This is a genomic window from Gordonia sp. SGD-V-85 (assembly GCF_001456905.1).
Taxonomy (GTDB): domain Bacteria; phylum Actinomycetota; class Actinomycetes; order Mycobacteriales; family Mycobacteriaceae; genus Gordonia; species Gordonia hongkongensis.
In genome coordinates this window covers 171,559-229,229 of record NZ_LNQO01000008.1, presented here as the reverse complement: position 1 = coordinate 229,229, position 57,671 = coordinate 171,559, and the positions used below count along the sequence as shown (strand labels likewise).

The window sequence follows — 57,671 nt, the reverse complement described above, 5'->3', positions numbered from 1 at the left end:
GCATAGGCGAATTCGACGTCGTAACGGTCGGTGCGGTCAGTGACCGACACGGTCACGTCGTACTTCGCGGACGGTACCCGGGCATCGAGGACCTCTGCGGACCCGGCCCATCGGGCGAGCTCGGCCAACTGATCGGGTTGAACCGTCAGCGCGACCTGGAACAGCGGCGAGTGCGCCGGCGACCGGTGTGGCGCGACAGCGTCCACGACCCGTTCGAACGGGACGTCGGCGCGGCTCATCGCGCGCGCGCAGCGGCGATGCGCGGCGGTGATGAAGTCGGCGACGGTGTCCCCGGGTTGCAGGGTCGTTCGCAGCACGACGGTGTTGACGAACATGCCGACGAGGTCGGCGAGCGCCGGATCGTCGCGGCCGGCGACCGCGGTCCCGATACTCACGTCGTCGGTGGCGGCCAGCCGACCCAAGGTGATCGCCAGGGCGGACTGGAACACCGCGAACGGGGTGACCGCCAACGATCTCGCGAGCTGCCGGATCCCCGCGGTCAGGCCCGTCCCGAGCACGGTGTCCACATGCGCTCCGCTGCTTGACATCACCCGCGGACGCGGCCGATCGGTGGGCAACTGCAGCAGATCCGGCGCGCCACGCAACTCCCCCCGCCAGAACTCCAGGCCCTCGACCAGAACCGACGACGGCGCATCCGGCGTTCCGAGCGTCTCGGCGCGCTCGACGGCGACATCGGCGTACTGCATCGGCAACGGCGCGAGATCCGGCTCCGCACCCGCGCGCCGACTGTCGTACGCGGTCATCAGATCTCGCAGCAGCGGCCGGAGCGAGTGCCCGTCGGCCGCGATGTGATGAAGGACCAGCACGACGATGTCGCCATCCGGATGTCCGGTCACCAGGCGGTACCGGAACGGGATCTCCTCGGCCAGGTCGAAGCCGACGTCGGTGATGGCGGAGATCGCCACGTTCACATCGTCTTCGGCGTCGGTCACATGTGTCCCGCTCGCTGCGATCCCGGCGACGAGTTCAACGTGTGTCCCGCCGGCCAGAAGATCGGCAGCCGTGCGCGAGTCCAGGATTCGCTGCTCGGGTTCGCCGTCGACGACAGGGAACACCGTGCGCAGGATCTCGTGCCGGTCCACGACGTCCCGGACCGCCCGGTGCATGGCATCGGCGTCCAGCGCGTGCGCCAGGCGCAGCGCGCCCGACATGTTATAGGTCGACTCGGCCGGCGACATCCGGTTGATGAACCACAACCGGGTCTGCGCCTGCGACAGCGGGATTCGCGCCGGACGGGGTGGTTGCGACCGGGTCGGGGCGGACCGGTCGGACTGCGGGACGACCACGGCGCGTGACGCGAGGTCGGCGAGGTCGACCGCGTCGAAGACGTCGGTCAGGGCGATCCCCAGCCCGTGGTCGACACGTGCGCGGGCCACCATCCGGGCGGCGAGCAACGAATCCGCACCCAAAGCGAAAAGATTGTCCGAGACGCTGACCCCCTCACGGTCCAACGCCTCCTCCACCAGCGACACGATCGCCCGCTCGACCGGGGTCTGCGGCGTCCGGAAACTCGTTGCGGCGGAGCCGAGTACGGGAACCGGCAGCGCGCGTGTGTCCAGCTTGCCCGAACGGGTGGTGGGAAACGCATCGAGGAAGACAATCCCCGGCGGAACCATGTGTCCGGGGAGTCGCCGTCGGCAGTGCGCACGCACAGCGTCGGCATCGAGCAGTTGCCGGGTGTCACCGGCATCATGATCGGCGCGGGATTCGGGCACGGACCCATCCCGGCGAGCACGGAGATAGGCGACGAGAACCGGTGCGGGCCCGAGATCGCGGCGGGCGACGACCGCTACCGCGTCGACGCCCGGGATCGCGGCGATCACCGCCTCCACCTCGCCGGGTTCCACGCGCTGACCCCGGATCTTGATCTGCTGATCGGTTCGTCCCAGATACTCCAGTTCACCGTCGGCAGTCCATCTGACCAGATCCCCGGTGCGGTACATCCGGGCACCCACGCCCCCCCCCCGCGGATCGGCCGTGAACCTGCCCGATGTCAGTCCCGGAGCACCGACGTAGCACGATGCCAGCTGCGGCCCCACCAGATACAACTCGCCGGCGACCCCGACCGGAACCGGACGTAGTCGGCCGTCGAGGACCCGCACCTCGGTCCCCGGTACCGGGTGTCCGATCGGAACGACGGGACCATCCGTCGTGACCCGCTGGGCGGTCACGTCGATCGCCGCCTCGGTCGGCCCGTACAGATTCACCAGTCCGGCACGGGTGGTCGACCGTACGCGCCGGGCGAGCCGGGCCGGCAGCGCCTCGCCGGACGTGAACACCCATCGCACGTGGTCGGGTAGGGAGAGTCGTTCGTGCGCCACCGTGTCGGTTCCGCCGAACTCGTCGACGGAGTGAGTCGTCGAATCACCAGGGTCCGGTCCGAGCACCACGTCGAGATAGGCATCGAGCATCGACGGCACGAAATGCAGGACGGTGACGCCGGAGCGCGCGATGAGGTCGCGGAGGTACGCGGGATCGCGGTGTCCGCCGGGCGCCGCGATCACCATCCGCGCCCCGACGCGCAACGGCCACAGCAACTCCCAGACCGACACGTCGAAGATTGCCGGCGTCTTGTACAGTACGGCGTCCCCCGCGGCGATCGGGTGATCGTGCTGCATCCACCCGAGGCGTTGCTCGATCGCCCGATGACCGATCTCGACACCTTTGGGGGTCCCGGTCGATCCCGACGTGAAGATGACGTAGGCGGCCAGATCAGCCGGAACCCGGGTCTCCCGATGCGGCCGTGCAGTCGGACCGGGAAGCGGGGAGTCGAGACCGGCGATGAAGTGTGCGTCGACGACCAGGGCGGGTTCGACCGCGGCGATGATCGCCTGTCGCCGCTCGTCCGGTTCGGCCGGATCGACGGGCACGTAGGCCGCACCCAGCCCGATCGCGGCATACACGGCGCACACCTGCTCGATCGAGCGGTCCAGTGCCACGACGATGCGATCGCCGCGCCGGGCGCCCAGACTCGTGAACCGGTCCGCGAATGTGTCGCAGGCACGCGCGAAGTCGCGGTAGGTGAGGGTGGTGTCGCCGAACGTCACCGCGGGCGCGTCCGGCGTCGACTCGACCTGGCGATCGAAGGCGGCCAGCACGTGCTCACCGCCCACGCCGAGGGCCGGCCCGCCGGAACCGAGGTGATCCAGGGTTGCCGACTCCCCGGCCATCAGCAGGTCGAGGTCGGTGACAGGCCGGTTCGGGTGCGCGACGAACTGTGTGAGCACGTTGAGCAGGCGACCGCGATGTGCCTCGAGTTCCGCCGACCCGTACAGCGTGGGGTTCGCGTGCAAACCCACTTCCAGCGGGGCCTCCGGGCCGGCCGCGAAGACGTTCATCACCAGGTCTTCGACCAGACCGGCGGACAGCATGTGATAGCGCACGCGGGCGCCGTCGATGACGATCGGCTTGTCGAACAGCAACAGGTTGACCAGCGGTCCGAACGACGTACCGCGGGCATCACCGAAACCGGCTGCCGCCCTGATGTCCTCGGATCGATACCGTTGATGGCGCAGACCCGCGGTGATCTCCGCGCTGACCGCCGCGACGACGTCGGCGCACGTCGCGGAGGAGATTCCGTCCACGCGCAGCGGCAACATGTTGGAGACCATCCCGGCCGAGTGCCGGACGCGCGCCGTCGTCCTTGCGGTGACCGGCAGACTGAGGACGATGTCGTCGCTGCCGGACATGCGCGCGAGGAACGCGGCGAACGCGGCGGTGAGGATGGCGGCAACCGAGGCGTCGAGATCCCGGGCGCACCGACGCAGCGCCTCATCCAGTTCCGGACCTAGCAGCCCGGCGCAGACGACGGTCTCGTTGCGGACGCCGGCGGTGGCCGGGTGTGCAGCGAGGCTGACCCGCTCGGAGAGCCCGGCGGCACGTTCCTGCCAGAACTCGCGGTCTTTCTCGAACCGCGTGCTCTGCCGGTAGGCGGCGTCGTCGGCGACCACCTCGGCGATGCTGGCGCGTCGGACCGGTCGGCGCCCGATTCGCGGCGGCACCGTGGCAGCGACCTCCGCCGCAGGATTCGGCGCGCGGTGCTCGTTGTAGCGCGCCACCGCTTCGTGCAGGCACATCAGCGCGCCGTATCCGTCGAACGCGATGTGATGACCGCGCATGTACCAGTACGTCCGGTCGTCGGCGATCCGGATGAAGGCCGCGACGGCGACCGGATCGGCCAGCAGGTCCACGGACCGCTGGTGGTCGGCGCGCATCCAGTCGGCGGCTGCCGCTTCGGGATCCGGGTGCGTCCGCAGATCGACGTCGATCACGTCGAACGGAACGGAGAAGTCGATGTATTGCCGAGGCGTGCCGTCGACCTCGACCACGCGCGTGTACGCCGTCTGCAGGTCGCGTGCCGCCTCCAATACTCCCCGACGGAACAACTCCCGATCGAACGGGCGTCCGTCGTCGACGATGTCGAGGTAGTGCGCGACGGTGACCGAGTGGTCGTCGACCAAGTTCTCGGCAAACCACATGGCGCGTTGGGCCGCGGTCAGATCCAGTAGATCCGCCCCTCGAGGCGCGCGGAGTGCCCCCGGGCGCCAGTCTCCCCCAGTCCCATCTCGGTGGGACACAGTGTCATCCATGCGTCGTCCGACGTCGGTTTCGGCGGTTGGGTCGCTCGACGATGACGCCCCCGCGTCCCCCCGCAGCGATCGTCGAACAGCAACGAATCATACGCGGTACATCGCATCCGCTTCGGAAAGTGATACATCCCGCACGATCGGCCGTTCCCGACGATCAGACGACTTCGAAAACTGGTGTGACAGATGGGATCACCCGAGTGCGATAAAGCCACACTGGTCACTTTCGTACCGTCTGGCGTGGTTCCGGGACCGTAGGATTCGGTCGTTCGACCGACACCGGGACAGAACGGCATCTCGGACATGGCGTCGCCCGGCGCCGGGAGCGAAGCGAGCGGGCCGAATGAACACCGGCGCCGGTAGCGAAGCGAGCGGGCCGAATGGACACCGGCGCCGGGAGCGAAGCGAGCGGGCCGAACGGACACCGGCGCCGGGAGCGAAGCGAGGGGGCCTCGATCGATGGAGTCGCTGCGCCGGACAAGGCAAGATCGGACTGGTGTCAGACGTGCAGTTGATCGAGGTGGGCCCGCGGGACGGGTTGCAGAACGAGCAGACCCTGCTCTCCGTCGAGGAGAAGGTCGAGCTCATCGCCCGGGCGGTCGACGCCGGCTTGCGCCGGATCGAGGCGGTGAGTTTCGTGAACCCCAAACGCGTACCGCAGATGGCCGGCGCCGAGGAGGTCATGGCCGGGGTGCCCCGCGTGGACGGTGTCTCCTATATCGGGCTCGTCCTGAATCGTCGTGGTCTCGACCGCGCTCTCGCCTCCGCGGTCGACGAGGTGAACGCGGTCGTCGTGGCCACCGAGGCGTTCAGCCGCCGTAATCAGGGCTGCAGCGTCGAGGACACCGTTTCCGCGGCCGTCGACGTGGTGCGCGACGCGCGTGCGGCCGGCCTCGCGACGACGGTGACCATCGCGGTCGCGTTCGGCTGCCCGTTCACGGGCGAGGTCGACCCGCGCCGGATCTCCGACATCGTGGCGCGGTTGACCGATCAGGCCGCCCCGGACGAGATCGCTCTCGCCGACACGATCGGCGTCGGGGTCCCGGCGCAGGTCCGCGATCTCGCCGCCCGCACGACGGATAGTGCGCCCGGTATTCCACAGCGCTGGCACTTCCACAACACGCGGAACACCGGCTACGCGAATGCTCTCACCGCGCTCGATTCGGGTGCCGGCGCCATCGACGCCAGTGTCGGCGGATTCGGTGGGTGTCCGTTCGCGCCCGCGGCGACCGGCAACATCGCGTCTGAGGATCTCGTCTACGCACTCGATCGGTCCGAGGTCATCACGGGTGTCGACATGCAGGGGCTGATCGACACCGCCGCGTGGCTGGGCCGGGCCCTCGACAAGAATGTCCCCGCACTCCTCGGACGTGCCGGAGCATTTCCGGGCGTCCGCGCAGACGGGGACATCTGAGCGGGACCCCATCGGTGCGAACGCACCGGTGGGACACCCTTCGTCGACTATCCGGTGGTGTGGACGATCAGCACGTCGCACGCCGACTTGCGGGCCACATCGGCGGGGACCGATCCGAGGAGCCGGCCGGCGATCGAATTCAGGCCGCGATTGCCCACGACGAGAAGATCGGCCTTGACGTCGCTCACCAACTGCAGGAGCGCGTCGACCGGAGCACCCTTGACCGGGCGCTGCACCACGTTCGACGCACCGGCCTTGGTGGCCCGTTCCTTCGCGGTTCGCAGGATCTCCTCGGTCGGCGTCGATCCGGTGACCTGGTACGCCTCGTCTTTCAGGACATCCGCGGCGTCTCCGGCTCCGCGCTCGTTCGGGAAGTACGCGCACGCGATCACCAACTGAGCGTCGCCCGCGAGTGCACCCGCACGCTCCACAGCCTTCATCGACGACTCGGAGCCGTCCGTTCCGACGACGACGGTTTCGTAAGAGCTCATCCCAACCTCTCGACATGAATTCGCCTCGCTGCCCATCAGCGAGGCGTCATCGCGTATACCCACAATGCAGGGGTCCTGCACGGGGACATTAGTGTGCCACGGGCACGTCTGTCCCCCGTTCGTGGTGATCGGCACATCGTGAACCCGACGCTGCCACCCCGAAGCCGTCACTTGATCCCGGCCGCGTCCATCCCTCGCATCTCCTTCTTCAGATCGGCGATCTCGTCGCGGAGTCGTCCGGCGAGTTCGAACTGCAGATCCCGAGCGGCACTCATCATCTGGTCGGTGAGTTGGGACACGAGGTCGGCGAGCTCGGCGCGGGGCATCATCGACACGTCACGCTTCTCGATGACCCCCGAACTTCCGGCTTTCGACACCTCACCCTGTGCGCGGCGTCCGCGGCTGGAGTTGCGTCCGGAACCGCCGACCGCCACGGCCTCGTCTTCGGCTTCCTTGTAGACCTGGTCCAGGATGTCGGCGATCTTCTTGCGCAGCGGCTTCGGATCGATGCCGTTCGCCTTGTTGTACGCGATCTGCTTCTCGCGACGCCGCTCGGTCTCGTCGATGGCGTTGCGCATCGAGTCGGTGATCTTGTCCGCATACATGTGGACCTCGCCGGACACGTTGCGGGCCGCGCGACCGATCGTCTGGATGAGCGACGTGGTGCTCCGCAGGAAGCCCTCTTTGTCGGCGTCGAGAATCGCGACGAGCGAGACCTCGGGCAGGTCGAGACCCTCGCGGAGCAGGTTGATGCCCACCAGGACGTCGTAATCACCGGACCGCAGCTGGCGGAGCAGTTCGACACGACGCAGGGTGTCGACCTCCGAGTGCAGGTACCGGACGCGGATACCGAGTTCGAGCAGGTAATCGGTGAGATCCTCGGCCATCTTCTTGGTCAGGGTGGTCACCAGGACGCGCTCGTCGCGATCGGTTCGCTCACGGATCTCATGGACCAGATCGTCGATCTGGCCCTTGGTGGGTTTCACCACGACCTGCGGGTCCACGAGCCCCGTCGGACGGATCACCTGTTCGACGAACTCGCCGTTGGACTGGCCCAGTTCGTACGGCCCGGGAGTCGCGGACAGATAGACGGTCTGTCCGATGCGGTCGACGAACTCATCCCATGTGAGCGGTCGGTTGTCGACCGCCGAAGGCAACCGGAATCCGTACTCGACGAGGTTGCGCTTGCGCGACATGTCGCCTTCGTACATGCCGCCGATCTGGGGCACCGTCACGTGCGACTCGTCGATGACGAGGAGGAAGTCGTCCGGGAAGTAGTCGATGAGCGTGGCCGGCGCGCTCCCCGCGGCTCGGCCGTCGATGTGGCGCGAGTAGTTCTCGATGCCCGAGCAGAACCCGACCTGACGCATCATCTCCAGGTCGTAGGTGGTGCGCATGCGCAGACGCTGGGCCTCCAGCAGCTTGCCCTTGCCCTCCAGCTCGGCGAGTCGTTCCTCGAGCTCGCGCTCGATGCTCGCCATCGCCTTCTCCATACGCTCGGGCCCGGCAACATAATGGGTGGCCGGGAAGATGCGCAGCGAGTCGACCTGGCGCACGACGTCACCGGTCAGCGGATGCAGGAAGTACAGCGACTCGACCTCGTCGCCGAAGAACTCGATGCGCACAGCCAGTTCCTCATAGGACGGGATGATCTCGACCGTGTCTCCGCGCACCCGGAAGCTGCCGCGGGTGAACGACATGTCGTTGCGCGTGTACTGGACGTCGACGAGCAGACGCAGCAGGGCGTCGCGATCGATCTCCTGACCGACCTCGATCTCGACGGACCGGTCGAGATAGGACTGCGGCGTACCGAGGCCGTAGATGCAGGACACCGAGGCGACGACGACCACGTCGCGTCGCGACAGCAGGCTCGACGTCGCCGAGTGACGTAGACGCTCGACGTCGTCGTTGATCGACGAGTCCTTCTCGATGTAGGTGTCGGTCTGCGCGATGTACGCCTCTGGTTGGTAGTAGTCGTAGTACGAGACGAAGTACTCGACCGCGTTGTTGGGCAGCATCTCGCGCAGTTCGTTCGCGAGCTGCGCCGCGAGCGTCTTGTTCGGCGCCATCACGAGCGTCGGGCGCTGCACCTGCTCGATGAGCCAGGCCGTGGTCGCCGACTTTCCGGTGCCGGTCGCGCCGAGGAGGACGATGTCCTTCTCCCCGGCCTTGATCCGGCGGGTGAGGTCTTCGATGGCGGCGGGCTGGTCGCCGGCCGGTTCGTACTCGCTGACGACCTGCAGGCGGGCATCGGTCCGCTCGATCTCGCCGACCGGCCGGAACTCCGAGTGCGCGATGACGGGGCGTTCTGCTGCAAAAGCCATAGTGCCAGGGTAAACGCGACCTATGACATCGATGTTCCCGCGGACCGGCGTCCGACGAGCGCGGCGACGAGCACGAGCGCCGAGCACAGCGGGATCGGCTGGCCGACGACGACGAACACCCCGACGTCGGCGAGGACCGCGACGGGCGCCGCGACCCGGACCGCCGGGCCCGGAACCGGCGCCTTGCCGCGGGACCGGCGCGGCACGCGCGACCACGGTTTCGCGATCGACAGCCAGCCCTGGAACGCGATCAACGTGGCCATCAGGACCGTCGACGCGAGCAGGCCGGCCGACGCGACTTCGCGGGCGCGCGCCGCCGAGTCGAGAGCTGGTGAGAGCACCGCGATCCCGACGACGAGCTGGATGACCGTGATCGCGAACTTCACGAGGACCCACCAGTGGAGGAAGAAGCCCCACGGCGTCGTCGCGGACAGCAGGAATCCCGACATCGCGGACACATTGGCAGAGACCACCAGGACCGTGGTGTCGAGGACGTGTGCGGCGACCGCGCCCCCGTCCCCGGGACTCAGCATAAGAACCGCCATCGCGAGCGCCTGGCTCATCCAACAGACCGACGAGAGCACATGTATCCACAGCAGCAGGTGCCGTGCGCACTTGACGGTCGGCCGCGCTGTGATTCGTTCGCGGGCCACTCCACGGCCCCGTTCGGCGACGAAAGTCCTCATGTTCCGACCATCCCGCGAATTGGCGGTCGGACGCATCGGTGAGAACTCGGGCTTTCACCCTGAGATCGTCGGTGAGGCTGTCTAGATTCAGAGCATGACGAGCGATGGCGGGCGCACCGCCGACCCCGGGTCAGGGTCAGCACCGCACCCGCTGCACCCGCCCAAACGCGAGACTTTCGACGTCCCGGCGATGACGAACACCGACAACAAGGGATTCGTTCGGGAGGTCGAGGAGTATCGCGTCACCGACTTCGGGCTGTACATGTCGCGCCACGCTCCCGGGCACCCCAGATTCGACCACCTGGAGTCATGGCTGCTACCCGCCTTGGGGTTGCGCGCCAACATCTTCCACTACCAGGGCGGCTACCGTGAAGGGCAGCGCCTGTACCTGGATGTCGGCCGGTTCGCCGGCCCCGACGACGACGGCCGGTGGCATGCCGAGGACTGGTACCTCGATCTCGTCGACGTGCCGGGCACCCCTCCCCTGCTGCTCGACACCGACGAGCTGCTCGAGGCCCACCGTGAGGGACTGCTCGACACCGCGCAGTGCGTCGAAGCCGTCGGGATCGCCACGCGTGCACTCGTCGGTGCGGCGGAACACGGCAACGACATACAGGCCTGGCTCGACGCCGCGGCGGGTGGCGCGGTGGCCTTTCGCGACCACGACCACCGTCGCCAGGGCGAGGCCCGGTAGATCAGTACGTCGGCAGCACGAAACAGGATCCGTTACGGATGAAGTCGGGGAGCTGGACGCCGGTGCCCACCGTGACCGCCCTCGACTTCTCGACTCCGTCGAGGGTCGCCTTCAGCAGGTAGCGGCCCGGGGTCGACGGCCGCCACTTGGGCCGGATCTCGACACTCGTGGGCTTCTGGTCGTAGATCGTGACCGAGCGCCCGGCGCCCACCAGGGTGACCTTCAGATTCGACTTCGCCGAACGCGGATCGCTGACGAGAACCGACAGTGTGTAGGAACATCCCGCGCCGTACACCCCGTAGTTGAACGAGCCGTTGGCCGACGAGCCGTAACCCGGAAGAGTGTCCACCGCGATGCCCTGCAGCGCCGCCTCCGCCGGCGCGGCCAGCGCCACGCTTGCGCACGCAACTGCACCGAAAGCTATTGCGCCACTGGCAATCCGCGCGCGACTCCGACTTCCCCGACCGACCATGCTGTACTCCACTCCTGGGCTTCGTCCTCAGCGACCACCCCCACCGCGGGGGCGTGCGACTCACAAGTTAGCAGCGGACGGGGCAGCATGTGCCAATTTTGGCAACGTTTGTAGTCAGTTTTTGTGCCAACCGCCGGTCAGCGTGTCACGACCCGCACCGCGGCCGGCCGCCCCGGGTCACAGGACCCGTACTGATCCGGTCCGGCCGGTGCGAATCCACCGTCGGCGAGACGATCCGCCAAGCCCTCCGCGGCGCCGGCGTCACGTGCGGTCACCCGCAACTCGACCGTCGCCGGGTTGACGATGTCGACCGCGGTGGCCAGTTCGCCGGCGAGCGCCCACAATCGGTTCACCAGACGCGCGGACGGACCATCGGGATTCGGTTCTGCTGCCACGAGCCCGGGCACCGACTCGGCGACGCGACGCTCGCGGACGTTCAGCTCGAGCGGCACGAGGCGCTCGTCCCAGACCCGGGCGGCCGATGCCGCCAGTTCCTCGGGGGCGCCCGAGTTGTCCAGCCATACGTCGGCCACGGCACGACGCTGCTCGTCGGTCGCCTGCGCGGCGATGCGGGCACGGGCATCGGCCTCGGCGACACCCCGCATGGTGGTCAGCCGGTGCAACCGCACGTCGGCCTCGGCGAACACGATCACGACCAGATGGAAGAACGGCGCCGTGTGGTTCTCGACCAGCAGCGGGATGTCTTGCACCACAATTGCGTCGGCCGGTGCGTCGTCGAGCATGGCCTGGGTCCGCGCACCGATGAGCGGGTGGGTGATGCCGTTGAGCGTCAGCCGCGACTCGTCGTCGACGAAGGCCTTCGCCGCGAGAGCCGGACGATCGAGACTCCCGTCGGCGGCCAGGATGTCCGGACCGAACGCCTCGACGAGCGCAGCCAGACCCTCGGATCCCGGCTCGACCACCTCCCGGGCGACCTTGTCCGCGTCGATGATGTACGCGCCCCGCTCGACGAACGTCTTTGCCACAGTCGATTTGCCGGCCCCGATGCCACCGGTCAGCCCAAGCCTGATCACGCCCACCAGTGTGACAAATTCCGTCTGCGACACGTTGGAAGGGCCCCGCCGAGAACCAGAGACCCCGTCTCGCGCGATGACCCTCAGCTGGTCACGACGTCGAGACGAGGTCTCCTCGGGTTGTGGTATCAGCCGGTGACGGCCGCCAGTTCGATGGTCTCGTGCGGCAGGTCCGCCTCGCCGACCTTCTCGTTCTTGTTCAGATCGACGGCGACGATCTTCTTGGCAGCCGGGTCGCTGACGTAGGCGATGCCCTCCTGCACCACGACGTTCGGCATCGGGGACTGCCACTCGTCGGGTTCGGTCCACGCGCCGATGGCGGGGATCGTGGCGGTCTTGGCCGCCGTGTCGGCGTCGAAGACGTGTAGGGCACCGTCGGTTCCCAGGATCACGGCGGACCCGCCGGGACCGCGCTCGATGGACCGGAAGCTGTAGGAGGTGCCGAGGTCGACGAGCCGGAGCTGGCCGGTGCGGGTGTCGGTGAGCGAGAACCGGGTCGGCCGTTCGAGTTCGGCGTCCGGATCGGACTTGTAGTCGCCGAGGATGATCGGGGACTCCTCGCTGCCGGCCTGGTTGCCGATGCGGCCGTACTCGTCGGGGCTCTCGACCTTGCGGATGTCGTTCCCGTTCACGATGAGCAGTCCGTCCTCGCAACCGAAAGCGAGCACTCCGCCGGCGCCGGCGGCCTCGCCATGCACACCCGGGCACTGGTCGTTGCGCACGATCTCCTTGCGCTCCGGGTCGAGGATCGCGATGCCGCTGCGCGACTCCTCGTTTCCGGCGGTGACGACGACCGTGCCGTCCTCACGTAATACCGCGACCCCGTGGTGCGGCTCGGGAAGTGTGAACGAGGTCGACGCCGGGTTCCCGCGCAGGAGCTCGGCGGGCTCGACGATGTCGACCTGGCCCGTGCCGTCGGTGAAGAGGGCGATCCGGGAGTCGTGTGGCACAACGTGTCCCGGCTCTTCACCGCCGAACGTCATGTCGGTGAGGGCCGGTGTCGTCGTGTAGTAGTGACCATGGTCGCCGTGTTGACGCGTCCAGGTACCCATGTCGAGAACCCGGAACCCGTCCGACTCCGAGACGAACACATTACGGCCGTTGTCGGCGCTGTTGAGTCGGATGAAGCCGTCGATCGGGAGGTCGGCGACCTGCTCCAACGACTCCGCGTCGAGGACCAGGATGCCGCCGTCGTAGCTGAGCGCGAGGCGCGGCGTGGCGCTCTGCTGCTCGACGGCCGCGGCCGAGCTGGAGGCGGGCGCGGATTCGCTCGAATCCTCGCTCCCGCAGGCGACGAGCGCGAACGACGCGGCGGTGAGAAACGCGAGAGAGCGGGTCAGTTTTGTCCGTTGTGCAAACACCCGAACAGTGAACATGGATATGAAAATCATTGTCAACAACGCATGGGATGATGGTGGCCCGCAACGGCCGCTCCTCGCGAACACCCCGGCATCAGGCCAGCAACGGCCGCAACCCGTCGAGCACGCGGGCGAGTCCGAATTCGAAGGCGTCATCGGGGGCGCCGGGCGCCTGATGGATCTCTCCGACCGCACTGCCGACCCGATCCGACAGGGGGTACGCACCATCGGGGATGACCGCCGCGAGTTCAGGACCGACGATCTCCCACCATCGCGCGTCGCTCATCCCGGATTCCTCGGCGGCCGTCCGCTCCCCGACCGCCTCGCGGGCGTTGCCGGCCACGAAGGCACCGAGCAGTGCGATGATGTGGTCTCGCTGGACATCCGAGATGTCGGTCGCCTCGAGCAGTTCGAGCTGCCGCTCGTACCGGGCCAGGCGGTGCGGGCCCAGCACCTGGCGCCACGGCGAGGCCGCCAGCAGCCATGGGTGGTCGAGACACTCGGCACGCAGTGCGCGCGCGACTCCCGCCAGGGACTCGACGACGGTCGGTGCCGGCCCGGGCATCGGAGTCCGTGCTGTCACGTGATCGATCATGAGCGCCACCAGCACGTCACGCGTCGGCACGTAGGTGTACAGACTCATCGGCCCGACGCCGAGTTCGGCGGCCAGGGCGCGCATCGAGACGGCACCGAGCCCGCGCTCGTCCGCGAGGTCGATCGCCGCCGTCACGATGTCGTCGACCGACACCCGCTGCCGCGGCCCCCGCCGCGGACCGCCATCTCCGGCCTCGGCCCGCCAGAGCAGTCGGACCAGCGTGCGTGCATCATCTGCGGTCGACACGGCGACGCCTTTCCCGTACGGTGTACTGAGTCATAACCCCGTACACCGTACCAAGAGGAGCGTCCACTGCCCACTCAGGCCACCTATCTGCCGGACCTGCACCAGTTCGCGCTCTGGTCTTCCCACCAGTCCGATGCCGGAAACCTGTCGGACACCTGCCGTCTCGCGGTCCCGGACGGCCGCGACCTCGTCGTTCGCGACGTCCGCTGCGAACTCGTCGATCCCCCGGCACTCCTGGCCGCGTGCGACCAGGGTGATCCGAGCCGAGTCGCGGAGTCGGTCGAAGCGTGGCGACGCACACTCGCCGGCGACTCCGCGACACCGCTGCCGCTCGCCGCACACGCCGAGATCGATCCCACCGGGACGGCGGTGACGACTGCGGACTTCGCCCGTACAGCGCTGCAGGAGTCTCTCGCCGCCGAGGACATACTGCGAGACACTCTGCGAGCCCACCTGCGGCCGTATCAGATTCGCGGTATCGCCTGGCTGGCCCGCACCGTGGAGGTCACCGGCGGTGCCGTGCTGGCCGACGAGATGGGACTGGGCAAGACCGTCCAGGCGATCGGACTGCTGACGCTTCGGGCGCACGAGGGACCACAGCTGGTCGTCTGCCCGACCAGCCTCGTGACCAATTGGAGTCACGAGGTGGCCCGCTTCGCGCCTGATCTGAACGTGTACACCGGCCCCCTCGACCATGCGCCGGACGGGCCCGGTTCGATCACCGTGATCTCCTACGCGAGACTGCGACTGAGCATCGCCGACGTCCGTCGATTCGACTGGGCCACAGCCGTGTTCGACGAGGCGCAGGCCCTGAAGAACCCGCGCACCCAGGTGTCACGCGCGGCGCGCACCGTCGGCGCCCGGGCTCACGTCGCGTTGACCGGCACTCCCATCGAGAACAGTCTCGACGACCTCTGGGCGATTCTCCGGGTCGTCGCGCCCGCACTGTTTCCTCACCGGGCGGTGTTCCGGCGGCGCTTCACCAAAGCCGTGGACGACGGCGACGCCGGCGCGCTGCGACGACTTCGGGTGGCGGTCGCGCCGGTGATGTTGGCGCGCACCAAATCCCGTGTGGCCTCGGCGCTGCCGCCGAAGATCGGCAATCCGGTGCTCGTCGATCTCACCGACGAACAGGCGCAGCTCTACGACGCTCACCTCGCGCGCGTGGAAGACACCGGCTTCGGCGACGGATTCGAACGACACGGACGGATTCTCGCCACACTCACCCGGCTCAAGCAGATCTGCAACCATCCCGGCCTCGTCACCGGCGACACCCGGGTGCTCGCGGGACGCTCGGGCAAGCTCGACGTGTGCACAGAGATCCTCGGTGACAACCTGCGTACCGGCTCCCCCACGCTCGTCTTCACCCAGTACCGGGAAACCGGTGAACTCCTCGTCCGGCACTTCGCCGAACAACTGGCGGTCGAGGCACCGTTCTTCCACGGCGGTCTCTCGGCGAGCCGTCGCGACGAACTCGTCGCCGCCTTCCAGTCGGGCGATGGCCCCGGTCTGATGGTCATGAGCCTCAAAGCCGGCGGCGTCGGACTCACCCTCACGCGCGCCTGCGACGTCATCCACTTCGACCGCTGGTGGAATCCGGCGGTCGAGGCCCAGGCGTCCGACCGCGTGCACCGAATCGGCCAGGAACGTCCCGTCACGATCACCACCTTGACCTCGGCCACATCCCTCGAAGAGCACATCGATCGCCTGCACCGGCGCAAGTCCATGCTCGGCGCGCACGCGGACGACACGTCCGCTCTCACCGAGCTGACCGGCCTCGACGACGAGCGATTGATGGACATCCTGCGGCGTCACCGGGAGGCGCGATGACCAGCACTCCTGCCGAATTCGGGTTCACCCGCTGGGGCGCCGAGATCGTCCGGCTCGCCGAGCCGATCTCGGCGCGTGGCCCCAACGCCTCGGCGCCACGAGCCCGCAGTGTCGCCCGCAACGGCGGCGTCACGCTCACCGTCGACGGACGTTCGGTCAGCGGTCTGGTGCAGCGTGGCGGCGAGGCGTCGATGGCACATCTCGAGTTCGATGCCATGTCCCCGGCGACCACGACGACGCTGCGGGAGGTGCTCGGCGAGTCCACCGAACCGACCGACGACATGCACCGTCGCCTCATCGAAGCGGCGTCGTGGTCGTCACCGGTTCTCGAGGTCGCCGACTGCTCCTGCCGCGCCCGCGGCGACCGGTGCCTGCACATCCTCGCCACGCTTTATGCCCTCGCCGCGGCCGTCGATCGAGAGCCCTTGCTGGCCCTCCGCCTGCGCGACTTCGAAGCACGGCTCAGCGGAGTCGCCGAAGGCGCGGACCACCCCGATGGATCACCGAGCCGGATGCCGCTACGGTGGGCGGCCCTGACGACCTTCGACGCCCGGGACTACTGGAGTGCTCGGCGTCGCACCGGGGCGCCCGACTGACCGTCGGCACCAGACGAGAGAAGCCCTCCCGGTTTCCCGGGAGGGCTTCTTCATGGTGCTCGGTGAGCGAGGCGTGTCAGGCGTTGCCCGACAGCTTCTCACGCAGTGCGGCGAGCTGCTCGTCGCTGGCCAGCGAACCGCCGGCCGACGATCCGCCGGTCGAGCTGCTGCTCGACGACGATCCGCCGCGGCTCTCCGACGCCGACGAGTAGTCGGTCGGGGCGTTGGCGGCCTCGGCGGCAGCAGCGGCGAACTTCTCCATCTGGGCGGTGTGCATCTTGTGGCGACGCTCGGCCTCGGCGTACCGGGCCTCCCATGCCTCACGCTGCTTCTCGAAGCCTTCGAGCCACTCGTTGGTCTCGGCGTCGAAGCCCTCGGGGAAGATGTAGTTGCCCTGCTCGTCGTAGCTGTCGGCCATGCCGTACTTCGAGGGGTCGAACTCCTCGGTGTAGTCCTCGTTGGCCTGCTTCAGGCTCAGCGAGATCCGACGACGCTCCAGGTCGATGTCGATGACCTTGACCATCGCGTCGTCACCGACGGCGACGACCTGATCCGGCACCTCGACGTGGCGCTCGGCCAGCTCGGAGATGTGGACCAGACCCTCGATGCCCTCGTCGACCCGGACGAACGCACCGAACGGCACCAGCTTGGTGACCTTGCCCGGCACGATCTGGCCGATGGCGTGGGTGCGGGCGAACTGGCGCCAGGGATCTTCCTGAGTTGCCTTGAGCGACAGCGACACACGCTCGCGGTCCAGATCGACGTCGAGGACCTCGACGGTGACCTCGTCGCCGACGGCGACGACCTCGGACGGGTGATCGATGTGCTTCCAGGACAGCTCCGAGACGTGGACCAGACCGTCGACGCCGCCGAGATCGACGAACGCACCGAAGTTGACGATCGAGGACACGACGCCCTTGCGGACCTGGCCCTTCTGCAGCTGGTGCAGGAACTCGCTGCGGACCTCGGACTGGGTCTGCTCGAGCCATGCGCGACGCGACAGGACCACGTTGTTGCGGTTCTTGTCGAGTTCGATGATCTTGGCCTCGATCTCCTTGCCGATGTACGGCTGCAGATCGCGGACGCGGCGCATCTCCACGAGCGATGCCGGGAGGAAGCCGCGCAGGCCGATGTCCAGGATCAGGCCGCCCTTGACGACCTCGATGACGGTGCCCTTGACGGCCTCGTCCTTCTCCTTGAGCTCCTCGATGGTGCCCCAAGCCCGCTCGTACTGCGCACGCTTCTTGGAGAGGATCAGACGGCCTTCTTTGTCCTCCTTGGTGAGGACCAGGGCTTCGACCTCGTCACCGACGTTGACGACCTCATTGGGGTCGACGTCGTGCTTGATCGACAGTTCGCGAGAAGGGATGACGCCTTCGGTCTTGTAACCGATGTCGAGCAGAACCTCGTCCCGGTCGACCTTGACGATGGTGCCTTCCACGATGTCGCCATCGTTGAAGTACTTGATCGTGGAGTCGATGGCGGCGAGAAAGTCCTCGGCAGTGCCGATGTCATTGACGGCTACTTGCGGCGAGGTGATCGTGGGGGACGACATATGTTGAGTTGCTCCGGACAGGTGTGTAGTAGGTACGATTCTGCAAAGCTCTGTTGATCGACACCACCTGGACCGGCCTGTCACCGGTCAGGGCAGGTGCGAACCGCGCGTCATCGGGCACACGCGCGTGTAGAAGCCTACTCTAGCGGCATTGTGCTGGGCAAATGGCTCGTCTCACGAGGCCGCCAGGACGTGCGGCCCGACGGGAGATGAGACGATCCCCACGTGGCGCACTCACTCGAACTGCTCCTCGACGACTCGTCCGACCAGCAGGTTCGGGCCGAATGGGACGCCCTCGCCGCTGCCGGACTCCCCCATCAGGGTCGCGTCGCGTCGCCGACGAATCGGCCCCACGTGACGCTGGTGGCCGCGTCCCGGATCGACGGGAACGCCGATGCGGCACTGGCCGCGGTCGCCATGCGCCTGCCGGTGGGCATGCGGCTCGGCGCTCCGATCGTCTTCGGCGGCGGTCTACGATCCACGCTCGCGCGGCTCGTGGTGCCGTCGAGCGAACTACTGTCGGTCCACGCCCAGGTCTCGCGGCTATCCGCCGAATTCGTCGACCCCGAGCCGGCCGACACGGCGACAGCCTCGACCGATGGTCGCCGAATGCCGTTCGCGCACACCGTTCCCGGGCAGTGGACCCCGCACGTCACCCTCGCGCGGCGGATGGACGCCGAACAGCTCGTCCGCGCCTTCGACATCCTCGACATCCGCGCCGAGATCGTCGGCGAGTTCACCGCACTGCGACGCTGGGATCCAGATGCGGGAACCGACGTCGTGCTCGCGGGGCGGGCCTGCTGATCGCACTGCGGGTCAGACGGAGGAGCCGCCGTTTCCCCGTCGGCCCGGCAACGCGCCGAGTAGCCGACGAAGCCGGGAGTCCGGACGGAACCGCGGGCAGGACCGCTCGCCGCAGAGCGCGCAGTCCGTACCCGTCCGGTAGTGCTCGTGAGCCGATCGGTCGTGACCGCATCGGCAAGTCTGGTCGCCCACGGCGCTCAGGTTACCCAAGCAGGGTCTTCGGACCGGGGTCGTCGAAGGTTGTGACCCACGTCGTCGCCACGGCGACGAGCGCGTCCCACCTCCACCGGGTGAAGGCCTCCGAGATCACGATGAGAGTGACCTGAGAGCCCACGGCCCGATGATCTGGGTATGACCGAAACACTGAGATCCTCCACCGATCGACCAGCACCGAGCGCCGACGAGTTCGCCGAACGACTCTTCGGTTCGACGCTCGCCACCGCCGAGACCATGAGCGTGTACCTCGGCGACCGCCTCGGCTGGTACCGATGCCTGGCCGAATCGGGACCCCTCACCGCCGACGGGTTGGCCGAACGGACCGACACCAACGCACGCTATGCCCGGGAATGGCTGGAGATGCAGAGCGCCTTCGGCATTCTCGACGCGGACCTGACCACCCGGCCGCACACCTTCGCGATCTCGCCGGGCGTCGCCGAAGTACTCACCGACACCACCAGCCTGTCGTACCTCGGCGCCCTCCCCCGCATGTTCGCGGCGTCGGCACGCCATCTCCCGGAGCTGCTCGATGCCTACCGGAACGGTGGGGGCGTCAGCTGGGAGACCCTGGGCGCCGACGCACGGGAGTGCCAGGCCGATCTCAACCGGCCCTGGTTCGACGCGCGTCTCGCACCCGCGCTGGCCGGCGTCGAAACCCTGCACGAGCGGTTGTCGCGGCCCGGGGCGCGGATCGCCGACGTCGGGTTCGGAGCGGGCCACTCGACCATCGCACTCGCACGGGCCTACCCGGAGGCCACCTTCATCGGGCTCGACGTCGACGAGGCGTCGGTACGGATGGCCCGTGCGCATGCCGAGTCGGCGGGTGTCACCGACCGCGTGACGTTCCTCGTCGCCGACGGCGACGAGGCCGCGGCGCACGGCCCGTTCGACGCCGCCTTCGCGTTCGAGTGCCTACACGACATGCCGCGGCCGGTCGAGGTCCTCGCCGCGGTCCGGCGCGCACTGGCGCCCGGAGCTTCCCTGATCGTCATGGATGAAGCCGTATCCGACGAGTTCGACGGTCCCGCAGACGATCTCGACAAGATCATGTACGGGTTCTCGTTGCTGGTGTGTCTGCCGGACTCGATGAGTTCACCACGGTCCGCGGCCACCGGCACGGTGTTCCGACCGTCGACGCTGCGTCGGTACGCGCACGACGCGGGTTACGCCGACGTGACGGTCCTACCCATCGAGGATTTCAGCTTCTTCCGCTTCTACGAGCTGACGACCTGACCCCGCCGGTGCGCGCCCGGCCCGCAACGAGGTGACGGCGACGGCGACGACATCGGACGGAGCCGTGGCGGCACCGGTCGCGACGAGATCGACCGTCACCGCCTCGCCCAACGCGGCTCGGATTCGATTCTCGACGGAACCAAGTCGCCCGATGTCGTTCCCGAACGGATCGGACCCGGCCGCCTCGTGTGCGCGCCGGGTGGCACCGAGGATCAGAGCCGCCTGTTCGCACCGCCCGAGATCGACCAGGACGTCGATCACCGAGCGCAGGGTCACCCACTGATTCGTCCAGTTTCCCGCTTGCCGAAAATGCTCGAGCACCTCCACGTACGCCCGGGCGGCGGCGTCGGTTGCGCCGGAACGGGCCTCGATCGACGCCCGCGACGCCATCGCCACCCCGAGCAGGTACCGGTCACCGTGCCGGCGCGCGGACTCGATGGCACCCTCGAGGAGTTGCCGCGCCCGCCCGGGATCGGCGTCGAGCAGACACTCGCCGGACACGTAGCGACACCAGGCCGCGACAACGTCTTCACCCGCTGTGGCACAGGCGATCTCGAGGGACCGCGCGGCCGGGTACGCGTCCTCGCCGCGGTAGGCGCGGATGAGCAGTGCACTGATGTCGGCCATGTGCGCCGCACCCGGCATGCCGGCCGCCAGAGCGAGTTCGCGGAACGTCCGCGCGTCGTCGAGCGCAGTGTCGAGATCTCCCTGAAACAGGCCGATCTCGACGAGCATCATGTGGAGGTAAACGCGGACCGACGGGTCGGGGCCGGCGTCGAGGCCCCGGCGCGTGCACCGCCGCGCGGTCGGCAGGTCGCCGTCGAAGCGGGCACCGCCGGCCGACACCGCCCACACCGCGGACCCGAGCGACGAGTCGTCGTGACGGTCGATGAGCATCCGCGCCCATGCGGTGACCTCCGGACTCATGGTCAGTTCGAGGAAGGGGATCGACCCCTGCAGGATGGTGTCGGCGAGAGTGGGATCGTGAACACTCGCATGGTCGATCGCCTGCCGCACATCGTCGAGCCGTGCATCGACCAGGCGCGCGGCGTCGAGGTGTCCGCGACCGTAGACCTCGCACCCCAACGGACCCAGCCAGTCCGCCACCCACGCGGTGTGCGCACACCGCGCACCGGCGAGGGCGTCCCGACTCGCCAGTGCATCGATACCGAAGGCGCGCAACGTCTCCAGGAGTAGATAACCCCCCGGGTCCGCCGACACCATGCACGCGTCGACCAGTTCGGCCATCGCATCGGCCACGTCTTCGCGGTCCAGCACTCCCGTCGCCGCGGCCAGGAACTCCGCATCGTCGAGCCCGAACCGGGAGGGGAAGATGCTGAGGACGTCGAACAGACCACGCGCCGGGTCGCTCAGCAGTCCATAGGACCAGTCGACGAGTGCGTGCAGGCTCCGGTGCCGGGGCGCGATCCCGCGCGGACCGCGCAGGACCCGGAAACGCCAGTGCAGTCGGTCGACGAGCACTGCCGGCGGTATCGCGCGCGCCTTCGTCGCCGCGAGCTCGACACCGAGCGGCAGGCCGTCGAGCCGTCGGCAGATCTCCGCGATCGCCGGCGCAGTTGCTTCGTTCAGCTCGAAGCGCGGATCGCGTGCCCGGGCACGGACACAGAACAGCCGGACGGCATCCGACGACTCGATGGCGGCGGGCGCCGCATCCACGTCCGGCACCGGAAGTGGATCGAGGGAGATGATCTGTTCGGCGGCAATTCCCAGCGGCACCCGTGAGGTCGCGAGCACCGTGATATCGGGGCACCGATCCTGCAGCGCGACAACGAGTTCGACCGCTGCCTCGAGGACGTGCTCACAATTGTCGAGCACGAGCAGTCCGCGTCGACCGGTCAGCGCGCCGGTGAGTGCGTCCAGGGCCGCGACATCGCGACGCATCGACAGGCCTGTCGCCGACGCCACCAGGTGCACCACCGCGTCGCGGATCGCGACCGCTGCCAGTTCGGCGAACCAGACGGGACGGTCACTCGCCGACCGGACATGGTGCCGGACAAGCGCCGTCTTGCCGACACCACCGGGGCCGAGGACCGTGACGACCCCGCGTCCCCGCACGGTGGCCGCCAGGCCCGTCAGGTCGGCATCCCGGCCTATCAATTGGCCCGAATCATGGTTCGCCGTATCGATTTCGGTATGTGGTAACGCGACTGTTCCGGCCGCCCGCCGATCCCCGCGGACGCGGCGCGGCGGCGGGTCCCCGTCGAGGATGCGGGCATGCAACTCGCGGACCGACGGGGCCGGGTCCGTGCCGAGATCCTCCGCAAGGCGTCGACGCAACCGTTGGTAGGCATCGAGCGCCTCGGCCGCACGATCCGTCCGCCACAGCGCCGCCATGACCCGGAGGTGGAGCCCCTCGCGGTAGGGATGATCATCGACGAAGGGCAGCAACCGGACATAGGCGTCTTCCGGACGGCCGAGGGTGACCAGGGCATCGGCAGCCGTCTCCGCGGCCAGGACACGCCGTTCGAGGAGCGCCGCGACCTCCGGCTGCGCCCAGGCACAGTCGGCGAACTCGCCGTATGGCGTTCCATGCCACAGACTCTCGGCCTGGTCGAGCAGATCGACAGCCAGCTGGGCCTCGGCATCGACGACGGCGACGGCCCGTGCCACGGTGTCGTCGAAGAGCAGTGCGTCGACATCGGTCCGATCGACGAGGAGCGTGTACCCGGGCGCGGTCGTGACGACTCGCAGACGGCCGTCGACCTGACGTCGCCGCAAGGTGGTTCGCAGTCGGAAAACGAGGTTGTGCAGGGCCGACTCAGGTGTGGCCGGCGGCGCGTCGGCCCACAGGATGTCGGTCAGCCAGTCCACATCGGCAACCGCATTCGCGCGCAATGCCAGCGCGGCGAGCAGACAGCGGAGGCGAGGGGTGCCGAACTGCGGTCGGGACACACCCGCGTCATCCGGTGTGTCCACCGGACCCAGCAGAGTGAGACAGACCATGGCCTTATCATCGCAGGATGTCCCCCAACCAGGCGGAATCCGAACAAACGACATCGAACGGCCCGGGGTCGAGCCGCCCCCCGAGGGTCCTCGGCGACGTGGACTCGGCGACCAGTGACCGTGCCAGCCGGTGGTGGTGGGATCACGACGCGGAGAACTACCACGTCGAGCACGGCGACTTTCTCGGTGCCCATGCCGCGGGCGGGGATTTCGTGTGGTGTCCGGAGGGTTTACGCGAGGCCGATGTACGGCTGTTGGGGGACATCGAAGACCAGGACATCCTCGAGATCGGCTGCGGTTCGGCGCCCTGCGCCCGGTGGCTGGCCGCGCACGGCGCGCGCGCAGTGGGCGTCGACCTGTCGCGCCGGATGCTGGGCATCGGACTCGACGCGATGGCCGCCGAAGGGGTGCGGGTCCCGCTCGTCCAGGCGACCGCCGAGACCCTGCCCTTCGCGTCCGCGTCGTTCGACGCCGCGTGTTCGGCCTTCGGCGCGGTACCGTTCGTCGCCGACTCGGCCGGCGTCATGAGCGAGGTCGCACGGGTCCTGAAACCCGGGGGGCGTTGGGTTTTCGCCGTCAATCACCCGATGCGCTGGATGTTCCTCGACGATCCCGGGCCGGAGGGCCTGACCGTACGCATTCCCTATTTCAACCGCACGCCGTACACCGAGACCGATGCCGACGGAACGTTGACCTACGTCGAACACCACCGCACCATCGGCGACCGTGTTCGCGAACTCCGGGCCGCCGGATTCATTCTCGACGACATCATCGAACCCGAGTGGCCGGACGGTTTCGACCGCACCTGGGGGCAATGGAGCCCGTTGCGCGGCAGCTACTTTCCGGGAACAGCCATCTTCTGCAGCCACAAGGCCGACTAGCGGCGCTCACAGCAGCTTCGACAAGAACTCCCGAGTGCGCTGTTCTCTCGGATCGGCGAGGACCTGACGAGGGTTCCCCTTCTCCACGACGACGCCGCCGTCCATGAACACGAGCTGGTCGGCGACCTCCCGGGCGAAACCCATCTCGTGCGTGACGACCAGCATGGTCATGCCCGACGCAGCCAGCTCACGCATCACCTTCAGGACATCGCCGACGAGTTCGGGGTCGAGCGCCGAGGTGGGTTCGTCGAACAACATGAGTTTGGGGTCCATCGCGAGCGCACGCGCGATGGCGACACGCTGCTGCTGGCCACCCGACAGCTGGGCCGGATAGGCGTCGGACCGGTCGGACAGGCCGACCCGGTCCAGTAGATAGCGGGCTTTGTCGACCGCCTCCGAACGTGACTGACGCTTCACCTGCATCGGCGCCTCGATCACGTTCTCGAGGGCCGTGCGGTGCGGGAACAGATTGAAATGCTGGAAAACCATGCCGATGTCGCGTCGCTGGGTCGCCGCGTCCTTGGCACTCATCTCGTGGAGCTTGCCGTTGCGTTCCCGGTAGCCGATCAGATCGCCGTCGACGTAGAGCCGGCCGGCGTTGACGACTTCGAGGTGGTTCACACAGCGAAGAAATGTGGACTTCCCCGATCCCGACGGACCGATGAGACACAGCACCTCGCCGCGCGCCACCTCCAGCGAGATCCCCTTGAGGACCTGGACCGAACCGAAGCTCTTGCAGACCCGGTCGGCCACCACCATCGGCGGCGGCGATCCGCCTGCGGCCGGTGCGGCCGTGTCTTCTGCGGGACTCATGCCTTCTCTCCCCCTGCCGGCCCGGCGGCGCCGCCGGGCGCCGTGGCCGCGCCGTCGGCCATCGTCTTGAGTTGCCGCGCCGTGAGCTGTCGGGTCGCGCCCTTCGCGTAGTAGCGCTCCACGTAGTACTGGCCCACCATCAGGACGCTGGTGATGACGAGGTACCACGTGGACGCGACGAGAAGCAGCGGGATCGGCTCGAAGATCACGCCCGAGATGTCCCGCTGTCGTCCGTAGAGGTCGAGGGTGAGCGGCACCGCCGCCACCAGGCTCGTGGTCTTGAGCATGCTGATCAGCTCGTTGCCGGTGGGCGGGATGATCACCCGCATGGCCTGGGGCAGCACCGTTCGTCGCATGGTCTGCGCCCACGACATACCCAGTGCCACCGACGCCTCGGTCTGTCCCTCACCGACCGAGGACACACCGGCGCGGACGATCTCGGCCATGTACGCGGCCTCGTTCAGGCCGAGTCCGATGACCGCGAAGAGGAACGCGGCGTTGAGCGTCTGGATGTCGAGCGACACGAACTGGTGCACGAACGGTATGCCGAGGTCGATCTGCTTGTAGATCGCCGGGAACAGGCCCCAGAAGACCAGCTGCACATACACGGGGGTGCCGCGGAAGATCCACAGATACACCCACGATGTGCCGCGCAACACCGGGTTCGGGCTCAACCGCATGATCGCGAGGACGACGCCGAGCACGATGGCGATGGCCATCGACAGCAGGGTCAAAGCGAGGGTGTAACCGACCCCCGACAGGATGCGCGAGTCGAAGAGATAGTTGCCGTACGTGCCCCAGCTGTAGGCCTCGTTGGTGGCGGCACCGTAGATGAACAGTGCGCCCAACACGACGATGATCACCGCCGCGACCCACTGTCCGGGACGACGGAGCGGAACCGCCTCGATCGGTTCGGGTTCGCCCGGCGGTGACGCGGCGGTGCTGTGCGGTGACGTCATGTCAGCTCACCGCGCCGTTGATGACGGAGACATCGATCATGCCCTCCTCGAGGCCCCAGTTGGCCGCGATCTCTTCGTACTGTCCGTTGTCCATCAGGTACTGCACGGCCCGCTGCAGTGCGGGCGCGAGCGGTGAACCCTTCCGCACCGGCCACCCGTACGGCGCGGAATCGAAGACCCCACCGGCGGGCTTCAGACGGTCGTCGGTGCGTTTGATCGCATAGGCCGTGACCGGTGAGTCGGCCGACATCGCGTCCACCCGGCCCAGGATCAGTGCGTTGACGGCCTCGTCCTGGCTGTCGAACCGGACCTTGTCGATCGCCGGTTTGCCCGCAGCGACGCACGCCGCGCTCTTGGCGGGAACCTCGTCGGTGTCCTCGTAGGTGGTTGTCTGCACCGCGACTCGGAGGCCGCAGGCGTTGTCGGGGTCGATCTCGTCGTCGTTGTCGCTCGCCTGCGCCCACTGCACGCCCGCGCTGTAGTAGGTCACGAAGTCGACCTGCTTCTCGCGCTCGATGGTGTCGGTGAACGACGACATCCCCAGCTGGTAGGTCCCGGCCTGCACCGAGGGGATGATGGTGTCGAACTGGGACTCCTTGTAATCGGGTACGAGTCCGAGCACCTTGCCGACGGCGTTCATCAGGTCGACGTCATAGCCGATGATCTTTCCCGACGCGTCCTTGAACTCATTCGGCTGGTACGGGATGTTGACCCCGACGATCAGGCGTCCGGTGCGCGCGATCTCCGGTGGGACCAGCGCCGCGATCTCCGGCACGGCCTCGACGTCGACGTCGATCGGGACGACCTGACCGGCGCGCTCCCGCGCTTCGTTGTCCACGCATCCGGTCACGACGACCAGGACGGCGAGCAGGACGCCGAGCCAACGAGCCACCCGCGTCACACCACTACCCTTCGTCCGGCCGATCGCACCAACTCACTGTAGTTCGCCCGCCGCACCCCGGCTCGCCACCCACCGTTCACGCGTGTAGCGAGCGCCTCACCACCTGCTCCCTGAGGAGCGGCCGGAGCTTGCGGAGGCTGCGTCACCACCTGCTCCCTGAGGAGCGGCCGGAGCTTGCGGAGGCTGCGTCACGAAGGGTCCTGGTGAGACGGGTTGCGGGACCCTTCGCGGCTCGTCGCTTGCGCTCCTCGCACCTCAGGGAGCAACGGGGGTCGTCGCTTGCGCTCCTCGCACCTCAGGGAGCAGTAATCGGCCTCCCTCCGAGCACAACGAGTTCTTTCGTAGTCCGCTCGCAGAGCTCACCGCTCGACGATCCGCCGGACCACCGCGTCGGCGAACTCGGCGGTGCTCGCCTCGCCGCCCAGGTCGCGGGTCGCGGTGTGCGCGAGCGTCTCGGCAACCGCCGAGTCGATCCGGGCACCGGCCGCGACGAGGGCCGCGTCGTCGGTCATCTGCCCGTACCTCTGAAAACCCATTGCCACAGAGGCGATCATCGCGACCGGGTTCGCGATGCCGCGCCCGGCGATGTCGGGTGCGGCACCGTGCGACGCCTGCGCCATCACGCGGGACTCCGAGCTGTTGACCGAACCGGCGATGCCCAGCGAACCGGCGAGCTCGCCGGCGAGGTCGGACAGGACGTCGCCGAAGAGGTTCTCGGTGACGAGGACGTCGAAGTCCGCGGGACGCCGAACCAGCAGGGCCGCCATGGCATCGACGTGTTGCTCGGACACCTCGATCTCGGGGAACCCGGCGGCGATGTCGCGACATGCATCCCGGAACAGGCCGGTGGTCATGCGCAGGACGTTCGCCTTGTGCACGATGGTCAACCGCGGCTGCCGGTCGGAACCCGCACGCTCGATCGCGGCGGCGCATGCGACTCGCGCGATTCGCTCCGACGCCGCGCGTGTGACGAGCCCGACCGCCAGTGCCACGTCGGGTGTCGGCATGAATTCGCCACTGCCGACCGCCATGTTGCGATCGGCGTAGAAGCCCTCGGAATTCTCCCGCACGATCAGGACATCCATGTCCGACCGGAGCGCCGGAACACCCGGAAATGCCTGGGCGGGACGGAGATTGGCGAACAGGTCGTACCGGGTTCGCAGGACCGCTCCCGGCGTGCGGTCCCCATGATCCGGCGGGTACGCCGCCGAGTCGTGGGGACCGACGATCCAGAAGCCGAGCTCGTCGAGGGCCGTCAGCGTCTCCGCGGGCACCGGATCTCCGTGCGACGTGATCGCAGACAGCCCGAAAGGTAAGTGCTGCCAACTGATCTCGATCGCCTCCGCACGAGCGGCTGCCTCGGCGATCGTCACCGCCGCCGGCACGATCTCGGGTCCGATCCCGTCCCCGACGAGGACTCCGAACTCTCTGTCCCGGTCACCCATCAGTGAGCTGCGTCGTCCCAGGAGCGGCCGAACCCGACCGACACCTCCAGCGGGACGGACAAGGTGATGGCATTGCCCATCTCTTCGCGCACAACGGCCTCGACGGCCTCCCGCTCACCCGAGGCGACCTCGATCACGAGTTCGTCGTGGACCTGGAGAAGTGTTCGCGACGTGAGCCCTTCAGCCGCGAGGCGCTTGTGGACGTTGATCATCGCGACCTTGATGATGTCGGCGGCGGTGCCCTGGATGGGAGCGTTGAGCGCCATCCGTTCCGCGGACTGCCGGCGCTGCCAGTTGTCGCTGTTCAGATCGGGCAGATACCGCCGGCGACCGAACAGTGTTGCGGTGTACTCGTTTCGGCGGGCCTCGGCGACCACGTCGTGCAGATAATCGCGCACCCCGCCGAACCGCGCGAAGTACGCCTCCATCTGCTCCTTGGCCTCGTCGCGGCTGATCTTGAGCTGGGCGGCGAGCCCGAATGCGCTGAGCCCGTAAGCGAGTCCGTACGACATGGCCTTCACCCGGTGGCGCATCTCGGTGGTGACCTCGTCGATCGGCACCCCGAAGGCCCGTGACCCGACGAAGTTGTGGAGGTCTTCCCCGGTGTTGAAGGCCTCGATGAGGCCGGCGTCCTCCGACAGGTGGGCCATGATCCGCATCTCGATCTGGCTGTAGTCGGCGGTCATGAGGCAGTCGTAGGGCACACCGGTCGCGGTGTCGGCGCCGACGATGAAGCCCCGCCTGATCTCGCGGCCCGCCTCGGTACGCACCGGGATGTTCTGCAGATTCGGTTCGGTGGACGAGAGGCGTCCCGTCGCGGCGATCGTCTGATTGAACGTCGTGTGAATACGTCCGTCGTCCGCGACCGACTTCAGCAGCCCGTCGACAGTGACCTTCAGCCGCGTCGCGTCGCGGTGCTCGAGGAGGTGTGCGAGAAAGGGATGCTCGGTCTTCTCGTACAACGACTGCAACGCGTCGGCGTCGGTGGTGTAGCCGGTCTTGGTCTTCTTCGTCTTCGGCATGTCCAGCTTGTCGAAGAGAATGGTCTGCAACTGCTTCGGCGAACCGAGGTTGATCTGTTCTCCGATGACCTCGTAGGCCGCCTCGGCCGCGGCGCGGATCCGGTCGGCGAACATCCGCTCGAGGGCACCGAAATGGTCGACGTCGACGGCGATGCCCGCGGCCTCGGCATCGGCGAGCACGAACGACAGCGGCAGTTCCATCTCGGTGAGCAGCGGTTTGGAGTCGATCCGGTCCAGTTCCGTGTCGAGCGTGTCGGCGAGTTCCTGGACCGCCCGCGCCTCGAGCATGTGCTGTTCGGCCACCCGCCCGTCCGAATCGTCGTCGAGCAACGACATCTGGCCGTCGCCCGGGCCGCCGTCGGCGCGCAGTTCACGACGCAGGTAGCGCAGCGCGAGGTCGTCGAGGTTGAACGTCCGTTGTCCCGGTCGGACCAGGTAGGCGGCGAGCGAGGTGTCGCTGGTGACACCGTCGAGTTTCCAGCCGCGTGAGCGCAGTGCGTGTACGGCCCACTTCGCCTCGTGAACCGCCTTCGGCGCGGTCGGGTCGGCGAACCAATCCCCCAGTGCCGCCTCGTCTTCGGGATTCAGCGCGGTCACGTCGACATACGCCGACGTCCCGTCGGCGGCCGCGATCGCCACCCCGGTCGGGTCCGCGCCGACCACGACATGCGGGGCGGTGACGGCGAGACCGACGCGACCGGTGCGCGCATGTTCGGTCAGCCATCCGGCGACCTCACCGGCACCCAGGACCGCACCGTCGAGATCGAAACCTGCTTCCGCCTCGGGTTCGACAGAACTCAACGTCGAGAAGAGACGGTCCCGCAACACCCGGAATTCCAGGTCGTCGAACAGCTGGTGGATACGGTCCCGGTCCCACCCCACCATGGCCAGGTCGTCGGGAGACGTCGGCAGCTGCATGTCCCGGACGAGCTCGGTGAGCTGCCGGTTGGTCTGCACCGACGCCAGATGCGCGCGTAACGCGTCGCCGACCTTGCCCTTGACCTCGTCGACGTGATCGACGAGGGCCGCGAGCGACCCGTACTCGCGGATCCACTTCGAGGCGGTCTTCTCCCCGACCCCGGGGATACCCGGCAGGTTGTCGCTGGGGTCACCGCGCAGCGCGGCGTAGTCGGGGTACTGGGTGGGGGTGAGACCGTACTTCTTCTCGACCTCCTCGGGCGTGAACCGCGTGAGGTCCGAGACACCCTTGCGCGGATAGAGCACCGTGGTGGAGGCGTCGACGAGCTGCAGCGAGTCGCGGTCACCGGTGACGATCAGGACCTTGTATCCGTCCTCACGCGCCCGGGTCGCCAGGGTCGCGATGATGTCGTCGGCCTCGTAACCCTCGATGGCCAACACCGAGACACCCAGCGCGTCCAGGACCTCTTTGGTGAGATCGACCTGGCCGTTGAACTCGTCCGGGGACTTGGACCGCTGCGCCTTGTACTCCGGATACATCTCTGACCGGAACGTCTTGCGTGAGACGTCGAAGGCCGCGGCGATGTGCGTGGGCTCCTCATCGCGCAGCAGGTTGATCAGCATCGAGGTGAAGCCGTAGACGGCGTTGGTCGTCTGCCCCGAATGGGTTTTGAAGTTCTCCGCCGGGAGCGCGAAGAACGCCCGGTACGCCAGGGAGTGCCCGTCGAGCAGCATCAACACCGGCTGCTTGGTCTTGCCCTTGGCGCCGGGTGCCGCCTTGCCCGTCGATCCGGTGGCCTTGGCTGGGGTCGTTGCCGGGGAACTCTGCGCTGGACTCACAATCGCCGAGTCTAGTGACCGCCCCCGACACAGCCTGCCGGACTCCTCACACTCGGCCTCTCACGGGAGGGGCCGGTACATGGACCACACCTTGGGGCCGTCGAGCGGCAGTTCGAACTCCTCGGTCACGCTGAACCCGAAACGCTCGTAGAGCGGCACGTTGCGGACGTTCGAGCACTCGAGGTAGGCGGGTCCGTCGATCTGCTCGAGTCGATGCCCCAGGAGAGACGTGCCCACCCCGACCCCGTGCACCGGCGCCCCGATCTGACCGAGGTACCAGTGCGGCTCCTTGGGACGTCGTTTGCCGAACTCCTCCTCGAGCTTCATCCCGCGGCTCATCCGCGAGCCCATCGCCCGGAAGAAGCCGACCATCGACACCATCTGCGACAGGGCCGAGACCTTGTGGCCCGGGGGATCCCAGGCGGCGGCACCGACCGGTTGCCCGTCACGCATCGCGAGATCGAGCGTCGAATTCGGGCCGTGGCTGTACTTGAGCAGGGTGCGGAACATGATGAGATGCCGCGCCGTGTCGGGCTGCATCCAGACCGTCACCGGGTCGTCGGCGAAGGCCTGTGCCAGCAACGAAGCGGCGAGTTCGACGTCTGTGGTGGTGGACACGCTGACCGGGACCATCGGACCAGCGTACGACCCGGATCGGGTCTCCGACAGCACATCGCGACTTCCCGACTGGGCAGCGTCGAGGAGAAGTTACCTCCGGGAAACGTCGTTGTCGCCACGTGGTGACGACGCTGGCGCTAATGTCCCGCAGGGTGACATCGCAACGCGCCGGCACCGCGCCGCAGACGCCGCCACGATGCGCTCTCGACGACCGTCCCGATCGCGAGAGCCATCCGTCTGGCCACCTTCCACCGATGCGCCGGTCGGCGATCGCGATGCTGGTGTTTCTCGCCGCGTCGATGCTGTTCGGGCTGTTCGGCGCCTCCCCGGCCGCGGCCGCGCCCGGCGACTCGGTCCGCGTCTTCGGCGTGCTGCGCAACGGTACGGACAAGGTCGCCGGCGTCGAACTCGAGGCCAAGGACGCATCCGGAACCGTTGTCGGCACCGCGACCTCGTCGGCCACGGGTGCGTGGTCCATCAACGTGCCACCCGGCCAGTACACGATCGTCATCAACACCGACTCACTCCCCGACGGCGTCGAGGTCCAGAAGGCGGAGCTGCCCGTCGACGTCAGCGGTGGCACCGCGCGACCGGTCATCTTCTCCTTCGGCGATGTCCGCACCGGCACCGAGGTGTCGGCAGTCTCCGAACTGACACGGCTGGCCATCGACGGCATACGCTTCGGCCTGATCATCGCGATCACCGGCGTCGGTCTCAGCCTCATCTTCGGCACGACCGGACTGACGAACTTCGCGCACGGCGAGTTGGTGACACTCGGCGCGGTGATCGCATGGGTGATCAACGTCAAGCTCGGCGTCCAGCTGATCCCGGCGACGATCCTGGCGGTGATCGTCGGTATCGGTATCGGCATCCTCAACGAGCTCGGTCTGTGGAGACCGTTGCGAAGACGACGAACCGGGCTGATCGCCATGCTCGTCGTGTCGATCGGCCTGTCGCTGGTGCTTCGCTACCTGATCCTGATCTTCTTCTCCGATCGCGCCGAACCGTTCGACGACTATCAGGCGCAGACCCAGATCGGCTCGGGCCCCTTCGCGATCACACCGGTCAACCTGGCCTGCATCATCATCAGCATCGTGGTCCTGCTCGGCGTCGCACTGCTGTTGCAGCGCACCAGGATCGGCAAGGCCATGCGAGCGGTCGCCGACAACAAGGATCTCGCCGAGTCGTCGGGTATCGACGTCGACCGGGTCATCTTGTTCGTGTGGGCCCTGGCGGGCGGTCTGGCCACACTCGGCGGCGTGATGTTCGCGCTCTCCGAGCTCGGCGGCCGGGTGCAGTGGGAGATGGGCTTCAAACTGCTCCTGCTGATGTTCGCCGGCATCACACTCGGCGGTCTCGGCACGGCCTACGGCGCACTGCTCGGGTGTGTCATCGTCGGTCTGCTGGTCCAGTTGTCGACCTACATCCTCAGTCCGGACCTGAAATACATCGGCGGGCTGCTGATCCTGATCATCATCCTGACCATCCGGCCCCAGGGCATTCTCGGATCTCGAGCGAGGATCGGCTGACCCATGGACATCATCTCAGCGCTCCAGATAGCGATCGCCCAGCTGATCGGCCCGTCGGCGATCTTCTACGCCCTGCTGGCCATCGGCCTGAACCTGCACTTCGGCTACGCCGGCCTGCTCAACTTCGGCCAGATCGCCTTCGCACTGCTCGGCGGATACGGCGTCGGGATCATGGCGGTGAACTACGACCAGCCGTTGTGGCTCGGCGCCATCATCGGCATCGCCGCGGCCGGGATGCTGGCCGTGGTGCTCGGCCTCCCGACCCTGCGTCTGCGCGCGGACTACCTGGCAATCGTCACCATCGCCGCATCGGAGATCCTGCGTCTGGTCTTCCGTTCGACGTCGACCGACGATTTCACCCGCTCCACCAACGGCATCTACGGATACGCGGGCAGCTTCTTCTCCATCAGCCCGTTCGACAACGGCAAGCAGTACTCGTTCCTCGGGGTCAAGTTCCTCGGCGGCGACCTGTGGTCGATGGTGGTCGGCTGGATCGTCGTCGGCCTGCTGTGTGTGATGGTGTACCTGCTCGTCCGCAGTCCGTGGGGCCGCGTCCTCAAGGCGGTACGCGAGGACGAGGACGCCGCCCGCTCGCTGGGTAAGAACGCGTACTTCTACAAGATGCAGGCCCTGGTACTCGGCGGTTGCATCGGCGGCCTCGCGGGTGTCTTCAATGCCTTTGCAACGCAGTCGATCAATCCCGACTTCTATTCGACCGCACAGACCTTCTTCGCCTACGGCGCGCTGATCCTCGGCGGGGCGGCGACGGTGTTCGGCCCGGTGCTCGGTGCCATGCTGTTCTGGTTCCTCCTCGCCGTGCCCGACGCACTGCTGCGGCAGGCCACGTCCGGCGACGACCCGCTGTTGAATCTGTCCGCGCAGCAGGTCGGCGCATTCCGCTACGTTCTGCTCGGTCTGGCGATCATCCTGATGATGGTGTTCAGACCGCAGGGCCTGCTCGGGAACAAGAGGGAGGTGCAGCTCGATGCCTGACGACTCCGCCTACACGGGTACTGCGGCCATCCGGGCGACGCGCCGGGACCTCACCGCGTTGTCGGCCGCGGAGCGTGCCCAGCTGTTCGCCGGCGTTGCCGCCGAGTCGGGTTCGCCCAAACCCGATCCGATCATCGTGGTGGACAACATCTCCCGCACTTTCGGCGGCATCAAGGCGGTGCAGGTCGATCATCTCGAGGTGCAGCGCGGCGCCATCACCGGCCTCATCGGCCCCAACGGCGCGGGCAAGACCACCTTCTTCAACCTGATCACCGGCTTCGACAAGCCCGACTCCGGCACGTGGTCGCTCAACGGCGACTCCCTGGGCCGGATGGTTCCGCATCAGGTGGCCCGCCGCGGCATGGTGCGCACCTTCCAGCTCACGAAGGCTCTCGCGAAACTGACTGTGCTGGACAATGTCCGGCTCGGCGCAACCGGGCAGCGGGGCGAGCATTTCCTCGCCGCACTCGCGCCCTGGGTGTGGCGCAGACAGGAGGCCGAGGTCACCGAACGCGCACACGAGTTGCTCCGGCGCTTCAAGCTCGACGCCAAGGCCGACGATTTCGCCGGCTCCCTGTCGGGCGGGCAACGCAAGCTGCTGGAGATGGCGCGCGCGCTGATGACCGACCCCGAGATCGTGATGCTCGACGAGCCCATGGCCGGTGTCAACCCGGCCCTCACCCAGAGTCTGCTCGAACACATCAAGTCGTTGCGGGACGAAGGGGTCACGGTCGTCTTCGTCGAACACGACATGGACGTCATCCGCGACATCAGCGACTGGGTCGTCGTGATGGCCCAGGGTCAGATCATCGCCGAGTCGCTCCCGGATCGGTTGGGCGACAACGACGCCGTCGTCGACGCGTACCTCGGCGGGCACCACGACCAGGCCCTCGAGTTCGACGACCAGGGTCGGCCGGTGGGCGCCACCGCCGTACTCGCCGAGAAGGTCGAGGCGGCCATCGAGGCGACGCTGGAGGACGGCGGGGATCTCTCGGAGGTCACCGAACTGCCCCCCACGACCCCGGACACGAAGAAGGACGGACGATGAGCACCGACCCCGGTCCCGGACAGCTGACGCCCGCGCAACTCGCGGCCACCGCCGAGGAGCACCGCAAGCTGGCCGGCAACGCCCTGATGCGGGCCGACGACATCACCGCCGGCTACCTGCCCGGCATCAACATCCTCGAGGAATGCAACTTCTACCTCGGTGACGGGGAGATCGTCGGGATCATCGGCCCCAACGGTGCCGGGAAGTCGACGCTGTTGAAGACCCTGTTCGGACTGATCCCGGTGCGCAAGGGTTCGGTGACCCTCCGTGGCGACGACATCACCTCGGCCAAGGCCCATGTTCTCGTCGACAAGGGTGTCGGTTACGTCCCGCAGACACAGAATGTGTTCCCCGCGTTGACGATCGAGGAGAATCTCGAGATGGGCGTCTATCTGCGGCCCAAGACCTTCGCCAAGCGGTTCGACTTCGTGTCCGAACTCTTCCCGCTGCTCTCGGAACGGCGAAAGATCAAGGCAGGTGCGCTGTCCGGCGGCGAACGGCAGATGGTCGCGATGGGCCGTGCGCTGATGATGGACCCGGCGGTACTGCTACTCGACGAGCCGTCGGCCGGTCTGTCCCCGATGTTCCAGGACGAGGTGTTCATCCGCTGCAAGGCGATCAACGCCACCGGCGTCTCGATCATCATGGTCGAGCAGAACGCCCGGCGGTGCCTGCAGATCTGCGACCGCGGGTATGTCCTCGACCAGGGCCGCAACGCCTACACCGACACCGGCCGCAACCTGGCCACCGACCCCAAGATCATCGAGCTCTACCTCGGCACGCTCGCGGGCAGCTCCGAGAAGAACTGAGGTCATAGGCCCGTCCCGACGGCACTTCCCCCCGCCGACCGCACCGACGACGAGACCCCCGGCCGAAGCCGGGGGTCTCGTCGTGTGCGGGTCTTACTGCGCCGCGACCGAGACGTACTTGCGCGTCGGGGTGAGCAGCTTGTTGGCGTCGTCGAACTCCAACACACCGTACGAGCCGACACTCGGCTCACCGGCTGCGTTGAACGCCAGGTTGCCGGTCTTGCCGACGTAGGCGATCGTCTTGCCACCGTTCAGCAGGTCCAGGCAGGCCTGGTAGGAGTCGCAGTTCTCCTCGCCGTTGGTCACCCCGATGATGTTTGCCGCGATCGCGCGGCCGTCGGTCGACTTGGCCGCGGTGGCCGCGAGAGCACTCAGCACCGTGGCGTCGTAACTCTCACCCGAGTAGTTGAAGTCGATGAGATCGCCGTCGACCTCCTTCAGGGCCGCCTGGAAGTCACCGCTGGTCTGGGTGAGCGGCGTGGTGCCCTTCATACCTGCGAGCAGGCCCGGACCGACAGCCTCACCGAGGGCGTTGCCCATGTTGCCGTCGACACCGTAGACGAGCTTGCCGTCGCTCGGGCCGATGCCCACCTCGTGCATACGGGTGATGATCTTGGCGCTCTCCTCGAAACCGATGACCGCGATGCCGTCCGGGTTGAAGTTCTTCACCTGATCGACCTCGGCGTTGAACGACTGGGCGTTCGGGTCGTAGATGATCTTCTGGATCTGGTCGGCCGGGACACCCGCGGCCTCGAGATCGCGAACGGTGTTGTCGGCCAGTCCGGTTCCGTACGGGTCGTTGAGCGCGAGGATCGACACGCGCTGCACGCCGTCCTCGGCCATCGTCTGCGAGAGCGCCTGCGCCTGGAGGGTATCCGCCGGTGCGGTGCGGAAGTACTGCCCCTTGTCCTCGTAGCAGGTGAATTCGTCGGAGGTGTTGGCGGGCGAGAACATGACCGCACCCGCGTTGGCGACCTTGTCGATCACCTTCAACGACACCGAGGACGACGCGGCACCGATGATCACCTGCGTTCCGGCGCTGAGTTCGCGGTCGACGGTGGCGTTGGCCGTGTCTGTCGTGGTGTCTCCGGAGTCACCGGTGACCAGCTCGACGGGTTGATCGAGAACCCCGCCGGCGGCATTGATGTCCTTGATCGCGAGCTCCACGCCCGCCTCCATGGGCGGTCCGAGGAAGGCCAGGGAACCGGTCGCCGGAAGCAGGGTGCCGACCTTGAGTGCGGCCGTGCTCGCCGGGCCGGGGACAGCCTTGGGCGGGTTGCACGCCAGCTTCTGCGCGAGGCCGAGGCCCGGAGGTGCGGGGGTCGACTCGACGGCGGCACTCGACGACGCCTCGGAACCGCCGTCGGAACCCGAATCTGAACTGCTACAGCCCGCGATCACCAGCGTCGCCGCCGCGGTCACGACCACTGCCCCGCTCCTCAAAAAGCGTACGGACATCGATGCTCTCCTTGCGTCTGGCCTCTGCGTTCGGCGGTCGGCCGGTGCGTTCGGCGTTTGTCACGAAGGCGGCGCATCGCCGAAGGGCGAACCGCGCCTCGCAGGAGAAAAGCTAGCGCGATCTTGTTGCGGCTGCGTAAAGACAGTGAAACTGGTTTGCGCGCAGAGGCATTGCGTCGTCCAGGGGTTCTGGATCAGTCGCTGCCGAGCGTCTCGACGACAACCTGCGCAACGGCTTTCATGGTGGTCCGGCGGTCCATGGCCGCGCGCTGTATCCATTTGAAGGCCTCTGGTTCGGACAGAGCCTGCTTCTCCATCAGCAGGCCCTTGGCCCGCTCCACGAGCTTGCGGGTCTCCAGCCGCTCGTTCATGGTCGCGACCTCGCGCTCGAGCTGTTTGAGCTCCTGGTAGCGACTCACCGCCACCTCGATGGCCGGCACCAGATCGGCCTTCGTGAACGGCTTGACGAGATAGGCCATGGCGCCGGCGTCGCGCGCCTTGTCGATGAAGTCGCGCTGGCTGAACGCGGTCAGCATGACGACCGGGGCGAGTCGCTTCTCGGCGATCTCGGTCGCGGCATCGATACCGTCGCGCACCGGCATCTTGATGTCCATGATGACGAGGTCGGGCGACAGCGACTCGGTCAGTTCCACCGCGACCTGCCCGTTCGGCGCTTCCCCGACGACCTCGTACCCCTCTTCGCGGAGCATCTCGATCAGGTCCATCCGGATCAAGGAATCGTCCTCGGCCACCAGCACGCGGTGTGTTGTCGTGGTCTCACCGGCTGCGGTCGTCGCACTGTCGGTCACCGTCACCATCCCCTCCTCCACGTCGCTGACGCCACGTCTGTGTGCACGCAGAGTACCGGTTGGCAGGCCGCTCGGCCGATCATCTAGAGTTGGTTCCCGGCGCGGGCAACCCGCGCACTGGCCCCCGTAGCCCAATTGGCAGAGGCAACGGATTCAAAACCCGTCCAGTGTCAGTTCGAGTCTGACCGGGGGCACGTAGCTCACATGTTCAAAGGTGGTTTCCGGGTTCTCGTCCTTGCCATGCACAGATGACGCATGGCAGACGCATGACACCCGATCTCCCCGCCTCAGTCTTTTGCCTCTCCGACCGACAGGTAATCACCCTTCCCTGTTTCGCTTCGTCTCCGTCGGTGTAAACGCCGACTGGAAAACACCCGTATGGACCCGATTCCCGATTCAAACCCGGCGCGATTCATGTCGTCTAACGCCATGCTCATAGATTGTCCTCTCACTGATGAGCACTGGACTTACACAGACCATCTGACACCCCCGCCCTAGGACGTCGCAGATTTCGACACCACACAGCTCGACGGCGTCGGTAATTGTCATGCCGAGCTCATCGAGCAACTGTTGGGCGCCGCTGACGAAGTGGCGCAGTGCGTCGTCGCTGGCGGGTAGCACACCAGTGGTGAACACCGTCACGTCCCGGGTGGGGATGAAGTACGGTGCGCCTCGCATCGCCCAGGTTTGCAGCAGTATTCGGTCCTCCACAGCCGCTGCGACCATGTTTGCCGTCACGCCGTGCACCCTCGCGTGCAGCGACAGAAGCGCAGATCCTGGTGGGCTGTTCTGGATGCCGCATCGTGCACTGCCCGCGACAATACCATTGTCTCCCAGACGATTTGCCAACCCGTGCGCGGACAACCGATACGCGATCACCTGCTCCGCCGAGACACTGTCAGCCACGCCGCACACTCACCGATCGGACGCACTCGTAGGTTCTGTTGTCGAGCGATCGACGAGTGCGTGACGAACGAAGCGGACGACTGTCACCACCAGGGCGAGCACGGTGCCCGCGATGGCCACGATGAGCACCGTGCGCGTGAGCGTCGTCCACGGCACGGTGGACTCATCGGCGAAGTCGAACGGGAAGACCTGCCAGAGACGGATCAGGGCCACGAGGGTGATCGCATCGGAGACCACTTCGCCGATGGCTTTCAGCGGCGGCGGGTCGGCGATGAGGTACACCGCGTTGACGACGATTCCCGCTACCAGTGCCGCAATAAGCCAGCCGAGCACATCGCCTGTTTCCTCGGTGAGGAACGGGACCGTATCCCAGCCCGGCCATCGCACCAGCAACCCGAGGAGGGCGCCGTCGACGACCAGAGTGGCCAGATAGCCGAACCGGCGGCGGCCGGATGCCGGTGAGACTGTCGAACTGAGAGCCATGTGGGCCTCCTTCTGTGCTGGAGCGTCGCACGGAGATGACGTCGAGCCTGCTTGTCGTCGGCGAAGAGCCGGTGTGACTCGGTCCGGAACCGTGACAGAGTGCGACGAGGATTGGCGCGCGCACGTCACCAAGTCCAGTTGAACCCATGCGCAGTTGAGACGCCCGAGTCCAAAGTCCCTAACCACGACCCTCGAGGGTCGCACCGTGTGCCCCGGACGGCGGCACGGTCACGACTTCAGACATAGGTGACCTTCGCCCCTCCTCGCCGTGTCTGTCGACATCGATGATGGACATTGGAGCAGACCACGCACCACGAACGGACATGCCGATGGCCACGACCTCTTCGATGGATCGTCGCATCGGCTGGAAACGATCGCTCGCTGTCTTTTTCACCGCACTCACCGCGCTGCTGGCCTACGCGGGGGCGGTGGGACTGGCCGGGGGTGGCACCGACTTCGGGCCGACGGTCAATGCGCGCCTTCCCTGGCACAGTCCGGTGCTGGCCGGGATCGGGTTGGCGCTACTGGTCGGACTCCCGATGACGGTCGCAGCCTGGCTTTTACATAACAATCAACGCTCCGACACGGCGATGATCTCGATCTTTGCCGGAGGATGGTTGATCGGATGGATCGGCGTGCAACTCGCCGTGATCCGCACGCTCAATCCGTTGCAGGCCGCCTGCGTCGGCGTCGGAGCCGTCCTGATCGGACTCGGCATGTCCGTGCGTCACGAGCTCGGCTCCCGCACCCGCCCACGACCGTGATCTCGCAACTAGGAGGGACGATTCGATGAAGGACACTGTCGGTACTGCCTTCGGTACGTCGTTGACGATCCTGCATTACCTCCCGGTTCCAGGACCCGTCGTCACCGACGTCCTTGCGGGCAGTGTGCCGATGCGGGTCGCGTCCCGTTGTTGAGGACGCGTCTTGGCGGCACCGAATGATGACGCGAGTCGACGAGCAGACGATCCGCATCGCGAGACGGCGTCGATCGACATCGAGGACGCCGGTGGCGCCTCGGCCCCGGCCAGTCTGGCGGTGACCCTCTCGATGCCGATGGGCGGCACGCTCATGCGATTCCTCGCCCGGGTCAGGGACGCCGAAGGCGAAGCGACCGGAGAGGTACTGCGCAGCGCCACCTAGGCGAGACCATCCCGGTCGGCACGGTGATGGCAACCTTCTATGAACCGGGTGAGGCGGCATGCGACGCGGCGCAACCCCGTCCCGGCGAAGCGACGTCGCCGGAGGCGGCCATCCATGCCCAACCAGAGCCCGCCCAGCCAGAGCCCGCCCCGGAGATGGCTCGGGCATCTCCGTCGACCGGGCCGCGCCCCGGGCTCCGGCGGCGTCCACGAAGCCGGTAGGCCCCTACACCGGCCCGGGCGTGCGGAGCCGAGTGCGCATCTCCCCCGCAGCCGCCCGTCGCGCGCGAGAACTCGCCGTCGATCCCGGTCGTGTCCGGGGAACCGGACCTGATGGCGCGATCACTCTCGACGACGTCGAGCATTGTCGCCCGGATGAGCCCGACAGACGCGCGAGTGACATGCGCCGGACGATCGCGGCCGCGATGAGTCGTTCCAAACGAGAGATCCCGCACTACTACCTCGCCGAGACGATCCCGATGGAAGCGGCGACGAGATGGTTGTCCGAACGCAAAGCCCGACGTCCCGTGGAGGAACGGATCCTCTCCGCGGTTCTCTTCCTCAAGGCGGTGGCACTGGCCGCGCAGAGGTACCCGGAGATGAACGGATTCTGGCGCGACGACGATTTCACACCGCAAGCACGCGTTCACGTGGGTGTGGCGATCGCCTTGCGGCGAGGCGGATTGATCGCCCCTGCCATTCACGACGTGACGGACAAATCACTCGACGCCCTGCAGGCCGACCTGATCGATCTGGTGGCCCGTGCCCGTAGCGGCCGACTTCGCAGCTCGGAATTCACGGACTCGACGATAACCGTGACCAATCTCGGCGACAACGGCGTCGAGACCGTGTTCGGCGCGATCTATCCGCCGCAGGTCGCGCTGGTCGGCACCGGAACGATGACCTATCGACCCTGGGTGATCGACGGCGAGATGCGCCCTGTGCCGCTCGTCAACACGTCACTGTCGGCCGACCATCGAGCCAGCGACGGGCGCCAGGGCGCACGATTTCTCTGCGCCGTCCGAGAACTGCTGCAACAACCAAACGAGCTTTGAGGAGCACTCATGGACGACGAGACGATCACCACGGCGGTCGTGGACGCTCTGCTCGCGGTAGCACCAGAACTGTCCAGGGAGAGCATCTCGGTCGATGAGCCGATACGCGAAATCGCCGAACTGGACTCGGTCGACTGGCTGAGCTTCTTGACGGGCATCAAGAAGCGGCTCGAGATCGAAGTGCCCGAGAACGACTATGCCACTTTGCAAACCGTCACCGACGTCGTTCGGTACGTGAAGGGAATCCCGCGATGAACTCGCCGATGACGATACCCCAGTTGTTCGCGACCGTCGCGAGGCCGGACGGGTCCTCGCCGAACTCTTGTCCGGATTCCACGATCACGACGACGTCGTCGTCCTCGCATTGGCGCGTGGCGGGGTTCCGGTCGCGTTCGAGGTGGCATCGGCTCTGCGACTACCGTTGGATGTGTTCGTGGTTCGCAAGCTCGGACTGCCAGGCCACGAGGAGTTCGCCTTCGGCGCAATCGCTTCCGGCGGGCGCATCGTCCTCAACGACGACGTGGTGAGGGCAGGTCGAGTCACTCACGAACAGTTGCGACGGGTGATCGAACGGGAGACCCGCACCCTCGAAGATCGAGAGAGCCGGTACCGGGGTGTTCGCGCGCCGGTGGAGATCGCCGGCACGACGGTCATCCTCGTCGACGACGGGCTCGCGACCGGGGCCAGTATGCGGGCGGCGGTCAGTGCCCTCCGGGAACGAGAGCCTTCTGCGGTGGTCATCGCGGTTCCGGTCGCCCCCGAATCGACCTGTCGTGAGCTCGCCGAGTCGGTTGACGAAGTCGTGTGCGCATCCATGCCGACCCCGTTCGCGGCGGTAGGCCAGTCGTACCGGGCCTTCCCTCAGGTCACCGACGACGAGGTCCGAACTCTGCTGTCCACATCCACCACCTCGCCGCCGACGCAACTTCCGGATGAACAGACTCTTGCGGTCGTCGTCACTCGATCGGCAGTCGAGTGCACCGACGGCGTCCCGCCGGATGCCGTACTCGACGACTTCGTGGGGGACGCCCGATTCGTGCTGATAGGTGAGAGCTCCCACGGCACCGAAGAGTTCTACGAGTCCCGCGCCCGCATCACTCAGTGACTCATCGAGAACAAGGGCTTCAAGGCCGTGGCTGCGGAGGCGGACTGGCCGGACGCCCACCGGGTGAACCGATGGCTTCACGGCGAGGGATCGGATGGCTCTGCCGACGAGGCACTTTTAGGGTTTGATCGGTTCCCGGCCTGGATGTGGCGAAACACCGTCGTGCGAGATTTCCTCGACTGGCTGCACCGATACAACGCCGGCCGGCCCGAGGGTGACGAACGCGTCGGCTTCTACGGGCTCGACCTCTACAGTCTGCACCGCTCCATGCAGGACGTGACCGCATACCTGGACACTGTCGATCGCGAGGCAGCACGGCGCGCTCGGGCTCGGTACGCATGTTTCGACCACTCCACGGCCGCAGATGGGCAGGCCTACGGTTACGCCGCCGCGTTCGGCGCGGGCCAATCGTGCGAGCGCCAGGTCGTCACCCAGCTGGTCGACATGTACGCCGCGACCTTGGATCGAATTCGCAGCGACGGCACGGCGGCTCAGGACGAACTGTTCTGCGCTCGACGAAACGCCTTCGCGGTGCGAGGTGCAGAGTCGTACTACCGCAACATGTTCCGCAGTCGGGTCACGTCATGGAACATCCGTGACCGCCACATGGCAGAGACTCTGGAAGCACTCGCCGAGCACCTGACGACGAGATCGGCGGTTCCAGCGAAGATCGTGGTATGGGCACACAACTCGCACGTGGGGGACGCGCGGGCTACCGAAGTCGGGGCCGATGGCCAGCTGACTCTGGGACAACTGGTTCGCGAGAAGTACGGACAACGCTGCCGGATCCTGGGATTCTCGACTTACCAGGGAACCGTCACGGCCGCCGATGAATGGGGAGGAACTCCACGACGCATGACGACCCTCCCCGCCCTCCCCGGAAGCATCGAAGAAGTCTTCCATCGGGCGCCCATGCGATCGTTCTTCCTGTCGTCGCAGTCGGCCGGAGCAGCCGAGGCGGTCGACTCGATTCGCCTGGCTCGCGCGATCGGCGTGGTCTATCTGCCCGACACGGAACGCCAGAGCCACTACTTTCACGTGCGCGTCCCCGAACAATTCGACGCGTACATCCATCTTGATCAGACGCGGGCGCTACGACCACTCGAACCGCTGGGCTCCTGGGACGACAGCCAGCACCCGGAGACATATCCGACCGGCCTGTGACCGACAGAGGCCAGAGATCTCCGCTCGGAAAGGACCGTGACACATGCCCGTACCAGAACCCGTGCCCTGGCCGCGCGCATTGATCATGCTCGCGCAGTGCGCCCTCGATGTGGCGCGCTCGCTGTGGCAACGACGCCTGCACCAACCGCTCGGTGACCTCGGCCGGGTCATCAGCTTTGCCGACGGAACCGAGGCCGTGGTGTACCGCGAAACCGTCCGCGACGACGACCCGATTACCGAGCCGGTGAACCTCATCGTCGGCTTCCGGCTACGGGCGGTGGGCGGCAACAGTCTGGCACACAGATTCTTTCGCGTGGAAAGTGTATGCAACACCGTCCTGTTCGCAGGGTTCGACGGATTCGTTTCGAAACTGTGGATGACCGCCGACGGAAACAACGTCTATCGCGGTGTGTACGAGTGGGACGGATACGACAGCTCGGTCGACTATGTCAACGTCCTGTGGTGGCCACTCATGGCGGTCAGTGAACGGGATTCGATCCGCTACCACGTCATCGACGACAGCACCCGAGGCAGCCTCTTGTCGGGTGTGCACACCGAAGCGGGCGGGCGCGAGTGGTGGCGGCCGACGGTATGACAAGGTCCGGTCTTCTGAGAGGTCGCAAGCGCACACTCACTCAGTGGCCGTCATCTGACTGGGCAGACCTTCGGTCGGCGAGGATTTGTTCGGTCCATCGGTCGATGTCGTCCCAGTCCCGGGCATCGCCGTATCGGCCACCCATGAGGCGGAAGACAACTCGTCCCAGACCGGGCCAGTCACCCGGGGATATGGCGCCGGCGAAGGCGCGGTGGCCACGCAACGCGCCCGTGTGCTCCATGGCCGCAACCGCACGTGGAACCGGTGTCCGAGGACGCAACCACCGTGCGACCAGAGGTGACAGGAATGTCGATGTCGCACCGATGGACGAGACCGAGAACGCCCACACCGGCGCGGGCGCGGCCTCGGCCAGCGAATCGGCGAGATGCTCGGCGGCGGGCAGCCATTGGCCATTGTGAATCGCGCTGCCGACGACCAGGCGCTCTGCCCGGTCAGGCGTATGGTCACCGCGAAGCGGCCAGAGCTCCACCGAGTCCCCGCCGGCGCGCAAACCTCCGGCAATTCGTTGCGCCACACCCTCGGTGGCACCGTGGGCACTGTCGAACGCGATCACAGTGTGCACGGTGCTGACTCCGACCCACGGGTGCGTGCAGCGGGGACAGCCGCGCGGTCCACCGCGCCAGTCACGTCCGCACCGTCTCCGCCGATGCTCGGGTGTGAATGCGCGCGCATCTCACGGGATAGAAACGCGTCGAGATCGGCGAGCGAGGACATCAACGGTGCCGGAAACACCACTGTCGTGTTCTTCTCGACCCCGATCTCGATCAGGGTCTGCAGGCTGCGAAGCTGTAATGCGATCGGGTGGTCGGCCATGGTCTTCGCTGCGGTGGAGAGTTGATGCGCAGCGACGGCTTCGCCTTCCGCTGCGATGATCTTCGCGCGCTTCTCGCGCTCTGCCTCCGCCTCGCGTGCCATCGCGCGTTGCATCCCCCCGGGTAGCTGGATGTCCTTGAGCTCGACCAGACGGACCTCGACGCCCCATTCCTGCACGGTCATCTCGAGGATTCGCCGGATGTCGTCATTGATGGTGTCGGTATGCGCCAGTGCATCGTCGAGCGAATGTCGGCCGACCACCTTGCGCAGGGTGGTCTGGGCGATCTGGTTGATCGCCGCATGGACGTCCTCGACCTCCACCACCGCCTTCACCGGGTCGACCACTCGGTAGTAGGCCACCGCCGAGATGTCCACACTCACGTTGTCGCGGGTGATGATTCCCTGCGATTGGATCGGCATGGTGACGACACGCATCGACACCCTGATCATTCGGTCGGCGAGGGGGATGATCACACGTAGACCCGGATCACGGGTGCCCGCCAGTTTGCCGAAGCGCAGCACGACTCCGCGTTGATACTCCGACACGATCCGGACCGCGGTGATCGCGACGATCACGATCACCACTGTCACGCAGGCGATCACGACCCACGAGGTTGTCGTCATGGTCCCGCTCCCCTCTCGGAGGTTCGACCACCAGTAGAAGCGATGACGAGAGGCGTCGATAGGGCCGACCGGCTTGGAACCGGGTGGCTTTCGACCCTCCTCACAGCGTCGGCGAGGCGGTGCGATTGTCGTGTCAGATTCGTCTCGCCAACCGGAGGGCCACCATGTCCACACCCACCACTCATCATGCGTCATACTCGTTTCTGCCGGACATCGCAGAGCTGTTCTCCACGTTCCCCGCTGTCGGAATGCTCCGTCCCAACGGGCATCTGATCCGGGTGGAGGAAGAATCGTCCGCCGAGCAGTACGTTGTCCGTGCTGAGCTACCCGGAGTCGATCCGGACAAGGACGTCACGGTGACCATCCTCGATGGGGTCCTCACGATCGCCGCGCAACGCACCGAGCGGTCCTCCCACAACGGTCACTCCGAATTCGCCTACGGTGAGTTCTCCCGGGCCGTGTCGTTGCCCAAGGGATATGTGGAAGACGGCGTGAAAGCGACGTACTCCGAGGGCATCCTGACCGTCACCGTGCCGCTGAGTGCGCCGACCAGCCCCGGCACGCAGGTGCAGATCGAGACCGCTTGACGCCGCGACCACCGCCACACCCTCACTTGGGTAAGCCCTCCCCCGGAGCCGTCCTTCTGACGGCGACCGCTACCGCTTTCGCAGCGGGCGCACTCCTGTGGTCCGCGGGGTCGGGCCGGCTTGCCAACGCCTGCTGGACAGCGGGGATCGCTGTCGCGCTCGCAGCGTCGCTGTGGTGGATCCTGTCGGGGCTTCGTCAGCGCAAGCTCGGGGTCGATCTCATCGCATCGCTGGCGCTCGTCGGGACTGTGCTGGTCGGCGAGTATGCAGCGGGCTCGTTGATCGGGGTGATGCTCGCGACCGGCCGGCTTCTGGACGCGTCGGCGTCGCGACGTGCACGCAAGGACCTCAGTGCGCTCGTGAATCGGTTTCCGACGACCGCGCGACGACGCCGCGGGGCCGAGATCACCGTGATCGACGTCGACGCCATCGAACCCTGGGACATCCTGGCCGTGGCCCCGGGAGAAATCGTCCCGGCGGACGGTCGACTGCGCGACAACGCAGTACTCGACGAATCTGCACTCACCGGTGAGCCGTTGCCACGACACGTCCGGCGCGGTGGCACCATCCGGTCCGGTGCGGTCAACGCCGGCGCAGCCTTCGACATGATCGCCCGCTCCCCCTCGGCCGACAGCACCAATGCAGGCATCGTTCGACTGGCTGGAGCAGCCGCCGCCGAACGTGCGCCCGTGGTCCGACTCGCGGACCGCCTGGCCATCTTATTCATCCCCGTGACGCTGACTGTGGCCACGGTCAGCTGGTGGATCAGCGGCTCGCCGACCCGCGCAGTCGCCGTTCTCGTCGTCGCCACACCCTGCCCGCTGCTCTTGGCCGCGCCGATCGCCATTGTCGCCGGCCTGTCACGGGCTTCTCGATCAGGAGTGATCATCCGCGACGGTGGTGCCCTCGAGACTCTGGGACGCGCCCGCACCCTGCTGATCGACAAGACCGGCACCCTGACCACCGGCCGCCCGGAACAAGTGGAAGTCACCGCGGCCCCCGGAGAGGATGCCGACGGTCTGCTGCGGCTATCGGCTTCGGTCGAACAGATGTCGCCGCACGTGTTCGCGACCGCCATCGTGAGTGAGGCCGCTCGACGTGAGCTGCCACTGACCGTGCCGACAGGTGTCCACGAGAACGCGGGAACGCGGGTACGGGCGTCTCCGGCGTGGTCGCGAACCGTTTCGTCGAGGTCGGTGCGCGAGACGCCCCGGTTTCGGTCTGGGCGCGCGCGGTGGTACGCGGCAGTGAGCTGGACGGGACCGCCATCGCCTGGATCAGGGTGGACCATCGCGATGCGGGCGCCATCACCATGAGCGACCCCGTACGAGCAGATGCACCGCGCACACTCCGTCGACTCCGTGCTGCGGGGGTGACCAAAGTCGTTCTCCTCACGGGCGACCGAGAATCAACCGCCCGCGAGGTTGGTACCGTGCTCGGCGTCGACGAGGTGTACGCCGGGCAGACTCCCGCCGACAAAGTCGCCTGCGTCGAGGAGGAATGCCGCTCGGCAGTCACCGTGATGGTGGGCGACGGCGTGAATGACGCGCCGGCTTTGGCGAGCGCAAGTGTCGGTGCGGCCTTGGGCGCCCACGGCACGACGGCGAGTACGGCTACAGCAGACGTTGTCCTCACCACCGACGGGATCGGGCCGCTCGCTTCAGCGATGGAGATCGCGCGCCGTTCGCGTCGGATCGCCGTTCAGAGCGCGGGTATCGGCATGGCGCTCTCAATCGGTGCCATGCTTGTTGCTGCCTTGGGCTGGCTCCCGCCGACCGCCGGCGCTTTGCTCCAGGAAGCGATCGACGTCGCAGTCATCCTGAATGCCCTACGCGCATTGACCGGTCCGCGGTCGGTCGTACACGTTGATGATCCCACCGGGGCGTTGCTCCGCAGGTTCTCGACCGAGCATGAGATGCTTCGGACGAAACTTCGAGTACTGGTCGATGGCGCGAATGACTTGGCGGGACAGGGCATCGAGGCATCGAGCGGCGACGGAGTGCAAGGGTTACGGCGAGCGGATGATCTACTCGCGGCGGTTGTTCTGCCTCACGAGCATGCTGAAGAATCCTTGCTCTATCCTGCACTTGCCAAACCCCTGGGCACCACCGAGGCCACCGTGACCATGAGTCGGATGCACGCCGAGATCGACAGGCTGGCGAGGAGGGTGCATGCCCATCGTATGCACGCGGATCGAAACGGGCAGATCACCGCCGATCAAAGACTCGACGTGATGGCGACCCTCTACGGGCTCCATGCTCTCCTGCGACTTCACTTCTCCGAAGAGGAGCAGAACTATTTCACTCTGGTAGCTACTCCTGGTACAGGAACGGCCCTTCCGTGATCCTGTCGCTGAGGACTCGAATGAGGTCGTCACCAATGCGTCGGGACAACCATGATCGGTACCTCGATCGAATGCAGGACCGCGCGACTGGTGGACCCGATCACGTGGGCCGAAGGTCCGGTCAAGCCTCGACTGCCCACCACCACCATCGACGATCCCGAAGCATGTTCGGCTATCGCGTCCACTGGACGATCGTGCACGAACTCCCAGCGGACAGACGTCGTGCTGCCCCGCGACGAGGCAGTTCGGGCGTGCTCGATGCCGTGGTCGAGGCCGGCGCGATCGGCGCCCGACATTGCGTGGACGGCAACGACTTCAGTGTGCCGGAGCGCTGCTTCCTCCGCCGCATGCATCAGGACGGCGGTGTCGCCTGTTCCACCGTCCAGTCCGGCAATCACCGGACCGTCCGATCTCTCGTCAGAACGGTCGCGGACAACGACGACCGGGCACGACGAACGCATGGCGACCGTGGTGCTGATCGCGCCGAGTAGTCCGCCGGCGAGGTCGCCGAGTCCGCGCGATCCTACGACGAGTTCACGAGCCGCTCGCCCTGCTGCGACGAGAGCGTCGACGGGTCGCCCTTCCGATATGTGCGTGATGATCGGTACCGCACTGTGGCCGGCGGTCCGGCGGGCCGATGAGCGGGCGTCGGCCAGCACACGCCGCGAGCGACGAGTGCACTGAGCGGAGCAATCCGTTCGGAGGTTCACCGCATCGGCAAACGTCGGACGATGCTCGTGTTGGACGGTGACGATTGTCAGCGACGCACCTCTGAGGACCGCATCGTCCACCGCCCACCGGAGCGCCCCCAGGGACGGCCCCGACACATCCTTCAGCCCCACCACCACTGGCAGGTCGTCGGCGATGCGGTCAGAAGAAGCGCGGTCCGGATGCGACTCACGAGACATGCAACCAGTATCAGCAGCGCCGACGGATTCCGACCAGGGACCAAGGCAATACATAACGCGCGGACGGGGGCGACGTTCGGACGAGCTGGCCGATGCCCTACATCGTGGGGTCGATCGACTCTGTTGCATCCCATTGTCTGCGCGCACGCTTGAGCCATTGGGAGGCAAACGCGGGAGAGGTCTAGATGATGGACTGGGGATTGCCGACGGACGCGCAGACATCGGAATCGGGATCGTCGGCGGTGGCGGTGCCGACGATGCGGGCATGGTCCGTCAGGGCACCCGGTCCGGTGTCTCGGACGCCTCTGCGATTGGAGGAGGTCCCCCGCCCGATTCCGTCGACAGGCGAACTGCTGATCGCGGTCGAGGCATGCGGAGTGTGCCGAACCGATTTGCACGTCTGCGAGGGTGACCTACCCGAACATCGCCCGCATGTCACCCCTGGGCACGAGGTGGTTGGCACGGTCGTCGAGATCGGCATCGACACCGACACCGCGTTCCAGATCGGCCACCGGGTCGGGGTGCCATGGCTGCGCAGCACCTGCGGGATGTGTGCCTACTGCCGGCGCGGGGCCGAAAACCTCTGCATGTCATCGACGTACACCGGATGGGATGCGGACGGCGGATACGCAGAGTACGTCCTCGCCCCCGCGGACTACGCCCTGGCCCTTCCCGAGGGCTACACCGTCGACGAGCTCGCGCCGCTGTTGTGCGCGGGAATCATCGGCTACCGCGCCCTGCGGCGGACCAGCCTGCCCGAAGGGGGACGTCTGGGCTTGTACGGCTTCGGAGGCAGCGCCCACCTGGTCGCCCAGGTGGCCCTCCAGCGCGGCGCCTCCGTACACGTCATGACCCGCGAACCCCACGCTCGCCGCCTAGCACGTGAACTCGGAGCGACATCGGTGGGCGAAGTCCATTCCCATCCGTCCGAACTCCTGGACGCCGCAATCATTTTCGCCCCCGTCGGTGAGCTTGTGCCGGTGGCCCTGTCAGCCCTTGATCGGGGCGGTGTCGTCACACTCGCCGGGATCCACATGAGCGACACCCCACCGCTGAACTACCAGCAACACCTCTTCCACGAACGCGAAATCCGCAGCGTCGAAGCGAACACACGAGAAGACGCGACGGAGTTCCTCCGATTCGCCGGAGAGCATCGACTGCAGGTGACGACAACCTCATACCCGCTCGACGACGCACTGCTCGCTCTCCGGGATCTCAAGGCGGGCCGCTTTGCCGGCGCCGCTGTTCTACGTCCCGATCAGCGCGCGAACTGAGGTCGCCAACGGCCGTCACGACTCGTTGCTGTGCGTGACCATCACCGGACACGGGGCGACCTGTACCACAGCCCGACTGGTGGAACCGAGAAGTAGTCCTCGAAACCCGCCCCGACCGCGCGTACCCACCACGATCAGCTGCGCCGACTGCGCTGCCTCAACGATCTCCTCTGCGGGAGACGCGATTCCAACATGTTTGCGGATCGTTACGTCCGGAAAGTCTTCCACAGGGCCCGCGAGCTGCTCGCCCAACACTTCCTCGGCCTCGTCCCGCATGTTTCGCTCGGCAAGGCGCGCGTCACCGTAGAACGCCGCCGGCGAGAACTCCCCGAACGCGTGAACCGCCACCAACGGGACTCCCAACAGATCTGCTTGGCGAAATGCCTCGGCGATCGCGGCGCTCGACCTCGGTGACGCATCGACCCCGACCACGACGGATCCACTCGCGGGCGGAGTTCCACCCACGATCACCACTGGGCAGTGCGCATGCGTTGCGGCGTCGGCACTCACCGAGCCGAGCAACAATCCGCGGACCCCACCGAGCCCTCGCCTACCAACGACCACCGTGCGCGCTTCAGTGGAAGCCTGCCGGAGTGCGAGTATCGCCGACCCTCCGACGATCTTTCCGTCGACCGGCACATCGGGGTCCACACTTTTCGCGAGCGTCGTCGCCGCATCCACCGCACGCGACGCATCGCCCTGCATGGCCTCGACGACGGCCGGTGACGTCATCATGGCCGTGGGTGCGTACGCCCCGGGCACGATTCCAACTGCGGATAACACTCGCACCGAACATTTCTCGCGAGCTGCAGCACCCACCGCCCAGCGCACCGCCATCAGCGCGCACTCCGAACCATCGACGCCGACAACGATCGGCGCAGTCGCGGTGTCCACCAGTTCAGCCATCCGTATCTCCGTCCGTCGATGCTCAACATCACGTGTCGAGCATTGGTGAGCTCGACAGCATCCACGAGCAGCACAGGTGATACCCGTCGGGCACCTCTCATGGTGGCCCGCTCACGGAGCGTTTTCCGGAGGCGAAAGTCACCAACGGGCCGACCCTGGACCCCTATTCGCGGTTGGGCTCCGAGCAGAACGCGCAAAGCCGACTACAACGAAGTACGAGAAGCGTGTCTTGCTTTGCTCCCGGACGGATTGCGCACACTACAGACGTGCCTGACCGACCAGGCGTGACCGGAAGCGGCTCAGCCGTCTCCGCCCGTGCCCGCGAGACCTACGTGTCCTCACGCCCTTACCAGTGGAAGTCGGCATTGTGGCCAGCGCAGAATCCACGCGGTGGCGAAACCAGCGGAACGGGTTCACAACCCGTCCAGTGTCAGTTCGAGTTCGACCGGGGCCCCAGTCACACCAGAGCATGTCGCGCTCACGGACCAGGTCCTACTCGCCACTCACCAGGACAACACTGGTTCAGTGTCGCCGACGACGATCCCGACATCGCCGTGGTCCACCGTCCGAACCCCGAACAGCCGGTCGAGAAGCTCGTCGGCCGCCAGGTCGGTGTGCGCCTCCCAGCGCCGGACGCGGTGGCGTGCGCGCGACGACGCGATCGTCACCGACGCCGACGGCGTTCCGCCGAAATCCACCGTCACCTGGCCACACTCCCCCGGCGCGACCTCGACGGTGAGCCGTGCGAGCGAGTCGCCCGAGAAGACCACGGACCCGGTGATCTCGAGGACGAATCTGCACCGCGACAGCGTCGACGCGTCCGGGCTACCGGTCCGGATTCGCGAATCGTGCACGCCCAGCTCGGCGAGCAGAGTGTCGGCACGTGCGCCGACGAGCCAGATGGCCGCATCCACGCTGCGACCGTCCGCCCCACGCAGTACGCTGCCGACCGTTCGCATCAGCGACGCCGCGGTGTGTCCCTCGGCCGACATCACCACGACGACGTCGGGGATCGAATACAGGAGTCCGACTGTCCGGGCCGCCGGATCGGTGACGAGCGGCGCGAGCGCCAGGGCTTCGGCGTTCTTCTCCGAGATTCGTTCTGAAACCGGACGCTCGGCCCAGTCGGGACCGTCGTGCCACGCGACCGCTTCGGGTTGATGCGCGAACACCGCTCCCATCATAAACGCCCGGTTCGCGAACTCCCAGTCCTCTCCCCCGTACCGGACGAACGACGGATCGAACCCACCGATGTCGTCGAACAGCTCACGGCTGCAGGTCATCACCGCGCTGATCATGTACTTGTAACCATCCCAGCCAGGGGCCAGGAGATCGGCCGTGCGATCGTACGCGTCGACCAGCCACCCGGGTTCGCACTCATGCGAACGTTCGAGATGCCCCTGTGCGCACAACCATTCGTGCATCCCATCCGGGCTGACCTCGCCGAGATCAGCATGTTTGCGCCGACCGACGACGAGCGCGTCGGGTGCCGCGGCCGGCAACCGGACCGCGTGGCGGATGTACCCGGCTGTCGGAATCGTGTCCGCGTCGAGGAAACACAGGATCGCGCCGTTGGATGCGGCGACCCCCAGGTTGCGGGCGGCCGCCGCCCGAAAGCCCTTGTCCTCCTGCGACACCACCGTGATCGTCAACCGGGACGTCCACGCGGTGACGTCCGGCGAACAGGACGAACCGTCGTCGGCCACGACCACCTCCAGGCGATCAGCCGGGTAGGTCTGGGCCGTCAACGCCTCCAGGACCAGCGCCAGTTGACGAGGTTGGTTGTAGTACGGGATGACGACACTCACCAGCGGCGTCGGCGCGGCATCGCCGATCAGGTCCCACCGGTTGTCGGGCACGACGGTCCGACCATCACCGAGCCCGACGACCGTCACGCACTCCACCGCCGCAGCAGCCGCTCGTGCTCCAGCCCGACATCGACGGCCGTGGGCGACGGAACCACGGACGGATCGATCCAGGTGCCCGCAGGATGCGCGAACGCATGCTCGATGGCGGCCTGCAGCGCATCGTCATCGTTCGCGTGCATCGTCAGCACGCCCGGGGACCGCGCGGCGAGTTCCTCGGTGTAGGTGGTGCGCGGGACCAGTGGCCTGCGCCCGGCGGAGATCCAGGAGTTGATCGAGCCGGATGCCGACATGTGCCGGTGATAGGCGACGGGGACCGTGACCTCGGCCGACGCCCGCCGGAGTTCGTCGTCGGTCAGGTAGCCGGTGATCTCACACCGCCTACCCATGTCCGCCGCCAGCTTGGCCAGGTCGTCGGCCAGATCCTCGTGTCCGGGAGACGGGGTGCCGAGTGCGACGAAGCCGGTTGACGGATCGAGACCGGACATCGCCCGGAGGGTCTCGAGATGTCCCTTCCCGGGATACAGGTAGCCGAGCACGCCGACCGTCGATTCCGCTGTCGCCAAGGGCTTGTCGACCCGTCGGGAGTCGATCATCAGCGGAACGACCTCGACATCGATCGTCGGGTCGACGAATTCGGAGAACAACGACGCCTCGTGACGGCTCGACACGATCACGCCGGTCGCCGATCGGGCTACCGACCGGAAGAACTCGATGCGTGCCTGCATCGACCGCCCGTCCGATGGCTGGGGCAGGTCGTGCAGCGTCACCGAGACCGGTCGGCGCAGACCCGCGATCATCGCGAGCAGATTGTCGCGCGCCTGCAGGGGCGTGCGCCCGAACAGACGATCTGTCACATGCAGGTGCACGAGCGCGCAGTCGGCCAGTCCCGCCGGCAGGCCGGCGCAGGGTGTGCGCATGTGCGCCAACCGATGATGGCCGCCCTCGGCGGTCACCGCGTCGTACACCGACTGCGCATACCGCACCACACCGTGCGACCGGGGCCCGACGAGGAGGTGTCCCAGGGGCCTCGTCATGCCAACCCCAGGATGTCGACGAGCTCGACGTAGCGGTCCAGCACGGCATCGATGAACTCGGGATGGTCTGCGTACCACTGCATCTGACTGCGGTGGACGACCTCCTCGGTCATCACCGCACCGTCGACGTCCCAGGCGATCCGCGCGGATGCGTCGATACCGAGCGCATCGATCACGCGTTGTTCCAGGGGCGCGCGAATGTTGCCGAGCAACTCCCGCGTCGGTGGGATCGGCGCCGACGCCCCGAGTGCATCGAGGATTCGACGACCGAGCGTCAGCAGCACCCGGTTGCCGGGATGGTTGATCGTGTGGGCGGCGTCCGCCCCGGCGTCGAGCAGGATGTCGGAGATCGCGATGTCGCACTGGCGGCGTTCGCGCATCGCGAGCTGTTCCACACTCCAGCGCTCCGCTTCTCGGAGGTGTTCGCCCGTGACGTGGACATCCCATTCGTCGAAAGATCTATGTCCGTCCCGCACGGCCAGGACCGTTCGCAGATCGTGATACGGCACAGCAGCGGGTACCGCGGACGGCTGCGCGGGATGTCGCGCGATGACCTGGAACGGATACAACCCGCCATATCGGATGACCGGCCACACGATGAACCTCGCGGACGGTGCCAGGTCGACCAGGTCCGGTCCACCGATCGGGAGTCCCCGGTAACCGGCGCGCACCGGCTGGGAGACGATCACCGCGGCTCGACGGACGAGGCGTTCGACGTGGTCGACGTCGGAGGACTCGAGTTCGTGGACCGGTGGGACGCGGACGGTACGAAACCGAAGGCCCGGGGAACTCGCCAGCACGATCCGCAACGCTTCGGCCTGGCAGTTTCCCCAGACCAGCAGTAGCTGCCTGTCGTCGGCCAGCGGGGGTTCGGTGACGCCGTAGAAGTCGCCGTAGTGCCTGGTTCGACCGTCGACCGGCACGTCGTCATGCGGAGTCACGGTTGCTCTGAAGTGGTCGAGAGACGCGATGGTCGCTGTGACATCGTCAGTTCTGGCTCCCCTCTGGAAACGCTTCGGCCGTACCCCCGGCTCCCCGTATAGCCGTTCAGCCCGCTAATGAATCATCGACTTGATCACTCCGGGGACCACCGGGACGGCGACGGCCCCGGTGAGCGGGTCACCGGGGCCGTCGCCCAGACGGGAGTCGTCACATCGTCACAGTGTCCGCGCGATGATCTCCTTCATGATCTCGTTGGTGCCGGCGTAGATCTTCTGCACACGATTGTCGGCCCACAGGCGAGCGATCGGGTATTCGTTCATGTAGCCGTAGCCGCCGAACAGCTGGAGGCATTCGTCGGCGACCACCATGGCGCGGTCGCTGGTCCACCACTTGGCCATCGCCACGGTGGGGATGTCGAGTTCGCCCTTGATGTGCTTGGTGATGCAGTCGTCGATGAAGACCCGGCCGATCCGGGTCTCGGTGGCCGCCTCCGCGAGTTTGAACTTGGTGTTCTGGAAGCTGAAGATCGGCCGGCCGAAGGCCGTGCGGTCCTTGGTGTAGGCGATGGTCTCCGAAACTGCCTTCTCCATTCCCGCCACCGACGCCACGGCGATGATCAGACGTTCCTGCGGGAGCTGCTGCATCAGCTGGATGAAGCCCTGCCCCTCCTCGGTGCCGAGCAGATTCGAGGTGGGAACGCGCACACCGTCGAAGGACAGCTCCGAGGTGTCCTGCCCGCGCTGGCCGACCTTGTCGAGCACCCGGCCACGACGGAAGCCCTCGCGGTCCGCCTCGACGAGGATGAGCGAGATGCCCTTGGCGCCCTCGGACACGTCGGTCTTGGCGACGACGATGATGATGTCGGCCTGACTTCCGTTGGTGATGAACGTCTTCGAGCCGTCGATGACGTACTCGTCACCCTGCTTGATCGCCTTGGTCTTGACGCTCTGCAGGTCCGATCCCGTACCGGGCTCGGTCATCGCGATGGCGCCGACGGCCTCGCCGCTGGCCATCTTGGGCAGCCACGTGGTCTTCTGCTCCTCGGAGCCGTACTCCAGGATGTAATGCGCAACGATGCCGTTGTGCAGGCTGACGCCCCACGAGCTGTCGGCGACGCGCGCCTGCTCCTCGATCAAGACGGCCTCGTGCGCAAAGTTGCCGCCCCCGCCCCCGTACTCCTCCGGGATCGACATGCAGAGAAGACCCAGCTCGCCGGCCTTGTTCCACAGGTCGCGGTCGACGTGGTGCTGCTCGATGAACTTATCGGCGTTCGGCTTGATCTCCTTCTCGCAGAAGCTGCGAGCCAGATCGCGCAGGGCGCTGAGATCGTCGTTTTCCCAAGAGGACCGTTCGGCCATGGTGCGAGTACCTATCCACGATTGACAGTATCAATGGCGAGCGTAACAGTGCTTGTTGGCAACGTTACGTTGGGATGACCGGAACGCTTTGTGTCAGCTGGACGCCCCACCACCGCGGAGCACGTTCTTCTGGATCTTGCCCGTCGACGTCTTCGGCAGTTCCGCGAACACGATTTCTTTCGGCACCTTGAACCGGGCGAGCGTCTTGCGCGCGAACTCGACGAGACCCTCAGCGGTCAGGCTCGCTCCGGCGCGCACGCTGACATAGGCGATCGGCACCTCGCCCCATCGTTCATCCGGACGGCCGACGACCGCCGATTCGACGACGTCGGGATGGCTGTCGAGCACCCGCTCCACCTCGACTGACGCGATGTTCTCGC

The 57,671-nt window shown here is 66.9% G+C and carries 48 protein-coding genes, 1 tRNA gene and 2 pseudogenes (2 of these 51 only partly in view); 22 read left to right on the top strand and 29 right to left on the bottom strand.

The window, feature by feature from the left end; genetic code table 11:
• Window positions 1–4,499, bottom strand: the 5' portion of a protein-coding gene (locus tag AS181_RS12235; RefSeq protein WP_231742382.1) for an amino acid adenylation domain-containing protein. 3,703 nt of this gene lie to the left of the window's left edge; only the first 4,499 of its 8,202 coding nucleotides appear in the window; the start codon lies at window positions 4,497–4,499; its stop codon lies beyond the left edge, outside the window.
• 604 nt (window positions 4,500–5,103) lie between these two features.
• Here AS181_RS12235 and AS181_RS12230 point away from each other — a divergent pair.
• Window positions 5,104–6,021, top strand: coding sequence for a hydroxymethylglutaryl-CoA lyase (locus tag AS181_RS12230; protein WP_058251859.1), 918 nt, complete (start codon window positions 5,104–5,106; stop codon window positions 6,019–6,021).
• Between the two features lie 47 nt (window positions 6,022–6,068).
• Here AS181_RS12230 and AS181_RS12225 read toward each other — a convergent pair whose 3' ends face one another.
• The 3 genes from AS181_RS12225 to AS181_RS12215 all read right to left on the bottom strand — a co-directional run bounded on the left by AS181_RS12225 (window position 6,069) and on the right by AS181_RS12215 (window position 9,522).
• Complete coding sequence (locus tag AS181_RS12225) at window positions 6,069–6,512, bottom strand: universal stress protein (RefSeq protein WP_058251858.1); 444 nt, start codon at window positions 6,510–6,512, stop codon at window positions 6,069–6,071.
• A 167-nt stretch (window positions 6,513–6,679) separates the two neighbouring features.
• On the bottom strand, window positions 6,680–8,836 hold the full coding sequence (gene uvrB, locus AS181_RS12220; RefSeq protein ID WP_058251857.1) for an excinuclease ABC subunit UvrB: 2,157 nt from the start codon (window positions 8,834–8,836) through the stop codon (window positions 6,680–6,682).
• Window positions 8,837–8,856: 20 nt separating this feature from the next.
• The gene (locus AS181_RS12215) at window positions 8,857–9,522 is read right to left on the bottom strand and encodes a hypothetical protein (protein WP_058251881.1); all 666 of its coding nucleotides are present in this window, start codon (window positions 9,520–9,522) and stop codon (window positions 8,857–8,859) included.
• 94 nt (window positions 9,523–9,616) lie between these two features.
• On the opposite strand from AS181_RS12215, the gene AS181_RS12210 reads away from it, so the two are divergent.
• Window positions 9,617–10,216, top strand: a complete 600-nt coding sequence (locus AS181_RS12210) for a DUF402 domain-containing protein (RefSeq protein ID WP_058251856.1) — start codon at window positions 9,617–9,619, stop codon at window positions 10,214–10,216.
• Window position 10,217: 1 nt separating this feature from the next.
• Here AS181_RS12210 and AS181_RS12205 read toward each other — a convergent pair whose 3' ends face one another.
• The 4 genes from AS181_RS12205 to AS181_RS12190 form a co-directional block, all read right to left on the bottom strand.
• Window positions 10,218–10,610, bottom strand: coding sequence for a hypothetical protein (locus AS181_RS12205; RefSeq protein ID WP_396275703.1), 393 nt, complete (start codon window positions 10,608–10,610; stop codon window positions 10,218–10,220).
• Window positions 10,611–10,825: 215 nt separating this feature from the next.
• On the bottom strand, window positions 10,826–11,722 hold the full coding sequence (gene coaE / locus AS181_RS12200) for a dephospho-CoA kinase (RefSeq protein ID WP_058251879.1): 897 nt from the start codon (window positions 11,720–11,722) through the stop codon (window positions 10,826–10,828).
• 128 nt (window positions 11,723–11,850) lie between these two features.
• On the bottom strand, window positions 11,851–13,083 hold the full coding sequence (gene aztD / locus AS181_RS12195; RefSeq protein WP_058251878.1) for a zinc metallochaperone AztD: 1,233 nt from the start codon (window positions 13,081–13,083) through the stop codon (window positions 11,851–11,853).
• Window positions 13,084–13,174: 91 nt separating this feature from the next.
• Window positions 13,175–13,921 carry a TetR/AcrR family transcriptional regulator gene (locus AS181_RS12190; RefSeq protein ID WP_058251855.1) on the bottom strand — a complete coding sequence of 249 codons (747 nt, stop codon included), beginning with the start codon at window positions 13,919–13,921 and terminating at the stop codon, window positions 13,175–13,177.
• 234 nt (window positions 13,922–14,155) lie between these two features.
• Here AS181_RS12190 and AS181_RS12180 point away from each other — a divergent pair, with 234 nt between their 5' ends.
• Window positions 14,156–15,751: a DEAD/DEAH box helicase gene (locus AS181_RS12180; RefSeq protein WP_058251853.1), complete on the top strand. Its 1,596-nt coding sequence runs from the start codon at window positions 14,156–14,158 to the stop codon at window positions 15,749–15,751.
• Window positions 15,748–16,347, top strand: a complete 600-nt coding sequence (locus AS181_RS12175; RefSeq protein ID WP_058251852.1) for an SWIM zinc finger family protein — start codon at window positions 15,748–15,750, stop codon at window positions 16,345–16,347. Before AS181_RS12180 ends, AS181_RS12175 begins: the two co-directional genes overlap by 4 nt.
• 76 nt (window positions 16,348–16,423) lie before the next feature.
• On the opposite strand, the gene rpsA is transcribed toward AS181_RS12175, so the two are convergent.
• Window positions 16,424–17,902, bottom strand: a complete 1,479-nt coding sequence (gene rpsA, locus AS181_RS12170; protein WP_058251851.1) for a 30S ribosomal protein S1 — start codon at window positions 17,900–17,902, stop codon at window positions 16,424–16,426.
• A 225-nt stretch (window positions 17,903–18,127) separates the two neighbouring features.
• On the opposite strand from rpsA, the gene AS181_RS12165 reads away from it, so the two are divergent.
• Window positions 18,128–18,706 carry a 2'-5' RNA ligase family protein gene (locus tag AS181_RS12165; RefSeq protein ID WP_058251850.1) on the top strand — a complete coding sequence of 193 codons (579 nt, stop codon included), beginning with the start codon at window positions 18,128–18,130 and terminating at the stop codon, window positions 18,704–18,706.
• Window positions 18,707–19,057: 351 nt separating this feature from the next.
• Window positions 19,058–20,155 carry a class I SAM-dependent methyltransferase gene (locus AS181_RS12160; protein ID WP_058251849.1) on the top strand — a complete coding sequence of 366 codons (1,098 nt, stop codon included), beginning with the start codon at window positions 19,058–19,060 and terminating at the stop codon, window positions 20,153–20,155.
• On the opposite strand, the gene AS181_RS12155 is transcribed toward AS181_RS12160, so the two are convergent.
• Entirely contained in the window at window positions 20,105–23,119 is a 3,015-nt protein-coding gene (locus AS181_RS12155) for an ATP-binding protein (protein WP_231742375.1), read from the bottom strand. The two genes, AS181_RS12160 and AS181_RS12155, sit on opposite strands and share 51 nt — an antisense overlap.
• Window positions 23,120–23,136: 17 nt before the next feature.
• On the opposite strand from AS181_RS12155, the gene AS181_RS12150 reads away from it, so the two are divergent.
• Window positions 23,137–24,000 carry a class I SAM-dependent methyltransferase gene (locus tag AS181_RS12150; protein WP_058251848.1) on the top strand — a complete coding sequence of 288 codons (864 nt, stop codon included), beginning with the start codon at window positions 23,137–23,139 and terminating at the stop codon, window positions 23,998–24,000.
• Window positions 24,001–24,006: 6 nt separating this feature from the next.
• On the opposite strand, the gene AS181_RS12145 is transcribed toward AS181_RS12150, so the two are convergent.
• From AS181_RS12145 to AS181_RS12120, 6 genes are all read right to left on the bottom strand, one after another.
• Complete coding sequence (locus AS181_RS12145) at window positions 24,007–24,813, bottom strand: amino acid ABC transporter ATP-binding protein (RefSeq protein ID WP_269434033.1); 807 nt, start codon at window positions 24,811–24,813, stop codon at window positions 24,007–24,009.
• Window positions 24,810–25,772 (bottom strand): amino acid ABC transporter permease, encoded by a 963-nt coding sequence (locus AS181_RS12140; RefSeq protein WP_058251846.1) that lies wholly within the window; start codon window positions 25,770–25,772, stop codon window positions 24,810–24,812. Before AS181_RS12140 ends, AS181_RS12145 begins: the two co-directional genes overlap by 4 nt.
• Before the next feature lies 1 nt (window position 25,773).
• The gene (locus tag AS181_RS12135) at window positions 25,774–26,673 is read right to left on the bottom strand and encodes an ABC transporter substrate-binding protein (RefSeq protein ID WP_058251845.1); all 900 of its coding nucleotides are present in this window, start codon (window positions 26,671–26,673) and stop codon (window positions 25,774–25,776) included.
• A gap of 359 nt (window positions 26,674–27,032) precedes the next feature.
• Window positions 27,033–28,118 (bottom strand): isocitrate/isopropylmalate dehydrogenase family protein, encoded by a 1,086-nt coding sequence (locus AS181_RS12130; protein WP_058251844.1) that lies wholly within the window; start codon window positions 28,116–28,118, stop codon window positions 27,033–27,035.
• Window positions 28,118–30,898 (bottom strand): DNA polymerase I, encoded by a 2,781-nt coding sequence (gene polA, locus AS181_RS12125; protein WP_058251843.1) that lies wholly within the window; start codon window positions 30,896–30,898, stop codon window positions 28,118–28,120. Before polA ends, AS181_RS12130 begins: the two co-directional genes overlap by 1 nt.
• A 60-nt stretch (window positions 30,899–30,958) precedes the next feature.
• Complete coding sequence (locus AS181_RS12120; RefSeq protein ID WP_058251877.1) at window positions 30,959–31,531, bottom strand: hypothetical protein; 573 nt, start codon at window positions 31,529–31,531, stop codon at window positions 30,959–30,961.
• A gap of 260 nt (window positions 31,532–31,791) precedes the next feature.
• On the opposite strand from AS181_RS12120, the gene AS181_RS12115 reads away from it, so the two are divergent.
• The 4 genes from AS181_RS12115 to AS181_RS12100 are packed head-to-tail and all read left to right on the top strand — an operon-like array spanning window position 31,792 to window position 35,895.
• Window positions 31,792–33,045, top strand: coding sequence for a branched-chain amino acid ABC transporter permease (locus AS181_RS12115; RefSeq protein ID WP_058251876.1), 1,254 nt, complete (start codon window positions 31,792–31,794; stop codon window positions 33,043–33,045).
• A 3-nt stretch (window positions 33,046–33,048) separates the two neighbouring features.
• On the top strand, window positions 33,049–34,038 hold the full coding sequence (locus AS181_RS12110) for a branched-chain amino acid ABC transporter permease (protein ID WP_058251842.1): 990 nt from the start codon (window positions 33,049–33,051) through the stop codon (window positions 34,036–34,038).
• On the top strand, window positions 34,031–35,086 hold the full coding sequence (locus tag AS181_RS12105; RefSeq protein ID WP_058251841.1) for an ABC transporter ATP-binding protein: 1,056 nt from the start codon (window positions 34,031–34,033) through the stop codon (window positions 35,084–35,086). Before AS181_RS12110 ends, AS181_RS12105 begins: the two co-directional genes overlap by 8 nt.
• A complete protein-coding gene (locus AS181_RS12100) occupies window positions 35,083–35,895 on the top strand; it encodes an ABC transporter ATP-binding protein (protein ID WP_058251840.1) in 813 nt (270 codons plus the stop codon). The genes AS181_RS12105 and AS181_RS12100 overlap by 4 nt, the downstream gene beginning before the upstream one ends.
• A 93-nt stretch (window positions 35,896–35,988) precedes the next feature.
• Here the strand turns inward: AS181_RS12100 and AS181_RS12095 are convergent, their stop codons facing one another.
• Window positions 35,989–37,353: an ABC transporter substrate-binding protein gene (locus tag AS181_RS12095; RefSeq protein ID WP_058251839.1), complete on the bottom strand. Its 1,365-nt coding sequence runs from the start codon at window positions 37,351–37,353 to the stop codon at window positions 35,989–35,991.
• Between the two features lie 194 nt (window positions 37,354–37,547).
• Window positions 37,548–38,171, bottom strand: a complete 624-nt coding sequence (locus AS181_RS12090) for an ANTAR domain-containing response regulator (RefSeq protein ID WP_058251875.1) — start codon at window positions 38,169–38,171, stop codon at window positions 37,548–37,550.
• 111 nt (window positions 38,172–38,282) lie between these two features.
• Here AS181_RS12090 and AS181_RS12085 point away from each other — a divergent pair.
• Window positions 38,283–38,356: transfer RNA gene (locus AS181_RS12085), tRNA-Leu, on the top strand.
• Between the two features lie 202 nt (window positions 38,357–38,558).
• Here AS181_RS12085 and AS181_RS12080 read toward each other — a convergent pair.
• The gene (locus AS181_RS12080) at window positions 38,559–39,068 is read right to left on the bottom strand and encodes a DNA glycosylase AlkZ-like family protein (protein ID WP_175404319.1); all 510 of its coding nucleotides are present in this window, start codon (window positions 39,066–39,068) and stop codon (window positions 38,559–38,561) included.
• Window positions 39,069–39,077: 9 nt separating this feature from the next.
• Window positions 39,078–39,551 (bottom strand): hypothetical protein, encoded by a 474-nt coding sequence (locus AS181_RS12075; RefSeq protein ID WP_058251837.1) that lies wholly within the window; start codon window positions 39,549–39,551, stop codon window positions 39,078–39,080.
• 329 nt (window positions 39,552–39,880) lie between these two features.
• Between AS181_RS12075 and AS181_RS12070 the strand changes: the two genes are divergently transcribed.
• The 7 genes and pseudogenes from AS181_RS12070 to AS181_RS12045 all read left to right on the top strand — a co-directional run bounded on the left by AS181_RS12070 (window position 39,881) and on the right by AS181_RS12045 (window position 44,612).
• Window positions 39,881–40,315, top strand: coding sequence for a hypothetical protein (locus AS181_RS12070; RefSeq protein ID WP_139114208.1), 435 nt, complete (start codon window positions 39,881–39,883; stop codon window positions 40,313–40,315).
• 25 nt (window positions 40,316–40,340) lie between these two features.
• On the top strand, window positions 40,341–40,469 hold the full coding sequence (locus tag AS181_RS25630; protein ID WP_269434032.1) for a hypothetical protein: 129 nt from the start codon (window positions 40,341–40,343) through the stop codon (window positions 40,467–40,469).
• Window positions 40,470–40,478: 9 nt separating this feature from the next.
• Window positions 40,479–40,694, top strand: coding sequence for a hypothetical protein (locus AS181_RS12065; RefSeq protein WP_058251835.1), 216 nt, complete (start codon window positions 40,479–40,481; stop codon window positions 40,692–40,694).
• A 58-nt stretch (window positions 40,695–40,752) separates the two neighbouring features.
• Window positions 40,753–41,748, top strand: a complete 996-nt coding sequence (locus tag AS181_RS12060) for a dihydrolipoamide acetyltransferase family protein (RefSeq protein WP_091344348.1) — start codon at window positions 40,753–40,755, stop codon at window positions 41,746–41,748.
• A gap of 9 nt (window positions 41,749–41,757) precedes the next feature.
• Entirely contained in the window at window positions 41,758–42,003 is a 246-nt protein-coding gene (locus AS181_RS12055; RefSeq protein WP_058251833.1) for an acyl carrier protein, read from the top strand.
• Between the two features lie 28 nt (window positions 42,004–42,031).
• Window positions 42,032–44,017: pseudogene (locus tag AS181_RS12050) on the top strand (erythromycin esterase family protein); the annotation flags it as partial.
• Between the two features lie 43 nt (window positions 44,018–44,060).
• The gene (locus tag AS181_RS12045) at window positions 44,061–44,612 is read left to right on the top strand and encodes a hypothetical protein (RefSeq protein ID WP_058251832.1); all 552 of its coding nucleotides are present in this window, start codon (window positions 44,061–44,063) and stop codon (window positions 44,610–44,612) included.
• A gap of 40 nt (window positions 44,613–44,652) precedes the next feature.
• On the opposite strand, the gene AS181_RS12040 is transcribed toward AS181_RS12045, so the two are convergent.
• Window positions 44,653–45,186 carry a flavodoxin domain-containing protein gene (locus AS181_RS12040; RefSeq protein WP_231742374.1) on the bottom strand — a complete coding sequence of 178 codons (534 nt, stop codon included), beginning with the start codon at window positions 45,184–45,186 and terminating at the stop codon, window positions 44,653–44,655.
• Window positions 45,183–46,070 (bottom strand): slipin family protein, encoded by an 888-nt coding sequence (locus AS181_RS12035; protein WP_058251830.1) that lies wholly within the window; start codon window positions 46,068–46,070, stop codon window positions 45,183–45,185. The genes AS181_RS12040 and AS181_RS12035 overlap by 4 nt, the downstream gene beginning before the upstream one ends.
• A 164-nt stretch (window positions 46,071–46,234) precedes the next feature.
• Between AS181_RS12035 and AS181_RS12030 the strand changes: the two genes are divergently transcribed.
• Window positions 46,235–46,657 carry an Hsp20/alpha crystallin family protein gene (locus AS181_RS12030; RefSeq protein ID WP_058251829.1) on the top strand — a complete coding sequence of 141 codons (423 nt, stop codon included), beginning with the start codon at window positions 46,235–46,237 and terminating at the stop codon, window positions 46,655–46,657.
• A gap of 26 nt (window positions 46,658–46,683) precedes the next feature.
• Window positions 46,684–49,001, top strand: a pseudogene (locus tag AS181_RS25755) (heavy metal translocating P-type ATPase).
• A gap of 29 nt (window positions 49,002–49,030) precedes the next feature.
• Here the strand turns inward: AS181_RS25755 and AS181_RS24575 are convergent.
• A complete protein-coding gene (locus tag AS181_RS24575) occupies window positions 49,031–49,909 on the bottom strand; it encodes a universal stress protein (RefSeq protein WP_175404318.1) in 879 nt (292 codons plus the stop codon).
• Between the two features lie 257 nt (window positions 49,910–50,166).
• Between AS181_RS24575 and AS181_RS12015 the strand changes: the two genes are divergently transcribed.
• Window positions 50,167–51,183 carry a zinc-binding alcohol dehydrogenase family protein gene (locus AS181_RS12015; protein ID WP_058251874.1) on the top strand — a complete coding sequence of 339 codons (1,017 nt, stop codon included), beginning with the start codon at window positions 50,167–50,169 and terminating at the stop codon, window positions 51,181–51,183.
• A 15-nt stretch (window positions 51,184–51,198) separates the two neighbouring features.
• Here AS181_RS12015 and AS181_RS12010 read toward each other — a convergent pair whose 3' ends face one another.
• From AS181_RS12010 to AS181_RS11985, 6 genes are all read right to left on the bottom strand, one after another.
• Window positions 51,199–52,089, bottom strand: a complete 891-nt coding sequence (locus AS181_RS12010; protein WP_058251827.1) for a universal stress protein — start codon at window positions 52,087–52,089, stop codon at window positions 51,199–51,201.
• Window positions 52,090–52,592: 503 nt separating this feature from the next.
• Window positions 52,593–53,984, bottom strand: a complete 1,392-nt coding sequence (locus AS181_RS12005; protein WP_058251873.1) for a glycosyltransferase — start codon at window positions 53,982–53,984, stop codon at window positions 52,593–52,595.
• Window positions 53,981–54,991: a hypothetical protein gene (locus tag AS181_RS12000; protein ID WP_058251826.1), complete on the bottom strand. Its 1,011-nt coding sequence runs from the start codon at window positions 54,989–54,991 to the stop codon at window positions 53,981–53,983. The genes AS181_RS12005 and AS181_RS12000 overlap by 4 nt, the downstream gene beginning before the upstream one ends.
• Window positions 54,988–55,932, bottom strand: a complete 945-nt coding sequence (locus tag AS181_RS11995; RefSeq protein ID WP_058251825.1) for a WcbI family polysaccharide biosynthesis putative acetyltransferase — start codon at window positions 55,930–55,932, stop codon at window positions 54,988–54,990. Before AS181_RS11995 ends, AS181_RS12000 begins: the two co-directional genes overlap by 4 nt.
• A gap of 216 nt (window positions 55,933–56,148) precedes the next feature.
• On the bottom strand, window positions 56,149–57,291 hold the full coding sequence (locus tag AS181_RS11990) for an acyl-CoA dehydrogenase family protein (protein ID WP_058251824.1): 1,143 nt from the start codon (window positions 57,289–57,291) through the stop codon (window positions 56,149–56,151).
• A gap of 93 nt (window positions 57,292–57,384) precedes the next feature.
• Window positions 57,385–57,671, bottom strand: the final stretch of a protein-coding gene (locus tag AS181_RS11985) for an AMP-binding protein (protein WP_091344346.1). 1,324 nt of this gene lie beyond the right edge of the window; only the last 287 of its 1,611 coding nucleotides appear in the window; the start codon falls outside the window, past its right edge — the gene reads right to left on this strand; its stop codon occupies window positions 57,385–57,387.

Coding starts and splice junctions, on each gene's coding strand:
- AS181_RS12225 (WP_058251858.1), bottom strand. CDS start 6,512: ATGAGCTCTTACGAAACCGTCGTCGTCGGAACGGACGGCTCCGAGTCG.
- uvrB (WP_058251857.1), bottom strand. CDS start 8,836: ATGGCTTTTGCAGCAGAACGCCCCGTCATCGCGCACTCGGAGTTCCGG.
- AS181_RS12215 (WP_058251881.1), bottom strand. CDS start 9,522: ATGAGGACTTTCGTCGCCGAACGGGGCCGTGGAGTGGCCCGCGAACGA.
- AS181_RS12210 (WP_058251856.1), top strand. CDS start 9,617: ATGACGAGCGATGGCGGGCGCACCGCCGACCCCGGGTCAGGGTCAGCA.
- AS181_RS12175 (WP_058251852.1), top strand. CDS start 15,748: ATGACCAGCACTCCTGCCGAATTCGGGTTCACCCGCTGGGGCGCCGAG.
- rpsA (WP_058251851.1), bottom strand. CDS start 17,902: ATGTCGTCCCCCACGATCACCTCGCCGCAAGTAGCCGTCAATGACATC.
- AS181_RS12160 (WP_058251849.1), top strand. CDS start 19,058: ATGACCGAAACACTGAGATCCTCCACCGATCGACCAGCACCGAGCGCC.
- AS181_RS12155 (WP_231742375.1), bottom strand. CDS start 23,119: ATGGTCTGTCTCACTCTGCTGGGTCCGGTGGACACACCGGATGACGCG.
- AS181_RS12150 (WP_058251848.1), top strand. CDS start 23,137: ATGTCCCCCAACCAGGCGGAATCCGAACAAACGACATCGAACGGCCCG.
- AS181_RS12145 (WP_269434033.1), bottom strand. CDS start 24,813: ATGAGTCCCGCAGAAGACACGGCCGCACCGGCCGCAGGCGGATCGCCG.
- AS181_RS12140 (WP_058251846.1), bottom strand. CDS start 25,772: ATGACGTCACCGCACAGCACCGCCGCGTCACCGCCGGGCGAACCCGAA.
- AS181_RS12130 (WP_058251844.1), bottom strand. CDS start 28,118: ATGGGTGACCGGGACAGAGAGTTCGGAGTCCTCGTCGGGGACGGGATC.
- AS181_RS12120 (WP_058251877.1), bottom strand. CDS start 31,531: ATGGTCCCGGTCAGCGTGTCCACCACCACAGACGTCGAACTCGCCGCT.
- AS181_RS12115 (WP_058251876.1), top strand. CDS start 31,792: ATGCTGGTGTTTCTCGCCGCGTCGATGCTGTTCGGGCTGTTCGGCGCC.
- AS181_RS12110 (WP_058251842.1), top strand. CDS start 33,049: ATGGACATCATCTCAGCGCTCCAGATAGCGATCGCCCAGCTGATCGGC.
- AS181_RS12105 (WP_058251841.1), top strand. CDS start 34,031: ATGCCTGACGACTCCGCCTACACGGGTACTGCGGCCATCCGGGCGACG.
- AS181_RS12100 (WP_058251840.1), top strand. CDS start 35,083: ATGAGCACCGACCCCGGTCCCGGACAGCTGACGCCCGCGCAACTCGCG.
- AS181_RS12095 (WP_058251839.1), bottom strand. CDS start 37,353: ATGTCCGTACGCTTTTTGAGGAGCGGGGCAGTGGTCGTGACCGCGGCG.
- AS181_RS12090 (WP_058251875.1), bottom strand. CDS start 38,171: ATGGTGACGGTGACCGACAGTGCGACGACCGCAGCCGGTGAGACCACG.
- AS181_RS12075 (WP_058251837.1), bottom strand. CDS start 39,551: ATGGCTCTCAGTTCGACAGTCTCACCGGCATCCGGCCGCCGCCGGTTC.
- AS181_RS12070 (WP_139114208.1), top strand. CDS start 39,881: ATGGCCACGACCTCTTCGATGGATCGTCGCATCGGCTGGAAACGATCG.
- AS181_RS25630 (WP_269434032.1), top strand. CDS start 40,341: ATGAAGGACACTGTCGGTACTGCCTTCGGTACGTCGTTGACGATCCTG.
- AS181_RS12060 (WP_091344348.1), top strand. CDS start 40,753: ATGCGACGCGGCGCAACCCCGTCCCGGCGAAGCGACGTCGCCGGAGGC.
- AS181_RS12055 (WP_058251833.1), top strand. CDS start 41,758: ATGGACGACGAGACGATCACCACGGCGGTCGTGGACGCTCTGCTCGCG.
- AS181_RS12045 (WP_058251832.1), top strand. CDS start 44,061: ATGCCCGTACCAGAACCCGTGCCCTGGCCGCGCGCATTGATCATGCTC.
- AS181_RS12035 (WP_058251830.1), bottom strand. CDS start 46,070: ATGACGACAACCTCGTGGGTCGTGATCGCCTGCGTGACAGTGGTGATC.
- AS181_RS12030 (WP_058251829.1), top strand. CDS start 46,235: ATGTCCACACCCACCACTCATCATGCGTCATACTCGTTTCTGCCGGAC.
- AS181_RS24575 (WP_175404318.1), bottom strand. CDS start 49,909: ATGTCTCGTGAGTCGCATCCGGACCGCGCTTCTTCTGACCGCATCGCC.
- AS181_RS12015 (WP_058251874.1), top strand. CDS start 50,167: ATGCGGGCATGGTCCGTCAGGGCACCCGGTCCGGTGTCTCGGACGCCT.
- AS181_RS12010 (WP_058251827.1), bottom strand. CDS start 52,089: ATGGCTGAACTGGTGGACACCGCGACTGCGCCGATCGTTGTCGGCGTC.
- AS181_RS12000 (WP_058251826.1), bottom strand. CDS start 54,991: ATGACGAGGCCCCTGGGACACCTCCTCGTCGGGCCCCGGTCGCACGGT.
- AS181_RS11990 (WP_058251824.1), bottom strand. CDS start 57,291: ATGGCCGAACGGTCCTCTTGGGAAAACGACGATCTCAGCGCCCTGCGC.